Origin of the sequence: Streptomyces sp. NPDC008137 (assembly GCF_042957035.1) — a bacterium.
Lineage (GTDB): Bacteria > Actinomycetota > Actinomycetes > Streptomycetales > Streptomycetaceae > Streptomyces.
Genome location: NZ_JBIBHN010000022.1, coordinates 29,867 through 87,537, shown reverse-complemented (window position 1 = coordinate 87,537; position 57,671 = coordinate 29,867). Strand labels below are relative to the sequence as shown.

At 71.4% G+C, this 57,671-nt stretch carries 48 protein-coding genes and 1 pseudogene (1 of these 49 cut by a window edge); 32 read left to right on the top strand and 17 right to left on the bottom strand.

Annotated features, from left to right (window positions below; translation table 11 throughout):
- Together ACFZBT_RS28740 and ACFZBT_RS28735 are read left to right on the top strand one after the other, a co-directional pair.
- Positions 1–695, top strand: the 3' portion of a protein-coding gene (locus ACFZBT_RS28740; protein WP_391109292.1) for an ABC transporter permease. It extends 124 nt beyond the left edge of the window; 695 of the gene's 819 nt are visible here — the last part of the coding sequence; its start codon lies beyond the left edge, outside the window; its stop codon occupies positions 693–695.
- Between the two features lie 156 nt (positions 696–851).
- Positions 852–2,219 carry a cellulase family glycosylhydrolase gene (locus ACFZBT_RS28735; protein ID WP_391109289.1) on the top strand — a complete coding sequence of 456 codons (1,368 nt, stop codon included), beginning with the start codon at positions 852–854 and terminating at the stop codon, positions 2,217–2,219.
- 34 nt (positions 2,220–2,253) lie between these two features.
- Here the strand turns inward: ACFZBT_RS28735 and ACFZBT_RS28730 are convergent, their stop codons facing one another.
- On the bottom strand, positions 2,254–3,579 hold the full coding sequence (locus tag ACFZBT_RS28730) for an RNA-guided endonuclease TnpB family protein (protein WP_391109286.1): 1,326 nt from the start codon (positions 3,577–3,579) through the stop codon (positions 2,254–2,256).
- Between the two features lie 480 nt (positions 3,580–4,059).
- Here ACFZBT_RS28730 and ACFZBT_RS28725 point away from each other — a divergent pair, with 480 nt between their 5' ends.
- The 4 genes from ACFZBT_RS28725 (at position 4,060) to ACFZBT_RS28710 (ending at position 9,154) form a co-directional block, all read left to right on the top strand.
- Positions 4,060–4,719: a hypothetical protein gene (locus tag ACFZBT_RS28725; protein WP_391109284.1), complete on the top strand. Its 660-nt coding sequence runs from the start codon at positions 4,060–4,062 to the stop codon at positions 4,717–4,719.
- Entirely contained in the window at positions 4,719–6,902 is a 2,184-nt protein-coding gene (locus ACFZBT_RS28720) for a glycosyltransferase (RefSeq protein ID WP_391109281.1), read from the top strand. The genes ACFZBT_RS28725 and ACFZBT_RS28720 overlap by 1 nt, the downstream gene beginning before the upstream one ends.
- 131 nt (positions 6,903–7,033) lie before the next feature.
- The gene (locus ACFZBT_RS28715; protein ID WP_391109275.1) at positions 7,034–7,336 is read left to right on the top strand and encodes a hypothetical protein; all 303 of its coding nucleotides are present in this window, start codon (positions 7,034–7,036) and stop codon (positions 7,334–7,336) included.
- Between the two features lie 216 nt (positions 7,337–7,552).
- Positions 7,553–9,154 (top strand): alpha/beta fold hydrolase, encoded by a 1,602-nt coding sequence (locus ACFZBT_RS28710; protein ID WP_391109272.1) that lies wholly within the window; start codon positions 7,553–7,555, stop codon positions 9,152–9,154.
- Between the two features lie 96 nt (positions 9,155–9,250).
- On the opposite strand, the gene ACFZBT_RS28705 is transcribed toward ACFZBT_RS28710, so the two are convergent.
- On the bottom strand, positions 9,251–9,847 hold the full coding sequence (locus tag ACFZBT_RS28705) for a TetR family transcriptional regulator C-terminal domain-containing protein (RefSeq protein ID WP_391109269.1): 597 nt from the start codon (positions 9,845–9,847) through the stop codon (positions 9,251–9,253).
- Positions 9,848–9,955: 108 nt separating this feature from the next.
- Here ACFZBT_RS28705 and ACFZBT_RS28700 point away from each other — a divergent pair, with 108 nt between their 5' ends.
- The gene (locus ACFZBT_RS28700; RefSeq protein ID WP_391109266.1) at positions 9,956–10,828 is read left to right on the top strand and encodes an NAD(P)-binding domain-containing protein; all 873 of its coding nucleotides are present in this window, start codon (positions 9,956–9,958) and stop codon (positions 10,826–10,828) included.
- A gap of 66 nt (positions 10,829–10,894) precedes the next feature.
- On the opposite strand, the gene serC is transcribed toward ACFZBT_RS28700, so the two are convergent.
- Positions 10,895–12,013, bottom strand: a complete 1,119-nt coding sequence (gene serC, locus ACFZBT_RS28695) for a phosphoserine transaminase (RefSeq protein ID WP_391109263.1) — start codon at positions 12,011–12,013, stop codon at positions 10,895–10,897.
- Between the two features lie 86 nt (positions 12,014–12,099).
- On the opposite strand from serC, the gene ACFZBT_RS28690 reads away from it, so the two are divergent.
- From ACFZBT_RS28690 to ACFZBT_RS28680, 3 genes are all read left to right on the top strand, one after another.
- A complete protein-coding gene (locus ACFZBT_RS28690; protein WP_391109261.1) occupies positions 12,100–15,012 on the top strand; it encodes an FAD-linked oxidase C-terminal domain-containing protein in 2,913 nt (970 codons plus the stop codon).
- A gap of 101 nt (positions 15,013–15,113) precedes the next feature.
- Complete coding sequence (locus tag ACFZBT_RS28685; protein ID WP_391109258.1) at positions 15,114–16,250, top strand: peptidoglycan bridge formation glycyltransferase FemA/FemB family protein; 1,137 nt, start codon at positions 15,114–15,116, stop codon at positions 16,248–16,250.
- Between the two features lie 161 nt (positions 16,251–16,411).
- Positions 16,412–17,380, top strand: a complete 969-nt coding sequence (locus ACFZBT_RS28680; RefSeq protein ID WP_391109256.1) for an EamA family transporter — start codon at positions 16,412–16,414, stop codon at positions 17,378–17,380.
- A 112-nt stretch (positions 17,381–17,492) separates the two neighbouring features.
- Here ACFZBT_RS28680 and lepB read toward each other — a convergent pair whose 3' ends face one another.
- Together lepB and ACFZBT_RS28670 are read right to left on the bottom strand one after the other, a co-directional pair.
- Positions 17,493–17,969 (bottom strand): signal peptidase I, encoded by a 477-nt coding sequence (gene lepB, locus ACFZBT_RS28675; RefSeq protein WP_391109253.1) that lies wholly within the window; start codon positions 17,967–17,969, stop codon positions 17,493–17,495.
- Between the two features lie 77 nt (positions 17,970–18,046).
- Complete coding sequence (locus ACFZBT_RS28670; protein ID WP_391109250.1) at positions 18,047–18,892, bottom strand: hypothetical protein; 846 nt, start codon at positions 18,890–18,892, stop codon at positions 18,047–18,049.
- A 340-nt stretch (positions 18,893–19,232) separates the two neighbouring features.
- On the opposite strand from ACFZBT_RS28670, the gene ACFZBT_RS28665 reads away from it, so the two are divergent.
- On the top strand, positions 19,233–21,083 hold the full coding sequence (locus ACFZBT_RS28665) for a peroxidase family protein (RefSeq protein WP_391109247.1): 1,851 nt from the start codon (positions 19,233–19,235) through the stop codon (positions 21,081–21,083).
- Positions 21,084–21,217: 134 nt separating this feature from the next.
- Complete coding sequence (locus ACFZBT_RS28660) at positions 21,218–21,427, top strand: hypothetical protein (RefSeq protein WP_391109433.1); 210 nt, start codon at positions 21,218–21,220, stop codon at positions 21,425–21,427.
- Between the two features lie 15 nt (positions 21,428–21,442).
- Here the strand turns inward: ACFZBT_RS28660 and ACFZBT_RS28655 are convergent, their stop codons facing one another.
- The gene (locus tag ACFZBT_RS28655) at positions 21,443–22,276 is read right to left on the bottom strand and encodes a phosphotransferase (RefSeq protein WP_391109244.1); all 834 of its coding nucleotides are present in this window, start codon (positions 22,274–22,276) and stop codon (positions 21,443–21,445) included.
- A gap of 161 nt (positions 22,277–22,437) precedes the next feature.
- Complete coding sequence (locus ACFZBT_RS28650; protein ID WP_391109242.1) at positions 22,438–23,127, bottom strand: SUMF1/EgtB/PvdO family nonheme iron enzyme; 690 nt, start codon at positions 23,125–23,127, stop codon at positions 22,438–22,440.
- An 84-nt stretch (positions 23,128–23,211) separates the two neighbouring features.
- On the opposite strand from ACFZBT_RS28650, the gene ACFZBT_RS28645 reads away from it, so the two are divergent.
- From ACFZBT_RS28645 to ACFZBT_RS28630, 4 genes are all read left to right on the top strand, one after another.
- On the top strand, positions 23,212–23,799 hold the full coding sequence (locus ACFZBT_RS28645) for a hypothetical protein (RefSeq protein WP_391109240.1): 588 nt from the start codon (positions 23,212–23,214) through the stop codon (positions 23,797–23,799).
- A gap of 103 nt (positions 23,800–23,902) precedes the next feature.
- Complete coding sequence (locus tag ACFZBT_RS28640; protein ID WP_391109237.1) at positions 23,903–24,361, top strand: TIGR03618 family F420-dependent PPOX class oxidoreductase; 459 nt, start codon at positions 23,903–23,905, stop codon at positions 24,359–24,361.
- Positions 24,362–24,530: 169 nt separating this feature from the next.
- Positions 24,531–25,325, top strand: coding sequence for a TIGR03084 family metal-binding protein (locus ACFZBT_RS28635; RefSeq protein ID WP_391109235.1), 795 nt, complete (start codon positions 24,531–24,533; stop codon positions 25,323–25,325).
- Positions 25,322–26,998 (top strand): acyclic terpene utilization AtuA family protein, encoded by a 1,677-nt coding sequence (locus tag ACFZBT_RS28630; protein ID WP_391109232.1) that lies wholly within the window; start codon positions 25,322–25,324, stop codon positions 26,996–26,998. The genes ACFZBT_RS28635 and ACFZBT_RS28630 overlap by 4 nt, the downstream gene beginning before the upstream one ends.
- Positions 26,999–27,033: 35 nt before the next feature.
- On the opposite strand, the pseudogene ACFZBT_RS28625 reads toward ACFZBT_RS28630, so the two are convergent.
- A pseudogene (locus ACFZBT_RS28625) lies at positions 27,034–28,232 on the bottom strand (RNA-guided endonuclease InsQ/TnpB family protein).
- A gap of 182 nt (positions 28,233–28,414) precedes the next feature.
- Between ACFZBT_RS28625 and ACFZBT_RS28620 the strand changes: the two are divergent.
- From ACFZBT_RS28620 to ACFZBT_RS28595, 6 genes are all read left to right on the top strand, one after another.
- Complete coding sequence (locus ACFZBT_RS28620; RefSeq protein WP_391109229.1) at positions 28,415–30,040, top strand: carboxyl transferase domain-containing protein; 1,626 nt, start codon at positions 28,415–28,417, stop codon at positions 30,038–30,040.
- Between the two features lie 11 nt (positions 30,041–30,051).
- Entirely contained in the window at positions 30,052–31,902 is a 1,851-nt protein-coding gene (locus tag ACFZBT_RS28615) for a biotin carboxylase N-terminal domain-containing protein (protein WP_391109226.1), read from the top strand.
- A gap of 68 nt (positions 31,903–31,970) precedes the next feature.
- On the top strand, positions 31,971–33,101 hold the full coding sequence (locus tag ACFZBT_RS28610; RefSeq protein WP_391109223.1) for an acyl-CoA dehydrogenase family protein: 1,131 nt from the start codon (positions 31,971–31,973) through the stop codon (positions 33,099–33,101).
- Between the two features lie 37 nt (positions 33,102–33,138).
- A complete protein-coding gene (locus ACFZBT_RS28605) occupies positions 33,139–34,707 on the top strand; it encodes an AMP-binding protein (protein WP_391109221.1) in 1,569 nt (522 codons plus the stop codon).
- Complete coding sequence (locus ACFZBT_RS28600) at positions 34,704–35,438, top strand: enoyl-CoA hydratase family protein (protein ID WP_391109219.1); 735 nt, start codon at positions 34,704–34,706, stop codon at positions 35,436–35,438. Before ACFZBT_RS28605 ends, ACFZBT_RS28600 begins: the two co-directional genes overlap by 4 nt.
- Positions 35,426–36,067, top strand: coding sequence for a TetR family transcriptional regulator (locus ACFZBT_RS28595; protein ID WP_391109217.1), 642 nt, complete (start codon positions 35,426–35,428; stop codon positions 36,065–36,067). Before ACFZBT_RS28600 ends, ACFZBT_RS28595 begins: the two co-directional genes overlap by 13 nt.
- Here the strand turns inward: ACFZBT_RS28595 and pdxH are convergent.
- Entirely contained in the window at positions 36,057–36,725 is a 669-nt protein-coding gene (gene pdxH / locus ACFZBT_RS28590; RefSeq protein WP_391109214.1) for a pyridoxamine 5'-phosphate oxidase, read from the bottom strand. The two genes, ACFZBT_RS28595 and pdxH, sit on opposite strands and share 11 nt — an antisense overlap.
- A gap of 284 nt (positions 36,726–37,009) precedes the next feature.
- Here pdxH and ACFZBT_RS28585 point away from each other — a divergent pair, with 284 nt between their 5' ends.
- Positions 37,010–38,110 carry a citrate synthase gene (locus tag ACFZBT_RS28585; protein WP_391109211.1) on the top strand — a complete coding sequence of 367 codons (1,101 nt, stop codon included), beginning with the start codon at positions 37,010–37,012 and terminating at the stop codon, positions 38,108–38,110.
- 51 nt (positions 38,111–38,161) lie between these two features.
- Here ACFZBT_RS28585 and ACFZBT_RS28580 read toward each other — a convergent pair whose 3' ends face one another.
- Positions 38,162–38,635: an HIT family protein gene (locus tag ACFZBT_RS28580; protein WP_391109208.1), complete on the bottom strand. Its 474-nt coding sequence runs from the start codon at positions 38,633–38,635 to the stop codon at positions 38,162–38,164.
- A 462-nt stretch (positions 38,636–39,097) separates the two neighbouring features.
- Between ACFZBT_RS28580 and ACFZBT_RS28575 the strand changes: the two genes are divergently transcribed.
- Positions 39,098–40,498, top strand: a complete 1,401-nt coding sequence (locus tag ACFZBT_RS28575; protein WP_391109206.1) for a PAS domain-containing protein — start codon at positions 39,098–39,100, stop codon at positions 40,496–40,498.
- Positions 40,499–40,522: 24 nt separating this feature from the next.
- On the opposite strand, the gene ACFZBT_RS28570 is transcribed toward ACFZBT_RS28575, so the two are convergent.
- Entirely contained in the window at positions 40,523–41,278 is a 756-nt protein-coding gene (locus tag ACFZBT_RS28570; protein ID WP_391109204.1) for a sugar isomerase domain-containing protein, read from the bottom strand.
- A gap of 290 nt (positions 41,279–41,568) precedes the next feature.
- Here ACFZBT_RS28570 and ACFZBT_RS28565 point away from each other — a divergent pair, with 290 nt between their 5' ends.
- Both ACFZBT_RS28565 and ACFZBT_RS28560 read left to right on the top strand, forming a co-directional pair.
- The gene (locus tag ACFZBT_RS28565) at positions 41,569–42,261 is read left to right on the top strand and encodes a metal-dependent transcriptional regulator (protein ID WP_215120741.1); all 693 of its coding nucleotides are present in this window, start codon (positions 41,569–41,571) and stop codon (positions 42,259–42,261) included.
- A 526-nt stretch (positions 42,262–42,787) separates the two neighbouring features.
- Positions 42,788–43,714: an alpha/beta fold hydrolase gene (locus ACFZBT_RS28560; protein WP_391109200.1), complete on the top strand. Its 927-nt coding sequence runs from the start codon at positions 42,788–42,790 to the stop codon at positions 43,712–43,714.
- 22 nt (positions 43,715–43,736) lie between these two features.
- Here ACFZBT_RS28560 and ACFZBT_RS28555 read toward each other — a convergent pair whose 3' ends face one another.
- From ACFZBT_RS28555 to ACFZBT_RS28545, 3 genes are all read right to left on the bottom strand, one after another.
- Entirely contained in the window at positions 43,737–45,329 is a 1,593-nt protein-coding gene (locus ACFZBT_RS28555) for a transporter (RefSeq protein WP_391109197.1), read from the bottom strand.
- Complete coding sequence (locus tag ACFZBT_RS28550; RefSeq protein ID WP_184597841.1) at positions 45,326–46,117, bottom strand: ABC transporter ATP-binding protein; 792 nt, start codon at positions 46,115–46,117, stop codon at positions 45,326–45,328. Before ACFZBT_RS28550 ends, ACFZBT_RS28555 begins: the two co-directional genes overlap by 4 nt.
- A 113-nt stretch (positions 46,118–46,230) precedes the next feature.
- Complete coding sequence (locus ACFZBT_RS28545; RefSeq protein ID WP_391109430.1) at positions 46,231–46,893, bottom strand: bifunctional DNA primase/polymerase; 663 nt, start codon at positions 46,891–46,893, stop codon at positions 46,231–46,233.
- A gap of 306 nt (positions 46,894–47,199) precedes the next feature.
- On the opposite strand from ACFZBT_RS28545, the gene ACFZBT_RS28540 reads away from it, so the two are divergent.
- Both ACFZBT_RS28540 and ACFZBT_RS28535 read left to right on the top strand, forming a co-directional pair.
- The gene (locus ACFZBT_RS28540; RefSeq protein WP_391109193.1) at positions 47,200–48,585 is read left to right on the top strand and encodes a transcriptional regulator; all 1,386 of its coding nucleotides are present in this window, start codon (positions 47,200–47,202) and stop codon (positions 48,583–48,585) included.
- 201 nt (positions 48,586–48,786) lie between these two features.
- Positions 48,787–50,691, top strand: a complete 1,905-nt coding sequence (locus tag ACFZBT_RS28535) for a hypothetical protein (RefSeq protein ID WP_391109190.1) — start codon at positions 48,787–48,789, stop codon at positions 50,689–50,691.
- 57 nt (positions 50,692–50,748) lie between these two features.
- Here ACFZBT_RS28535 and ACFZBT_RS28530 read toward each other — a convergent pair whose 3' ends face one another.
- A complete protein-coding gene (locus ACFZBT_RS28530; RefSeq protein WP_391109187.1) occupies positions 50,749–52,059 on the bottom strand; it encodes an ABC transporter substrate-binding protein in 1,311 nt (436 codons plus the stop codon).
- A gap of 117 nt (positions 52,060–52,176) precedes the next feature.
- On the opposite strand from ACFZBT_RS28530, the gene ACFZBT_RS28525 reads away from it, so the two are divergent.
- Together ACFZBT_RS28525 and purU are read left to right on the top strand one after the other, a co-directional pair.
- A complete protein-coding gene (locus ACFZBT_RS28525) occupies positions 52,177–52,677 on the top strand; it encodes a hypothetical protein (protein WP_391109184.1) in 501 nt (166 codons plus the stop codon).
- A gap of 71 nt (positions 52,678–52,748) precedes the next feature.
- Entirely contained in the window at positions 52,749–53,630 is an 882-nt protein-coding gene (gene purU, locus ACFZBT_RS28520) for a formyltetrahydrofolate deformylase (RefSeq protein ID WP_391109181.1), read from the top strand.
- Between the two features lie 103 nt (positions 53,631–53,733).
- Here purU and ACFZBT_RS28515 read toward each other — a convergent pair whose 3' ends face one another.
- Both ACFZBT_RS28515 and ACFZBT_RS28510 read right to left on the bottom strand, forming a co-directional pair.
- Positions 53,734–54,981 (bottom strand): zf-HC2 domain-containing protein, encoded by a 1,248-nt coding sequence (locus ACFZBT_RS28515; RefSeq protein ID WP_391109427.1) that lies wholly within the window; start codon positions 54,979–54,981, stop codon positions 53,734–53,736.
- Positions 54,982–54,992: 11 nt separating this feature from the next.
- A complete protein-coding gene (locus tag ACFZBT_RS28510) occupies positions 54,993–55,574 on the bottom strand; it encodes a sigma-70 family RNA polymerase sigma factor (RefSeq protein ID WP_391109179.1) in 582 nt (193 codons plus the stop codon).
- 327 nt (positions 55,575–55,901) lie between these two features.
- Here ACFZBT_RS28510 and ACFZBT_RS28505 point away from each other — a divergent pair, with 327 nt between their 5' ends.
- Both ACFZBT_RS28505 and ACFZBT_RS28500 read left to right on the top strand, forming a co-directional pair.
- Complete coding sequence (locus ACFZBT_RS28505; RefSeq protein WP_030849533.1) at positions 55,902–56,282, top strand: STAS domain-containing protein; 381 nt, start codon at positions 55,902–55,904, stop codon at positions 56,280–56,282.
- 168 nt (positions 56,283–56,450) lie between these two features.
- A complete protein-coding gene (locus ACFZBT_RS28500; RefSeq protein ID WP_391109171.1) occupies positions 56,451–56,963 on the top strand; it encodes an EF-hand domain-containing protein in 513 nt (170 codons plus the stop codon).
- The last annotated feature ends 708 nt before the right edge of the window (positions 56,964–57,671 follow it).

Here is a 57,671-nt window from a genome sequence, read left to right as displayed (position 1 = left end):
GGCAGCTGGGCTTCCCGATCCTTTCCGTGCTGCTCTACGGCTATGTCTTCGGCAGCGCCATGAAGGTGCCGGGCGGCGGGGACTACCAGGACTTCCTGATGCCGGGCATGTTCGCGATGACCATGGCGTTCGGCTTCATCAACACGGCGACCGTGGTGGTCTACGACTCCACCAAGGGCGTCATCGACCGCTTCCGCTCCATGCCGATGTCGTCCTCGGCGGTGGTGGCCGGGCGTGGTGTCACGGATCTGATCGTCGCCTGCGCGGAGTTGGCGATCATGATGCTCACGGCGCTCGCCATGGGCTGGCGTCCGGACGGCGGACTGGGCTTCCTCGGCGCGTTCGGGCTGCTGCTGTGGCTGCGCTTCTCGCTGATCTGGATCGGTGTGTGGCTCGGCCTGATCGTGCCCAACCCGGAGGCGGCCGGCGGCCTCTTCGCGGTCGCCTTCCCCTTCACGATGATCTCCAGCATCTTCGTCGCGCCGCAGCTGATGCCCGACTGGCTGGGCTGGGTGGCGATGTGGAACCCGATCTCCTCCACGGCCGCGGCGACCCGCGAGCTGTTCGGCACGCCGGTCGGCGGTGACACCTGGGTCGAGCAGCACGCGCTGCTGATGGCCGGGGTGTGGCCGGTGATCCTGACGGTCGTCTTCCTGCCGTTGGCGGTACGGCGGTTCAAGAAGCTCAGCCGGTAGAGGAGAGTGCCGCGCACCTCCTGGGGTCTTGACGTGTCCATGGGGCGTCAGTTTCCTGGAGGTGCGCGGCGTTGTGGGAGCGCTCCCATTCGGCTCTCGTCCGGTTCCGGGGCCGCGCCTCCCCCTCCCCAGAGGAACCCGAGAGGAAGCAGCCACATGTTCCGCACTCTGCGCAGAGCGCTGTGTGTCGCCGCGGCGCTCCTGTTACCGCTGGCCGGCACGGAGTCGGCCCGCGCCGACGCCGCGGTGAAGGCCGGCGCCGGCTACTGGCACACCAGCGGGCGTCAGATCCTGGACGCGGCCGGAGCGCCCGTCCGGATCGCCGGTGTCAACTGGTTCGGCTTCGAGACCGCCAACCACGTCGTCCACGGCCTGTGGGCCCGCGACTACAAGAGCATGATCGACCAGATGAAGTCGCTGGGCTACAACACCATCCGCATGCCCTACAGCGACGACATCCTGAAGTCCGGCACGATGCCCGACAGCGTCAACCACGACGGCAAGAACACCGACCTGCGCGGGCTGACCTCGCTCCAGGTCCTGGACAAGATCGTGGCGTACGCCGGACAGGCCGGACTCAAGATCGTCCTTGACCGGCACCGGCCGGACGCGGCCGGACAGTCGGCCCTCTGGTACACGGCGTCGGTCCCCGAGTCGACCTGGATCGCCAACCTCAAGGCCCTGGCCACGCGCTACAAGGGAAACTCCACCGTCGTCGGCATCGACCTGCACAACGAGCCCCACGACCCGGCCTGCTGGGGCTGCGGCGACACGAGCAGGGACTGGCGGCTGGCCGCCCAGCGCGCGGGCAACGCCGTGCTGTCGGTCAACCCCGAGCTGCTGATCATGGTCGAGGGCGTGCAGTCGCACAACGGTACGAACGGCTGGTGGGGCGGCAACCTCATGGGCGTGGCCCAGTACCCGGTCCAGCTGGACGTGCCGAACCGGCTGGTGTACTCGGCCCACGACTACGCCACGTCGGTGGCCCAGCAGCCGTGGTTCAGCGACCCGTCCTTCCCCGCCAACATGCCGGGGATCTGGGACAAGTACTGGGGCTACATCTTCAAGCAGAACATCGCCCCGGTGTGGCTCGGGGAGTTCGGTACGACGCTCCAGTCGGGGGTGGACCAGAGGTGGCTGTCGGAGCTGGTGAAGTACCTGCGGTCGACGTCGGCGAACGGCGCCGACAGCTTCCACTGGACGTTCTGGTCCTGGAACCCCAACTCCGGCGACACGGGCGGCATCCTGAAGGACGACTGGCAGACCGTGGACACCGCGAAGGACGGATACCTCAAGGCGATCAAGGCGCCGGGCTTCGCGGGAGGCGGTTCCGGGCCGGACCCCGGCGGGCCGGGTGACCCCGGTGGACCGGCCGCCTGCGCCGCCGCCTACACGGTGAGCAGCGACTGGGGCGGTGGCTTCAACGCCGAGGTGAAGGTGACCAACACGGGCAGTACGCCGCTGACCTCGTGGAAGGTCGCCTGGACGTGGAGCGGGGCGTCGCAGAAGGTCACCAGCATTTGACATCCTCCCCCTCTCAAGAGAGGGGGATTCCAGCCTATGTGGGCTGAGGTTCACGGGCGCTCGAACGGCGGGTGGCCGTTGTCACCCCTCCGGCACCGGCTGACTGCCGGGGGCGGGGAATCCCGCCCTGTCCTGCCGCGACGTTGATACTCGCGTTGGTGTCCGCGTTGCAGGTGAAGCCGCAGGAGGAACAGACGAACTCGGCTTGGCTCTTGCGCGAGTTCTTGTCGATCCATCCGCAGGCACTGCACCGCAGAGACGTGTAGGGGGCGGGGACGTCTTCGACGCGTCCAGGGGCTTTGTGCCCGGTGCGCTGCCGCAGCAGGCCCCACCCCTGGGCGAGGATGCCCCGGTTCAGCCCGGCCTTGGCCGCCCGGCCGTTCTTGAGGTACTGGCCGGGCTGGTCGGGGTCGGGCTTCGGCTTCGCCTTGGCGGTCATCGTCTTGATGTTCAGTTTCTCGAACCGCACCAGGTCATAGGAGCGGGCGAGCATGGTCGAGGTCTTCTCGCACCAGTCCTTACGCCGGTTCGCCTCCCTGGCCTTGAGCCTGGCCATCTTCGCGTATTCGGCCGTCTTGCGCTCGCTGCCCTTGGGGGCGCGGGCGGCGCGGCGCTGGTGCTTGCGGACTTGGGCCCGTTCCCGGGTGGTGAGCTGCGGGCAGGTGAGGGTGCGGCCGTCGGAGAGCGCGGCGGTGATGGTCACGCCCCGGTCGATGCCGATGGCCTCGCCCGTGCCCGGCTTGTCGATCGGGTCGGGGATGACAGCGAACGCGATGTGCCACTGGCCGTTCTTGAGGGTGACGCGGTACGTCTTCGCCGCGGGAAGCCGGGCACCCTTGCCCTTGGCACTGAGGCGGAAGCGGACCCATCCACATCCCGGCACCTTCACCTGCGCCCAGCGACGGTTGAGTTTCTGCACGGTGACGGCGCGGCCCATGACCTGCTTGCCGGTCTTGGGGTTGATAAGCGGCCGGCCGTCCGGCTCGTACTCGGGTACACGATCGTCGCCGATGACACGGAAGCCCTCGTGCACGAACTTCTTGCGCCAGGTCGGTTCACCGAAACCGGACGTGAAACGCGCGGCCTTGGCCTTGGCGAAGTCCTTCAGCGCCTGTGCCTGGACGGTCTGGTTCCCGGCGCGCAGCCACTCGCTGGCCGCGCGGGCCTCGGTGAGCTGACGGCACTGCTCAGCGAACGAGGGAGCTCCGCTGCGCTTGCCGTCGGGGCGGTGGTGCGCCCTGTCCCGGCGCCAGTGCGCGTGCTGCTCGACCGCGAGGTTCCACACGTACCGGGCATGCGCGCAGTGCAGCAACATCTGCTGCTCCTGCTCGCCCGTCGGGTACATCCGAAACCGTGCCACGCCGCGAACCTAGACCACACATTCCCCCACCGCGCACACCATCGATCACACTCACCCGCACGAGTGACCACTCCACGCCGGGACCAGCAACCAACCCCCAGGACCCCCAACCCCGTCCCCATCACCGGTCCAGGGGACGGGCTCGGGATCTGGAAAATGGAACGCCTCGTACACGCACAGCGGGGCGAGTGTGACGGCGGTGAACGCCGCGCACAACGGAGCCTGCCGCTGGGAGGTTCGGCGAGCCTTGGCCTGGGCGGAGCGACCGGGGGGCGAGGCGGTGCCGACTGCGAGCTGTACGGCGACCTGAGGGTTGTGTGATAGGGGCGCCCGGTGCTCGCCGGGCGCCCCTCCTGACCGGCGGCCCGGTGGCGGTGTCGGGTGTGTGCCTTGTGGCTGCCTGAGGGGGCGACGGTGGTGCCCGTCGAGACCGGGCGCCTCGTCCGACCGGCGGCCCCGTAGCGGCGTACGCTGACATTTATGGCGCCTGACCGTGCCAATGGAGGGCACACAGGGCAGGAACCGTCGAGCGATCCGAGCCTCCCGGTGTTCGTCGACTCCTCCGGCCGGCGTGCGCGCAATCTCCGGCGCGCCGGGTACGGACTGGCCGGCTGCGCGGCGGCCTACATGGCGGTGCTGGGGCTGAGCCTGATGGGCGCGACGCCCTTCGCGCCGGGGGCGCTGCTCCCCGGCGATGTGGCGGCGCCCGCCGCGCCGAAGGACCGGGCCCCGGGCGGGACGCCCCTGGCGCCGCCCGTCGACGCCTCGGACGCGGCCGGCCCCAGCGCCCTGCTCGTCCCGGGGCTCACCGGGCCCGGCCCCTCCCTGGACCCGCCCCTGGTGCCCGGCAGCCCACCGGCGCCTTCCGATGCCGACCCGCCGGAAGCGGAGGCCCCGGCGTCACAGGAGCCATCCGCACCGGAAGAGCCGGCGGACCCCGACGATCCCGCCGCTCCGACCGCTGAACCGGACCCGGACACCACCGCGCCCCCGGACCCGCCCTCGCCCGCTCCGCCCACCACTGACCCCTCCGCCCCTCCGGCACCTGAGCCCACGGAGCCGGCGCCCAGCCCGTCGGCGCCGTCCGGTGTCGCGGAGCCGCCCCCGCCCGCCGACCCCACGGTGGCCGAGGCCCCCTGATGCGGCGGCGCCCCGACCGGTCACCCGACCGTTCATCGAGGCCGTCCGGTCCGCGGCGGACCCGAGCGCCCCTGGCGCCGCGGCATCGCTTCCGCATCGTCGTCCCCTTGATCCTGCTGGCCTTCGTCGCCTCGGTCCTCCTGGTCGAGGGCTACACCACGAGGGGCTTCGCCGGTGACCAGGAAGGGCGCGACCGGCGACCGGCCACCGGCGTCCCCCGCTCGATCTCGGGCGGCGGCCCGGTCGTCGACACCACCGACAACCACCTGCGCACCTATCGCACGCCGGACAGGACCGTCGTCCTGACCTTCGACGACGGCCCCGACCCCACCTGGACGCCCCGCATCCGGGCCGTCCTCGACCGCTACGGCACGCCCGGAACCTTCTTCGTCACCGGGCAGCAGACCGCCCGGTACCCGGACGTGCTGCGCGGGTTGGTCCGCTCCGGCCACGAGATCGGCGTGCACACCTTCTCCCACCCGGACCTGACCACCCGGTCCGCGAGGGACGTCGACCGTGAGCTGTCACTGACGCAGCTCGCCCTCGCCGGGGCCGCGGGCATCCACACCTCGCTGATGCGGACGCCCTACTCCTCGACGCCCGCGGCCCTCGACGCCCCGGAGTGGTCCCTGGTCCGGCGCCTGGGCGACAAGGGCTACGTCCTGGCGTTCATCGACCGGGACACCAACGACTGGCGGCGGCCGGGTGCCCGGGAGATCGCCGACGCGGCCACCCCGACCGGGGGCAGGGGCGCGGTGGTCCTCCTGCACGACGCGGGAGGGGACAGGTCTCAGACGGTCGAGGCCCTCGGGATCCTGATCCCCCGGCTGCAGGCCCAGGGCTATCGCTTCACCACGCTCGCCGAGCTGGTCGGCGCCGAGACCCTCAGCAGCCCCCTAGGCACGGTGGACCGGTGGAGCGGCCGGATCTTCGTGGCCGCCGTCACCGTGTCGTCGACGGCGGTGACGGCCGTCAGCGCGCTGCTGCTGGTGGTCGGTTCGCTCGTCCTGGCCCGGTGCGTGCTGTTGCTCTTCCTGGCCCGGCACCACGCCCGCCGCGACCGGCGCCCCGGCACCGGCGGGCCCGGGTCCGTCACCCGGCCCGTCAGCGTCGTCATCCCCGCCTGCAACGAGAGGCCGTGCATCCCCAAGACGCTCCGCTCCCTCGCCGCGAGCGAGCACCCCGTCGAGATCATCGTTGTGGACGACGGTTCCCGTGACGGCACCGCCGACCTCGCCGAGTCACTCGCCCTGCGGAACGTCACCGTCGTCCGGCAGCCCAACAGCGGCAAGCCCGCCGCCCTCAACGCCGGTGTCCTGCGGGCCTCCCACGATCTCGTCGTCATGCTGGACGCCGACACGGTCTTCGCCCCCTCGACCGTCGGCCGCCTCGTCCAGCCGTTCGCCGACCCCCGCGTCGGGGCGGTCGCGGGCAACGCCAAGGTCGGCAACCGACGGCGGCTGCTCGGCCGGTGGCAGCACATCGAGTACGTCATGGGCTTCAACCTCGACCGCCGCATGTACGACCTGCTGCACTGCATGCCCACGATCCCCGGCGCCGTCGGGGCCTTCCGTGCCGAGGCCCTGCGAGACGCCGGGATGGTGAGCGCGGACACCCTCGCCGAGGACACCGACCTCACCATGGCGCTGCACCGGGCCGGGTGGGAGATCCGCTACGTGCCGGACGCGCTCGGCTGGACCGAGGCGCCGTCCTCGCTGCGGGAGCTGTGGCGCCAGCGCTACCGGTGGAGCTACGGCACGATGCAGGCCGCGTGGAAGCACCGCCACGCGCTGGTCGAGCGCGGCACCGCGGGCCGCTTCGGCCGCCGCGGTCTGCCCCTGCTGGCCGTCTTCCAGATCCTCACCCCGCTGCTCGCCCCGCTGATCGACATCCTGGCCCTGTACGGCCTGGTGTTCGGGAACCCGCTCACCACCGTGCTCGCGTGGTGCGGTGTGCTGGCGGTGCAGGCCGTCTGCGCCGCGTACGCCTTCCACCTCGACGGCGAGCGGCTGCGGCCCCTGTGGGCGCTCCCTCTCCAACAGGTCGTCTACCGCCAGGTGATGTACCTGGTCCTCGTCCAGGCCTGTCTGACCGCGATCAACGGCTACCGGCTGCCGTGGCAGCGGCTCAAGCGCAGCGGAGACGTGATGCTGCCACCGCAGCCCTCCACGCGCCGGACCTGAGCGGGCGCCGGCGGCGTCGTACGGGCCGGGAGGCCGTTCGGGTTGAGTTGCCCGGCCGAGGGGCCGTGAGCCTTCCTCCCGGGCGCTTTTCCGCTCAAGGTGTGATCATGAAAACTCCGCGTTTGTATCGTATGCCCCGATCTCTGGCGCACTCGGCCGGTGCGGCCGTCGTCATCCTCGCTGCGGCCCTGACCTCCGCCGCGCCCGTCGCGGCTGCCGCGCCGTCCGACGGCGGCAAGGGCCAGAGTTCCTCGTGTTACACGTCCAACACCCAGAGCCAGGGGCTCGAGAGCATCGTCTGGTCCGTCCTGTTCGGGTCCCAGAGCAACACGACGCAGACCCGGTGCAACGGCGATGCCGACGGTGACGGCGACGAAGCGAAGGAGGAGCAGCAGGGCGCCCGTGGCTTCCTTCAGCCCTTCCCGGCCTCCTGACCTGCTCCTTGTGAGTCCTGGCCCATGCGATGAGTGGGGCGTTTGGTTACCGAAGGTCCAAATGCCCCTTCTTTAAAGGGGTTTGTTCGCATGGGATGACTCGATTCGGTCAAGTCTTGGTCGAATACGTATTTGCATGGCGTGCTCTTCCGGAACGATGCGGCACGGCCCGTGTTGACGCGGGCCTGACCCCCCTCACCGTTCTGAGAGAACTCCATGAGAAGAAGCGCAGCCGTACTGTGCGGCGCGACCGTCGTCCTGGCCGGGACCCTGACCGCCGCTCCCGCCAGCGCCGACGTATCGCACTCCGCGACCACCGCCCAGGCCGCGAAGGTCACTTGGAAGAAGTGCGCCACGGACGACTCCCCGACGATGCAGTGCGCGTCGGTGAAGGTGCCGCTCGACTACGCCAAGCCGCAGGGGAAGCAGATCACGCTGGCGCTCTCCCGGGTGCCGCACACCGCCTCGACGTACCAGGGCCCGCTGCTGGTCAACCCCGGCGGCCCAGGCGGCAGCGGCCTGTCCCTGGCCGGATTCGTCGCCTCCTCCCTGCCGAAGGCGGTCGCGGCCCAGTACGACGTCATCGGCTTCGACCCGCGCGGCGTGGGCCAGAGCAAGCCCGCCCTGGACTGCAAGCCGGGCCACTTCGACCCGGTGCGCCCCGACTCCGTGCCCAGCACGCCCGCGATCGAGAAGGCCAACCTCGCCCGCGCCAAGTCCTTCGCCCAGGCCTGCGGCGAGAAGTACAAGGACGTCCTGCCGTACATCAACACGGTCAGCGCCGTGAAGGACATGGACTCCATCCGCAAGGCCCTCGGCGCGAAGAAGATCAACTACTTCGGCTACTCGTACGGCACCTATCTCGGCGCGGTCTACGCCAAGTTGTACCCCGAGCGGGTGCGGCGCCTGGTGCTGGACTCCATCGTCGACCCGACCGGGGTCTGGTACGACGCCAACATCAAGCAGGACTACGCCTTCGACAAGCGCCACAAGGCGCTGATGGCGTGGATAGCCAAGTACGACTCCACGTACAAGCTCGGCACCGATCCGAAGAAGATCGAGGCCAAGTGGTACGCCATGCGGGCGGCCCTCGCCAAGAAGCCGGCCGGCGGCAAGGTGGGCGCCTCCGAACTGGAGGACATCTTCATACCCGGCGGCTACAACAACGCCTACTGGCCCACCCTCGCCAAGACGTTCGCGGCCTACGTCAACAAGAAGGACACCGCCGCGCTGGTCAAGGCGTACGAGGACATCGCCGCCATCGACGCCTCCGGCGACAACGGCTACAGCGTCTACACCTCCGTGCAGTGCCGTGACGCCTCCTGGCCGCGTGACTGGAAGCAGTGGCGCAAGGACAACTGGGCCGTGTACGAGAAGGCCCCGTTCATGGCCTGGAACAACGCCTGGTACAACGCCCCGTGCGCGTTCTGGCCGACGAAGACGCTGAAGCCGGTGAACGTCGCCAACTCCAAGCTCCCGCCGGTCCTGCTGTTCCAGGCGACGGACGACGCGGCCACCCCGTACCAGGGCGGCGTCACCATGCACCGCCTGCTGAAGGGGTCCAGCCTGGTGGTGGAGCAGGGCGGCGGCAACCACGGCATCACGCTGGGCGGCAACGCCTGCCTCGACAAGCACCTGGCGACCTACCTCACCAACGGCAAGGTGCCGCACGGCAGCGGCACGGCCGACGCCGTCTGCAAGAAGCTGGCCGACCCGAAGCCGCAGGCAGCCGCTGCGGCGAAGACGCCGAGCAAGGCCGAGCCGGCCGTCTCGACGGCCGGGAAGACGCTGAGCGCGATCCTGGGCTTCGGCGGCTGAGCATGCCTGCCTGAGCATCGTCCGAAGCGATGACAGGGGCGCCCGGCGTCGGCCGGGCGCCCCTTGGCGTGTGTGCGTTCCGCCGGCCGCCGAGGGTTATCGGTACGACGCGATCAAGCGCGCCAGATGGCGCCCCGCAGCCTCCAGGGGTGCCTCGCTGCGGGCGACCTGGGACGCCAGTTCGGCGCCCTCCAGGGTGGCGATCACGGTGTGGGCCAGATCGCCGGCGTCCGTCTCGGCGAAGCCCGCCGTGACCAGATGCTCGGCGACCACCGTCCGCCAGCGTGCGAACGCCTCGGCGGCCGCCTGCTGGATGCCGGGGGCGCTGGTCGCCGTGCCCACGACGGTGGAGGTGACCGGGCAGCCGTCGAGCCAGTCGGAGTCGCGCAGACCCTGGACCAGGGACGCGGTGAGGGCGAGCAGGGCCTTCTCCGGTTCCGGCTCCCCGCCGAGCGACTCGCGCAACAGCTCGGCGAACTCCTCGTCGCCGAGCCGTACGGCGGCCGTGCCGATCTCCTGCTTGCCGCCCGGGAAGAAGTGGTAGACGGAGCCGAGCGTCGCCCCGGCCTCCCGGGAGATCTGCTTGATGCCCGTGCCCTCGTAGCCCTGGCGCTGCATCAGGCGTGAGGCCGTACGGACGATCCGCTCACGGGTGCCGGCGGTCTCGAGGTCGTGCGGGGCCTTGGTCTTCACGCCGCCACTGTACCGAGCTAGAGCGATCGCTCTAGCCACGTGCTAGGTTCCTCACTGGATAGAGCGTTCGTTCTAGTCCTCGTCTCAGAGATCTTAGGGGAGATATCTGTGAGCACTTCCGTCACTGTCATCGGTCTCGGGCCCATGGGCCGTGCGATGGCCGGTGCCTACCTGGACGCCGGCTACCGGGTCACCGTCTGGAACCGCACCGCGAGCCGCGCCGACGAACTGGTGGCCGACGGCGCGGTTCGCGCCGCCACCGTCGAGGAGGCGCTGGCGGCCAACGAGGTCGTCCTGCTGAGCCTCACCGACTACGCCGCGATGTACGCCGTCCTGGAGCCCGCCGCCGCGGCACTGGAGGGCCGCGTCCTGGTCAACCTCAGCTCGGACACCCCGGGCCGGGCCCGCGAGGGGGCAGCCTGGGCGGCGAAGCACGGGGCACACCATCTCACCGGCGGCGTGCAGACACCGCCGTCCGGCATCGGGTCGCAGGAGTTCGACACCTTCTACAGCGGTCCCCGGGACCTCTTCGAGCAGTACGAGGATGTCCTGAAGGTCATCACGGGCACCGACTACCGCGGTGCGGACCCGGGCCTGGCCGCGCTCTACTACCAGCTCCAGATGGACCTGTTCTGGACGACGCTGACCGCCTGGCTGCACATGCTGGCGCTGGCGGACGCGAACGGCGTCAGCGCCTCGGAGATCACGCCGTACGCGGCCGGGACGCTGGGCGGGATGGGCCAGTTCCTCGACTTCTACACGCCGCGGATCGAGGCGGGGCGGCACTCCGGTGACGTCGAGCGGATCTCGATGGCCGTGGCGAGCCTGGACCACGTCGTGCACACGACGCGGGACTCGGGCGTAGACCCGGCGCTGCCCGCCGCGGTGTTGGAGACGTTCCGGCGCGGGGCGGCGGAAGGCTACGAAGAGGACAGCCTGACCCGGCTGTTCGAGGTGTTCGGGCGGGGAGCGGCCGCCTGAGCACGACGAGCACGAGAGAGGGCGCCCCGCACGCGCGGGGCGCCCTCTCTCACGTACGGGAGAAGGTCAGAGCTTCTCGATCACGTAGTCGACGCACTTCGTGAGCGCCTCGACGTCCGCCGGGTCGATCGCCGGGAACATCGCGACGCGCAGCTGGTTGCGCCCCAGCTTGCGGTACGGCTCGGTGTCGACGATGCCGTTGGCGCGCAGGACCTTGGCGACGGCGGCCGCGTCGACCTCGTCGGTGAAGTCGATCGTGCCGATGACCTGCGAGCGCTTGGCCGGGTCGGTGACGAACGGGTTCGCGAACTTGACGTCCTCGGCCCAGCCGTACAGCGTCCGCGCGGACGTGGCGGTGCGGCGCACCGACCAGTCCAGGCCGCCCTGGCCGTTGATCCACTCCAGCTGGTCGTTGAGGAGGAACAGCGTGGCGAGGGCCGGGGTGTTGTACGTCTGGTTCTTGCGGGAGTTGTCGATCGCCGTGGGGAGGCTGAAGAACTCCGGGACGTGGCGGCCGGACGCGTGGACGCGCTCAGCGCGCTCGATCGCCGCCGGGGAGAAGACGCCGATCCACAGGCCGCCGTCGGAGGCGAAGGACTTCTGCGGGGCGAAGTAGTAGACGTCCGTCTCGGCGATGTCGACGGGCAGGCCGCCGGCGCCGGAGGTGGCGTCGACCAGGACGAGGGACCCCTCGTCGGCGCCCGGCACCCGCTTGATGGGGGCGGCGACACCGGTGGAGGTCTCGTTGTGCGTGAACGCGTACACGTCGACACCCGCCTCGGCCTGCGGCTCCGGGTGCGTGCCGGGGTCGGAGGTGATGACGGTGGGCTCGGCGAGCCAGGGGGCGAGCTTGGACGCCTTGGCGAACTTGGAGGAGAACTCGCCGAAGCTGAGGTGCTGCGACTTGTTCTCGATCAGGCCGTGCGTCGCGACGTCCCAGAACGCGGTGGAGCCGCCGTTGCCGAGCACCACCTCGTAGCCGTCGGGGAGCTGGAACAGCTCACGGATGCCCTCGCGCACCTTGCCGACCAGGTTCTTGACCGGGGCCTGGCGGTGGGAGGTGCCCATGAGGGAGGTGCCGGTCGCGGCCAGCGCGTCCAGCGCTTCCGTCCGCACCTTGGAGGGGCCCGCGCCGAAACGTCCGTCGGCGGGCTTGATGTCAGCGGGAATCTGGATCTCAGCCACGCAGGGGAGCGTAGCCGTTTCCAGAAACCTGGGCGAAACGTCGTCCGTCGGGTGAGACGGGGCGGCGGTGGGTATGGGATGGACCCATGTCGGAACTTGAGACGGAGCTTCGCGGCGCGGTCCGCGGTGACGTGGGCTTCGGCGTGACGGACCGCGCGCTGGTCACCATGGACGCGTCCAACTACCGGCGGGTCCCCCACGGGGTCGTCGCGCCCGTGGACGCCGACGACGTGGCCGCCGCCCTGGCCGTCTGCCGGGAGCACGGCGTGCCCGTCGTCGCCCGCGGCGGGGGCACCTCCATCGCCGGGCAGGCCACCGGCACGGGCGTGGTCCTGGACTTCACCCGGCACATGAACCGGCTGGTGTCGCTGGATCCCGAGGCGCGGACGGCCGTCGTGCAGCCGGGGCTGGTGCTCGACCGGCTCCAGGAGGCCGCCGCCCCGCACGGGCTGCGGTTCGGCCCGGATCCGTCCACCCACAGCCGCTGCACACTCGGCGGCATGATCGGCAACAACTCGTGCGGCTCCCACTCGGTGGCGTGGGGGACCACCGCGGACAGCGTGCGCGAGCTGGACGTCGTCACCGCGCGCGGCGAGCGGCTGCGGCTCGGGCGGGACTGGGCCGGGGCGCCGGACGGGCTGCGGGCCCTGGTGGACGGCGAGATCGCCCGGCTGCGCACCGGCTTCCCGGAGCTGCCCCGCCGTATCTCCGGGTACGCGCTGGACGCCCTGCTGCCCGAGCACGGTGCCGACGTGGCCCGCTCCTTCTGCGGCTCCGAGGGCACGCTCGGGGTGCTGACGGAGGCGGTCGTACGACTGGTCGAGGCGCCTCGCGCGCGTGCGCTGGCCGTGCTGGGCTACGCCGACGAGAGCGCGGCGGCTCAGGCCGCTGCCGGGCTGCTGCCGTTCGGGCCGCTGACGGTGGAGGGCATGTCGGCGGACCTGGTGCCCTCCGCGACCGCCCTGCCCAAGGGCACGGCCTGGCTCTTCGTGGAGACCGGAGGGGAGTCGGCGGGCGAGGCACGCGCGCGTGCGGAGGCGATCGTGCGGGCGGCCGATGTCGTGGACGCCCTGGTGGTCACCGACCCGGCGGGGCAGCGCGCGCTGTGGCGGATCCGGGAGGACGCGAGCGGTACGGCGACCCGGATGCCGGACGGGACGGAGGCCTGGCCCGGCTGGGAGGACTGCGCGGTGCCGCCCGCCCGGCTCGGGGCGTATCTGCGGGACTTCCGGGGCCTGCTCACCGAACACGGGCTGCGCGGCACGCCGTACGGGCACTTCGGGGACGGCTGCATCCACGTCCGGATCGACTTCGACCTGCTGACGGAGCCCGGGGTCGCCCGCTTCCGCCGCTTCTCGGAGGATCTCGCGGAGCTGGTCGTGGCGCACGGCGGTTCGCTGTCCGGGGAGCACGGCGACGGGCAGGCCCGGGCGGAACTGCTGCCGAAGATGTACGGGGCGGAGATGGTGGGCCTCTTCGAACGGGCCAAGGGCGTATGGGACCCCGACGACCTCCTCAACCCCGGCATGCTCGTCCGCCCCGCCCCCCTCGACGCCGGCCTCCGCTTCTCCGTCCTGCCCCGCGAACCGGTCGACGTCGCCTTCGGCTACCCCTCCGACGGCGGTGACTTCTCGGCGGCGGTACGGCGCTGCGTGGGCGTCGCCAAATGCCGTACGACGACGCCGTCCGGCTCCTCCGTCATGTGCCCGTCCTTCCGGGCGACCGGCGCGGAGGAGCACTCCACGCGCGGGCGTGCGCGGCTGCTGCACGAGATGCTCGCGGGTGAGGTGGTGACCGACGGCTGGCGCTCGACGGAGGTGCGGGACGCGCTGGACCTGTGCCTGTCCTGCAAGGGCTGCCGCTCGGACTGCCCGGTCGAGGTCGACATGGCCACGTACAAGGCGGAGTTCCTCCACCACCACTACGCCGGGCGTCGCCGCCCCGCCGCGCACTACTCGATGGGACGGCTCCCGGTATGGCTCCGGGCGGTGTCCCGTACGCGCACGGCGGCCCTGGTCAACGCCCTCGCCCGGATCCGGCCCCTGGCGTGGGCGGCGAAGCGGCTGGGCGGGATCGCGCCCGAGCGGGAGATTCCGCGGGTGGCGAGGCGGACGTTCAGCCGGTGGTGGGAGCGGCGCCGGGGGGAGACGGCTCCCGGTTCGGGCGACCTCGTCATCCTGTGGCCCGACACCTTCACCGAGCACCTCTCGCCCTCCGTCGGGCAGGCCGCCGTGCGGGTGCTGGAGGCGGCCGGGCTGCGGGTGGGGCTGCCGCCGACGCTGCGGCTGGTGGAATCGCCGGTGGGTGACGGGCGGACGGTGGCGATGGATCCGCTGTCGGTGCTGCGCGGCCGGGGCCGGGTCTGCTGCGGGCTGACGTATGTGTCGACGGGCCAGCTGGACCGCGCCCGAACCGTCATGCGCCGCACGCTCGACCTGATGGAACCGGTGCTGGAGACCGACGCCCCGGTCGTCGTCCTGGAGCCGAGCTGCGCCGCCGCCCTGCGCACCGACCTCCCCGAGCTGCTGCACGACGACCAGCGCGCGGCCCGCCTCGCCGCGAAGGTCCTCACCTTCGCGGAGACACTGGAACGCCACGCCCCCGACTGGACGCCGCCGCGCCTGGACCGTCCGGTGGCCGGCCAGACCCACTGCCACCAGCACGCGGTGCTGGGCGACACCGCCGACCGCCGGCTGCGCGCCGCCGCCGGGCTCTCCGGGGAACTGAGCGGCGGCTGCTGCGGCCTCGCGGGCAACTTCGGCTTCGAGAAGGGCCACTACGAGGTGTCCGCGTCCTGCGCGCAGGAGCAGCTCCTGCCGTCGGTGCGGGAGGCCCCGGACGGCACGGTGGTCCTGGCGGACGGCTTCTCCTGCCGCACGCAGCTGGAGCAGCTGGCGGGGGTGCGGGGGAGGCATCTGGCGGAGGTGCTGGCGGCGGGGCTTGAGGGGGACCAGGCAGGAGGGGGAGCCGCCCCCGCGGGCGAACGCGGACGCGCTTGAGGCGTTCGGACCACGCGACGGGCGGACCCGAGTGTCTGAGCCGGAGGAGGGCCGGGGCCGCTCCTAGGCTCGCGGGGTCAGCCACTCGAAGGAGCCCGCGTATGAGCATCCGCGTCAGACCGATCACCCGTGACGAGCACCTCGCGTTCGTCGCGGCCCGCCCCTCCGCCAGCCACACCCAGGTCCCGTCCTGGGGCGAGGTGAAGCCCGACTGGCGGGCGGAGAGCCTGGGTTGGTTCGACGCGGTCGGGCGGCTCGTCGGCGCCGGGCTCGTACTGCTGCGCCCGCTGCCGGGCCCGCACCTGCCCGGGCTGCGGAGATACCTCGCGTATCTGCCCGAGGGCCCGCTCGTCGACTGGCACGAGCCCGGCCTGGAACGGCTGCTGGAGCCGATGCTCGCGCACCTGAGACGCCGGGGCGCCTTCGCGGTGCGGATGGGTCCGCCGGTCGCGGTGCGCCGCTGGAGCGCAGAGGCGGTCAAGGCGGGCATCGCGGACCCGGCCGCCGCGCGGCTGAGTGACGTGCGGGCGACGTCGTACGACCCGAAGGCCGGCCGGATCGCGGGCGATCTGCGCCGCATGGGCTGGCGGCAGACCGAGACCGGCGGCGAGAGCGGCTTCGCGGCGGGGCAGCCCCGGTACGTCTTCCAGGTGCCGTTCGCCGGCCGGTCGCTGGACGACATCCACGGCGGCCTGAACCAGCAGTGGCGGCGCAACATCAAGAAGGCCGAGCAGGCCGGCGTGAAGGTCGTACGCGGCGACATCGAGGATCTGCCGGCCTTCCACGAACTGTACGGCGAGACCGCCGAGCGCGACGGGTTCATCCCGCGCCCGCTGTCCTACTTCCAGGGCATGTGGAGGGCGCTGACCGCCGAACACCCGGACCGTATGCGGCTCTACCTCGCCTACCACGACGGCGAGGTGCTCGCCGCCGCGACCATGCTCACCGTCGGCGACCACGTCTGGTACTCCTACGGCGCCTCCACCAGCCGCCGACGCGAGGTCCAGCCGAGCAGCGCCGTGCAGTGGCGCATGATGACCGACGCGCACGCGCTCGGCGCCGCCGTCTACGACCTGCGCGGGATCACCGACACCCTGGACGAGTCCAGCGACCTGCTGGGCCTGCTCCGCTTCAAGGTGGGCACCGGCGGCGAGGCCGTCGAGTATCTCGGCGAATGGGAGTACCCGCTCAACCGGCTGCTGCACAAGGCGTTCGGCGTCTATCTGTCGCGGCGCTGACGTCCCGGCTGATGTCTCGGAGCCCGAGACAGAGGCAAAAGGGCTTCACGCACCTGACTGAGTCCATTACTCTGGACTGGGAAGTACATCGGGATGTACATGGAGTGCAGGCCGGTGTACGCACAGCCCGCACCCCGAGCCCGACCAGCACAGGACCGCCCGTGACCACGCCCGCCAGCGCCACCAACGCCACTACGCCGCAGTCCGCGACGGCCGCCACGCCCTCTCCGGCCGGCGGCCCCGGCCGTCTCGGACCCCTCGGGCCCGTGGGCCTGGTGCTCGCGGGCGGCGTCTCCGTGCAGTTCGGCGGCGCGCTGGCGGTGACCCTGATGCCGAGGGCGGGCGCCCTCGGGGTGGTGGCGCTGCGCCTGCTCGTGGCAGCGGTCGTCCTGCTGCTGGTCTGCCGTCCGCGTCTGCGCGGCCACTCGCGCACCGACTGGGGCACGGTCGTCGTCTTCGGCATCACCATGGCCGCGATGAACGGCCTCTTCTACCAGGCCGTCGCCCGCATCCCGCTGGGCCCCGCCGTCACGCTGGAGGTCCTCGGCCCGCTCGCCCTCTCGGTCCTGGCATCCCGCCGCGCGATCAACTTCGTCTGGGCGGCTCTCGCCCTCGCCGGTGTCTTCCTCCTCGGCGGCGGAAACTTCAGCGGCCTCGACCCCGCGGGAGCGGCCTTCGCCCTGGGCGCCGGTGCCATGTGGGCGGCCTACATCGTCTTCAGCGCCCGCACGGGCCGCCGCTTCCCGCAGGCGGACGGGCTGGCCCTGGCGATGGCGGTCGGCGCCGTGCTGTTCCTGCCGCTGGGCATCGCCGAGTCGGGTACGAAGCTGCTGGACCCGGTGACACTGGGCCTGGGCGCGGCGGTGGCCCTGCTCTCCTCGGTCCTGCCCTACACCCTCGAACTCCTCGCCCTGCGCCGCCTGCCCGCCTCCACCTTCGCGATCCTGATGAGCCTGGAACCGGCCATCGCCGCGACGGCCGGCTTCCTCATCCTCGACCAGGCCCTCACCGCCATGGAGGCCGCCGCGATCGCCCTCGTCGTCGCGGCGAGCATGGGGGCGGTGCGTACGCAGGTGGGGCGGGGGCGCAAGAGGAGGGCGGCGCTGGAGAGCACGGGGCTGGAGGGCTAGGACCTGTCGTTTGGATCAGGTCGCGGGGCATCGACAGCGCCTCTCGACGCTGACGGCTCTTGCCGTGGTGGGTGGATCAGGTGCTCGACCGTGGCCGCGATGGCGGATCGCGTCAGCGGACCGCTCGCGCCCGGCGCAGCGGCCACACGACGAGAACGACCAAGCCTGTCACCTGTCGTGAAGGGATACACCCATACTCTCGCGAGTCGCGCGAAACCTGCCGGTTGTCCCCCAGTACGTAAACACCGCCTGCCGGTACGTCAACGCGCTGCAGCCGGCACACGCCTTCCGCTCGGACACCGTCACCGACGAGGAAGCTGTCCCCGCCGGTGGCGGCCACCCGCTTGACCATCCTGCGCCGACTGCTTCCTCCCTCAGGGCCCTTGGTGTCAGCGGTGAAGACCACGATCTGGCCGCGAGCCGGAAAACACCGCGTCAGAACTGCTCTGCGGATCACCAGGAGCCGGTCATCGACAAGCAGCGTCGGCGCCATGGAGTCGGATACGACACGAACGAAACAGGTAAATGAAGCGATCATCGAGAACGTCAGCGTCAGCACGGCCAGATAAACAAGCTCTGCAGTGTGCACTCATCACTCCCTGAGCCACCAGCCCTCGGAGCGTCGGCTTGATCGGCCGACCCTCCGGCACGGGCCTGTACGGCTCGTCAGCTCAGTGCCATCCTGAAGTCCGGGATGGCTGTGCTTTGAGCTTCACCCACCCTGAGCACAGCCGAGGCTCGCCTCACCTGATATTTGACGTCCCCCAGAAGCACGGGCCCATTCGCCTGCGCCGAGAACGGGGCCGGAAGAAGAGCCTCGTCGAATTCCTCGGGGGTGACGATGTCCAATTCGACGTAGGAAGCCGGTTCGGAGATCAACCGGGTCAGTTCCAACGGGAACCAGACTGAGTCCGTCTTGAAGGAGTAGTGCACACTGCCACCGGGCACGAAGTTGACGTACTCCGAGGAGTCGGTCCGTGCGCTGTGGAAGTAGGAACGGAGGAACAGGTCCTGCCGCCGGCCGTTGTGCACGATCACGGCACGCTGGAGCACCAGGCTGCAGGCCACGAACGATCCCGGATCAGAGACGCTCGGATGGTCCACCAGCGTCATGAAGATGCGGTGGCCATTGTTGAGGTAGCTTTCGAATACGCTCATGGCCTCGGGCTCCATCTCGATTCCATGGCGTTCCTGCCAGCGCACCAGTTCGTCGGGAGTCCAGGCCATGCTCGCGTTGAACACCTCAGAGGTGCGCAGGTTGTCCAGGTACTTCTCCGGGTAGCCCGCCGGAATTCCCGTCCCCGTCACCTGCTCTACCCGCTCGAATATGCCACCGTTCCCCACTTTCACCCGTGCCTCTTCGGGTGCGGGGCCCGCCCAAGTGACGACGAGTCCGTCATCGAAATGCATCGGTGCGTCGCCACACTTCAGGTCGGCATGGACAGACCGCGAAAAGTGGACCATCAAGCCTGCCAGGATGATTGCCGCGCACGTCATGATGACAATAAGCATGGGAATTCTCCGTCTCTGGCGATCCGAATCCCCCCTTCGCCCCTCTCGCCCACCCTTTCGCATACCACCGTAACTGCCGCCACATGGGTCCGCATCCGCGCAGCGGACGCCTCACCAGGCCTAAAAAGATCGTGAACGCGAATATACAAGCATCAACAATTACGTTCCGGCATGCAGGCGAGCGGAACTTCTCCTAGTGTGAATTCCATACCGATTCACTCTGCGTTCCGCGAAACCGGCACGGGATCCGACTGCATCGCCGGCGTGGGAGCCGGCGGGTGCCACGGCCGGTGGTCGGCCCGATGGAGGACCCGCCAGGAGTGCCCCAAGGAGTACCACCATGAGCACACGACGCTCCCTCTTCCACCGCTCCCGCTCCGCATTCGCGTCTCTCGCGGGGAGAATCGCCGGCGACCTCGCCGAGTACGTCGACCGGCGCATCGGCTGGGACAAGCTGGCCGTGCTTCCGGGCCTGGCGGTCCTCTACGGACTGCGCGTGAGGCTCCGTCAGGAGAACCTCCACGACACCACGCACCTGCCCTCGGTCAACCTTCCCGATCCCGGGCCGAAGTCCGAGCAACACAAGGTCAATCGAAGCGCCGACGGCAGCTTCAACAACCTCGACGCGCCCCGGACGGGCATGGCGGGCACACGCTTCAACCGCAACTTCCCGCTGGACAGGATCCCGTCGGCCACGCCCGAGGACATTCTCTCCCGGCCCAACCCGCGCGAGGTCAGCCGGGCCCTGCTCACCCGCCACGAGTTGATCCCGGCCGAGTCGGTGAACTCCCTCATCTCCACCTGGCTGCAGTTCATGATCCGCGACTGGTTCAGCCACGGCACGAGTCCTGAGGACCGGCCATGGGAAGTGCCCCTCATGGACGACGATCCCTGGCCGGAGCGCCCGATGCGGATCATGCGGACACCCGACGACCCGACCCGGGACCCACGGGCGGGTGCCGACATGCCCGACACACGCGTCAACGTCTCCTCCCACTGGTGGGACGCGTCGCAGGTCTACGGGTCGAGTGACGCGGAGCAACGCCAGTTGCGCACCGGTGAGCTGGGCAGGCTGCGGCTGTGGGACGACGAGCAGACCCCGTTCCCAGACCCCTCTCGCGACCCTTCGCGGGTGCCCGGCTTCTGGCTGGGCCTGGTGCTCATGCAGAACCTGTTCGCCCAGGAACACAACGCCATCTGCGACCACTTGCATGCCGCGTATCCGTCCTGGGACGACGAGGAGCTGTTCCAGCGGGCGCGGCTCGTCAACTCCGCACTCATCGCCAAGATCCACACCGTGGAGTGGACGCCGGCTGTGATCAGTCATCCCACGACCGTCAAGGCCCTGCAGACCAATTGGTGGGGCCTCGCGGGGGAACGCGTCCACGACCTTCTCGGCCGGATCAGTGGCAGCGAGCTCATCAGCGGCATCCCCGGCGCCGAGACGGATCACTACGGGGCTCCGTTCGCCCTCACCGAGGAGTTCGTGGCCATCTACCGTATGCATCCGCTGATCCGCGACGATTGGCACCTGCGCTCCGCTGTCGACAACGAGACCCTGCGCCACTGCACTTTGCGCGACATCTCCGGACCCGAGGCGCTGAAGGTCCTCGAGACCACGAGCATGGCCGACCTGCTCTACAGTTTCGGCACGCTCCACCCGGGTCTGGTCACCCTGCACAACTTCCCGAAGTTCCTCCAGGAGTTCCAGCGCCCCGACGGGCACCTGCAGGACCTCGCCGCCACCGACATCCTGCGCAGCCGGGAGCTGGGCGTCCCCCGCTACAACGAGTTCCGCCGGCTTCTGAGGATGAAGCCAGCGGCGAGCTTCGAGGATCTGACGGACGATCCGGAGTGGGCCGAGGAAATCAAGCGGCTGTACGGGAACGACATCGAGAAGGTCGACCTGACGGTCGGCATGTACGCCGAGAGGCTTCCGGCCGGGTTCACCTTCAGCAACACCGCGTTCCGCATCTTCATCCTGATGGCTTCGGTCAGGTTGAGCAGTGACCGCTTCTTCACCTCGTACTACACGCCGGAGGTGTACTCCAAGGCCGGGATGGCCTGGATCGACGACAACACCATGGCCACGGTGATCCTCCGGCACCACCCGGAGCTGCGCCCGGCCCTGGCGGGGCTGAGCAACGCGTTTGTGCCATGGCACACGGCACAGTCCGGCACGGGCGGTTGACGACATCACCCTGCGCCACGCGTCTCACAACTGGACAACCGGCTGCCGGGCAGAGCCCTGTTGATGTCGGTCTCGCCGCACACTCCTTGCTGCGAGCAGCCCGGATCCGCCGGATCCTGGACGCGGGAGACGTCGTGGCGCAGATCGACACCAGCAAGGTCAGCCGCTGGGACCAGCACGGCCGGGAGCACGTGGTGCGGGTGCGGCGCACGGGTGTGCAGCGCACGATCAGGTGCTCCACCTGCGGCTGGCGCAGAGGCACGCAGTTCCTGCCCTGGCTGAAGGCGGAGGAACACCTGGCGGAGGCCCACCAGGCGACGGTGGACCCGACGTCCGCGGCGTGACGCGCCCGGCAAGCACTACCAGGACTCGCGCGCTGCCCGTATCCGGCCGAGCCACTCCTCACCCAGCCGCCGCCCGTTCGGAAGCTGGTCGTCTCGATCCCAGCGCCACGCCGAAATCACCGCCAGCACCAGGATCCGGCACTGGCGCAGCAACTCCTGATCGACCCCCGGATAGTGCTCGCCGACATCCTCGGGCGCATGGGCGAGGTCGAATTCGACGGGCCCACGGCAGCACGTCTCCAGGTCGATGAACAGCAGCCCGTTCCCCGTGCTGAGCAGGTTGCCCGGGTGCGGTTCGCCGTGCAGCAACTGCTCGGCGCCGCCGTGCTCGCCGATCGCCCGGCTCAGACTTCGCAGCGTGTCGCTCAGTAGCTCCCGGTCCGCGTCGGAGAGCTCCGGAGTGCGGTCGGGGTCCGCCACGAGGCGCTGAGCCTGCTCGACCCGGTCCGTGAAGTGCGGTGTCGGAACGTCGAGTTCGCGCATGCCGGCATGCAGGCGTGCGAGCGCGTGAGCGTAGTCGGCGGGTGGGACCTCGCGCGGCGTCGCGGGTTCGTAGTAGGTCCACAGCGTGATGACGAAGCCGTCTCGCTCATACGGGCGTGGCTCCACTCGCGGTTCCAGAGCGGCGACCGGACACCCGGCTTCGGCGAGCCGCCGAGCCAGCTCGACCTCGAACTCGGCGATCTGCTCCGCTACGGGTGCCACCCGGGCCAGCACGTCACAGGGCAGCAGACGCAGGGTGAGCTTGTTCGAGTCATGAAGAACGATCGCGTCGTCGGCTGCCAGGCCGAGCGCCGAGGCGGTCGACATGGCCGTGGCCATCGCACGCTGAACTTCTGGCGCCTTCATGGTCGCCTGCCTCTTTTCCTCTTGGCGTGACCGAGGACCACACGCCGAACCAGGCGAGCACGGCCGCGCACGCCTCGGCGGCGTGTCCGCACCACCACGCCTCCGGCGGAATCAGGAACCCGTCCCAGCTCACTCACGGCGCTCACCCCACCGCCCGCCACTCACCGACACCCACCCACCCCTGAGCGCGCGACGCGGAACCCCACGTCGTCGATCCTGAACGTCGGATGACTACGACGCCGCACCGAGGCCCGGCAACTCCAGTGCTCGTCGGACCAGCCCCCGCCCCGCAACACCCGGTACGTCCCGTAGACCTCGGCGTCGTAGAGGTCCCAGCACCAGTCCCAGACATTGCCCAGCATGTCGTACAGCCCCCACGCGTTGGCCTGCTTCCGACCCACGGCGTGGACCCGCTCGCCCGAGTTCCCCCGATACCAGGCGACCTCGTCGAGCGGGCCGTAACGCGGCCCCGCACTCCCGGCCCGGCAGGCGTACTCCCACTCGGCCTCGGTCGGCAGCCGGTACGCGTCGGCGGAGCCGTCCCACTCGACGGCCTCGGCCTCGCCGAGCATGCGATACGCGGGTGTCAGCCCCTCCGCCACCGAGAGGGCGTTGCAGAAGGCGACCGCGTCCCACCACGAAACGCCCTCGACAGGCAGCCGCTCCCCCCGAGCGGTACTGGGCCGCTCACCGGTGACCTGGGCGTACAACTCCTGGGTGACAGGGAAGGCCGCCATCCGGAAGGCCCCGACCTCGGTCGTCCAACTCCGCCGCGTCCGCCGGTCGGACAGCGTCACCGTCCCGGCCGGGACGGCGACCATCCCGTTTCCCACGCCTACGCCAACTCCCATGTGGGGGGAGCCTATCCGCAGATCACTGCCGCCGTACCGGTGACGCTCCCGCTGCGGGCGGCGGATGGCGGATGGCGTGCGGGCATGGCGATGACGGGGAAGCAGCGGGTCCTGTACCGGCAGGGCACCGGATTCTGGCGGATGACGGCGAAGTGGGCGTTGGTCTTCGGGGCCCTGGCCCTGCTGGACGGCGGACTGATCCGGTCGTGGGGGGACGCTCTGGTCTGGCCGTTGACCGGGGTCCTGCTGTGGGTGCCGTGCGGGATCGGCGTCGTCTGGTACTCGAAGAAGGACCAGCGCGTCGAGCTGACAACGCGTGAACTGCGGGTGCGGCGCAAGCGACTGCCGATGGAGAACGTGAACCTGCTGCACGTGGCACGGCTGTGGCTGGAGGGGCGGTCGACCGCGGACGACCAGCCGGTGTCGGACTGGGCACGGCTCGACCGGGTGGTGTGGATACCGCTGCTGGACGGCCGGGCGTTCGGCGTGGAGTTCCGTGACCCGGCCGCGTTCGCCAAGGTCTTCGGCGCCTTCGCGATCGAGGCGTGCGGCGGGCCCGACATCGTCCGCGCGAGGGCGGCGACGGAGACCTACCCGGAGCCGCGCCCGACGCGGTCGCGCCCTGCCGGCGACGCAGGCTCGCGGCTGGATTTCCTGGACATCTTCAACTGACAGCCGTGAACGTCGGCAAGCGGGCGCACTGTCTCAGGGACACGGACGCCGGGCTGGTTCTCAAGGCCGAAATATTCGCGCTGACACCGCAGTTGACTCGTCCATGACTCAACGCCCGGCTCCCCGCCCCCTCTCCGACGAAGCCCTCTCCGGCCTCCTCGGCAAGCAGCAGTTCGGCACGCTCGCCAGCGTCAAGCGCGATGGCCGTCCCCACCTGACGACCATGGTCTACAGCTGGGACCCCGAGGCACGCATCGTGCGGTTCTCGACGACGGCCGAGCGCGTCAAGGTCAAGCATCTGAGACGCGACCCGCGTGCGGCGCTGCACGTGCAGGGCGGTGACGTCTGGTCGTTCGCCGTCGCGGAGGGGGAGGCCGAGGTCTCCGAGGCCACGACGGTTCCCGGTGACGCGGTCGGGCGAGAGCTGCTCGGGATGATCCCGCAGGGCGCGAGGCCGGAGGACGAGACCGCGTTCCTGGAGGAGCTGGTCGCCGAGCGCCGGGTGGTCGTCAGGCTGAGGGTGGACCGGCTGTACGGGACGGCGCTCGACATCGACGGATAGGCCGACCGGGGGCACCTGTCCGGGCCCCGGCCGGTCACTCCTCCTTTTTCATGCAAGCACGCTTGATTGTTTCTGCCCCCGCTGCCATGCTCCTCAGCACGCCGCACCACCCCGTACCCGGCACCACCCCGCACCACCCGCACACCGCCGTGCCCCGAGGGGAGCGCCCGTGTCCGATCCGACGTCCGTGATCGACGACCTGCGCGAGGAGAGCGAGGAACTCGACGGACTCGTGGCCGGGGGGAGCGAGCCGCGCTGGGCGCTCGCGACCCCCGCCCCCGGCTGGACCGTCGCCCACCAGATCGCCCACCTCGCCTGGACCGACCGCTCGGCCCTGCTCGCCGTCACGGACGCCGACGGCTTCCGCGCCCTGGTCGAGAAGGCCCTCACCGCACCGGGCTCCTTCGTCGACGAGGGCGCCGAGGAAGGCGCCGCGCTCCCGCCCGCCGAACTGCTCGCGCGGTGGCGTGAGGGCCGTACGGCACTGGAGAAGGCGCTGCGGGCCGCCCCGCCCAAGGCGCGCTTCCCCTGGTACGGCCCACCCATGTCGGCAGCGTCCATGGCCACGGCCCGTCTCATGGAGACCTGGGCCCATGGACGGGACGTGGCCGACGCCCTGGGTGTGGTGCGCCCACCCACCGACCGGCTGCGGCATGTGGCCTGGCTCGGGGTACGGACCCGGGACTTCGCCTACAGCGTGCATGGGCTGACTCCGCCGGCCGACCCCTTCCGCGTGGAGCTCCGCGCACCCTCCGGCGACTTGTGGGCGTACGGCCCCGAGGACGCCCCGCAACGCGTCACCGGCCCCGCCCTCGACTTCTGCCTCCTGGTCACCCAGCGCGCCCACCGCGCCGACCTCGCCCTGCGCCCCGACGGCCCCGACGCCGACCGCTGGCTGGACCTCGCCCAAGCCTTCGCCGGACCGCCGGGCAGCGGACGCCCGCCGAAGAAGGCCACCTCATGACGGTGCTGCGCATCGGCAACGCCTCCGGCTTCTACGGCGACCGTTTCGACGCCCTGCGCGAGATGCTCACCGGCGGCGAACTCGACGTCCTCACCGGCGACTACCTCGCCGAGCTGACGATGCTGATCCTCGGCCGCGACCGGCTGAAGGACCCGGCCGCCGGATACGCCCGCACGTTCCTGCGGCAGCTGGAGGACTGCCTGGGGATCGCCCACGAGCGGGGTGTCAGGATCGTCAGCAACGCCGGCGGGCTCAACCCGGCCGGACTCGCCGATGCCGTACGGCACTTGGCCGACCGGCTCGGCATCCCCGTACGCGTCGCACATGTGGAGGGCGACGACCTCACCTCCCACCACCCGGGCAGCCTCGCCGCCCACGCCTACCTCGGCGGGTTCGGCATCGCGGAGTGTCTGCGAGCGGGCGCCGACGTCGTCGTCACGGGCCGGGTGACCGACGCGGCCCTCGTCACCGGGCCCGCCGCCGCCCGCTTCGGGTGGAGCGAGACGGACTACGACCGGCTCGCGGGTGCCGTCGTCGCCGGGCACGTCCTGGAGTGCGGAACGCAGGCCACCGGCGGCAACTACGCCTTCTTCCACGAGAACGACGCCGACCTGAGACGCCCCGGCTTCCCGCTCGCCGAGCTGCACGAGGACGGCGGCTGCGTCATCACCAAGCACCCCGGCACCGGCGGCTTCGTCGACATCGGCACCGTCACCGCCCAGTTGCTGTACGAGACGGCCGGTGCCCGGTACGCGGGGCCCGACGTCACCACCCGGCTGGACACCGTACGGCTCGGCCAGGACGGGCCCGACCGGGTGCGGATCGACGGCGTGCGCGGGGAGGCGCCCCCGCCCACCCTCAAGGTCGGGCTCAACAAACTCGGCGGCTTCCGCAACGAGGTGGTCTTCGTGCTCACCGGCCTCGACATCGAGGCCAAGGCCGCGCTGGTACGGGAGCAGTTGGAACCCTCCCTCGGAAAGATCGCCGACGTGCGCTGGGACCTCGTGCGCACGGACCGGGCCGACGCCCCGAGTGAAGAGCTCGCGAGCGCGCTGCTGCGGCTCGTCGTACGGGACCCGGACCAGGAGACCGTCGGGCGGGCGCTGAGCGGGGCGGCCGTGGAGCTGGCGCTCGCCAGTTATCCCGGTTTCCATGTGCTGGCCCCACCGGGGAAGGGCTCGCCCTATGGGGTCTTCGAGGATGTGTACGTCCCCCATGGGGCCGTCGACCATGTAGCCGTCCTGGATGGTGGGCGCGGAGTCCATGTGCCGCCGCCCCACGACACCCTCGTACTCAACCGGCTACCCGACCCCCCGCTCCCGGCCCCGCTGCCACCCGGCCCCACCCGGCACGCCCCTCTCGGCCTCGTCGCGGGTGCCCGCAGCGGCGACAAGGGCGGCAACGCCAACGTCGGGGTGTGGGCCCGAACGGACGAAGCCTGGCGCTGGCTCGCGCACGAGCTGACGGCCGAACGATTCCAGGAGTTGATCCCCGAGAGCCGCGGGCTCGACGTCACCCGGCACCTCCTGCCCGATCTCCGCGCCCTGAACTTCGTCGTCGAGGGCATCCTCGGCGCGGGCGTCGCGGCCCAGCACCGCTTCGACCCGCAGGCCAAGGCCCTCGGCGAATGGCTGCGCTCCCGCCACCTGGACATACCGGAGGCCCTGCTTTGACTGCTTTCCCTTCTAATTTCAGGGAAATTTCTGACTCAGGCGGCCTTTTGGAGCAGCGCTCGAAGAGGTCTTACGCCCTCAACACCAGCCGGGGTCAGACCAGCCCGGACCAACATCACGTGAGCAGAGTTCTTGTCCCGGGGGGACACGGCTCCGCACGCGGCGCAGGTGTAAGTACGTTCCGAAAGGGGGAGTGCGTGCTTGGTTCTCGCTCCGCACGATGCGCATTCCATGGTGGTGTGCGCGGGGTGGACGAGGCGGATGTCCCGTCCGTGCTTGCGGCTCATCTCGATCAGGGCCTTCTTCGTGGTGCCGATCGCTGCGTCCGCTGCCTTGCGCGCCATGCTCGTTCTAGCGAGGAACTTTGCCGGAAGTCCTCGACAGCAATGGCGTCATGATCGCGCACGACCTTCTTCGCCCACTTGCGGGCCGCGTCCTGCCGCTGCCGGGCGATCTTCTGGTATGTCTTCGCCCGCCATTTCTTCGCCTCCCGGTAGCCCTTCGACGCCCCCCGTCCCTTGGCGGGCCTGCGTCTGGCCATCATCCGGTCGTACCTGGACAGCTCTTTCTTCACCTTCTTGCCATGCCCGGGGTGGAGCAGGTCGTGGGTGTCCGAGGTAGTGGTCGCGATCTCCTTCACACCCCAGTCCACCCCGATTACCCGGCCGGTTTCAGGCAGCGGCTCGATCCAGGTGGGGACTACGAACGAGGCGTACCAGTCGCCAAGGCAGTCCCGGTACACCCGCACGGACGAGGGCTCGGCAGGCAACTCCCGCGACCACACCACAGTCAGCACGATCCCGCCCGCCAGGTGCAATCGGCCGCCCTTGAGTCGGAAGCCGCGGCGGGTGTAGTTCAGACTCGGATCGGCCTCGTGTTTTTTCTTGTAGCCCGGCATTCCGGCCCGCAGCCGCGTTGGCAGCCGCTTCCTGATGTCTTTGAGGGCTTTCGCGCGGGACTTACCAAAGTCTCGGATCAGTTGCTGCTGCGGAACCGAGGCTCCCTCGGCCAACCAGGGTGTGATGGCGCGGGCCTCGGTCAGCATCCGGTCCAGCCGTGCCGGACCGCATTCCTCCCCCTCCATATGGGCCTTCTTCGAGCGCGACACGCACTCGTTCCAGATCCATCGGCAGCGACCCCACTCCGCCAGCAGCGCAGTACAAGCAGTGGCCGACACCCGCAGGCGGTACGTATATCGAGCGGGCCCCGCCCCGTCTGCTTCTCCCGCCGCCATGTCGGCACCTCCCTGTTCCCGCCCGGCCCCGCCCGCCCGTATCACGCGGCCTCTGTCGTCAGACCGTATGTGCGATGCCTGTACGCCTGTGCCGTAATTCCGCACCCACAACTCCAACTAGTGAAATGTGGCACGCGTGTTCACCCTTCTGCGTGTCGCCGGGCGCGCCGTTTGGGCGCTCCATGCCAGGGCACCTTCGGAGGCGAACAGTGACGATCCTCTACTCCACCCTGGATACCGACAGCCCCGACCACCAGTCGAACCGGGAGGCGATGCTCGCCAAACTGGACGAGCTGACCTCCGAGCACGCCAAGGCCCTCGCGGGCGGCGGCGAGAAGTACGTGGCGCGGCACCGGAAACGCGGCAAGCTCCTCGCCCGCGAGCGCATCGAGCTGCTTCTCGACCCCGACACGCCGTTCCTGGAGCTGTCCCCGCTGGCCGCCTGGGGCAGCGACTACGCCGTCGGCGCGTCCCTCGTCACCGGCATCGGTGTCGTCGAGGGCGTGGAGTGCCTGATCACCGCCAATGACCCGACCGTGCGCGGGGGAGCGAGCAACCCCTGGTCGCTGAAGAAGGCCCTGCGCGCGAACGACATCGCCCTCGCCAACCGGCTGCCCTGCATCAGCCTGGTGGAGTCCGGCGGAGCGGATCTGCCGTCCCAGAAGGAGATCTTCATCCCCGGGGGCGCGATCTTCCGGGACCTGACCCGGCTGTCGGCGGCCGGCATCCCGACCGTCGCCGTCGTCTTCGGCAACTCCACCGCCGGCGGCGCCTACATCCCCGGCATGTCCGACCACGTGATCATGGTCAAGGAGCGGGCGAAGGTGTTCCTGGGCGGCCCGCCGCTGGTCAAGATGGCCACGGGCGAGGAGAGCGACGACGAGTCGCTGGGCGGCGCCGAGATGCACGCGCGCACCTCCGGCCTGGCCGACTACTTCGCCGTCGACGAGCCCGACGCGCTCCGTCAGGCCCGGCGCGTGGTCGCCCGCCTCAACCACCGCAAGGCGTACGCCGATCCGGGCCCGGCCGAGCCTCCCAAGTACTCCGCCGACGAGCTCCTCGGCATCGTCCCGGGCGACCTGAAGAGCCCCTTCGACCCGCGCGAGGTCATCGCCCGCGTCGTCGACGCCTCCGACTTCGACGAGTTCAAGCCGCTCTACGGCACGAGCCTGACCACCGGCTGGGCCGCCCTGCACGGCTATCCGGTCGGCATCCTCGCCAACGCCCGGGGGGTCCTCTTCAGCGAGGAGTCCCAGAAGGCCGCCCAGTTCATCCAGCTCGCCAACCAGCGCGACATCCCGCTGCTCTTCCTGCACAACACCACCGGCTACATGGTCGGCAAGGAGTACGAACAGGGCGGCATCATCAAGCACGGCGCGATGATGATCAACGCGGTCAGCAACAGCCGCGTCCCCCATATCTCCGTCCTGCTGGGCGCTTCCTACGGCGCCGGCCACTACGGCATGTGCGGCCGGGCCTACGACCCCCGCTTCCTCTTCGCCTGGCCCAGCGCCAAGTCGGCCGTCATGGGCCCCCAGCAGCTCGCGGGCGTGCTGTCGATCGTCGCCCGGCAGTCGGCGGCGGCGAAGGGACAGCCGTACGACGAGGAGGCGGACGCCGCGCTGCGCGCCATGGTGGAGCAGCAGATCGAGTCCGAGTCCCTGCCGATGTTCCTGTCCGGGCGGCTGTACGACGACGGCGTCATCGACCCGCGCGACACCCGCACCGTCCTCGGCCTGTGCCTGTCGGCCATCCACACGGCGGCGTTCGAGGGCGCACGCGGTGGCTTCGGCGTCTTCCGGATGTGAGGGACTGTTCCGTGATCACTTCTCTGCTGGTGGCGAACCGCGGCGAGATCGCCTGCCGGGTCTTCCGCACCTGCCGTGAACTGGGCATCCGCACCGTCGCCGTCCACTCGGACGCCGACGAGGGCGCCCTGCACGCACGCGTGGCCGACGCGAGCGTACGACTTCCGGGGGAGGCGCCCGCCGACACCTATCTGCGCGGCGACCTCATCGTGAAGGCCGCCGTCGCGGCCGGCGCGGACGCCGTGCACCCCGGGTACGGCTTCCTCTCCGAGAACGCCGCCTTCGCCCGGGCCGTCCGGGACGCGGGCCTGCTCTGGATCGGCCCGCCGCCCGAGGCGATCGAGGCGATGGCGTCCAAGACCCGCGCCAAGCAGCTCATGGGCATCCAGCCCCTCAGCGACGTCACCGAAGCCGACCTGCCCGTGCTGGTCAAGGCGGCGGCGGGCGGCGGCGGGCGCGGCATGCGCGTCGTACGACGACTCGCTGACCTGGACGCCGAACTGGCCGCCGCACGCGCCGAGGCCGCCGGCGCCTTCGGCGACGGCGAGGTCTTCGTCGAGCCGTACGTGGAGAACGGCCGCCACGTCGAGGTCCAGGTCCTCGCCGACACCCACGGCACGATCCTGCCGCTCGGCACCCGCGACTGCTCCCTCCAGCGCCGCCACCAGAAGGTGATCGAGGAGGCCCCGGCACCCGGGCTCCCCGAAGAACTCCGGCAGGAGCTGAGCACCCTCGCCGTACGGGCCGCCAGGGCCGTCGACTACGTGGGCGCCGGAACGGTCGAGTTCCTCGTAGCCGACGGCAGGGCGCACTTCCTGGAGATGAACACCCGCCTCCAGGTCGAACACCCCGTGACGGAGGCCGTCTTCGGCCTCGACCTGGTGGCCGAACAGCTCCGGATCGCCGAGGGCCACCCCCTCGACGACGCCCCGCCACGCGCGCGTGGCCACGCCGTCGAGGCCCGTCTGTACGCCGAGGACCCGACCCGCGACTGGGCCCCGCAGACCGGCCGCCTGCACCGCCTGTCCGTGCCGGAGGGCGTCCGCCTGGACAGCGGCTACACCGACGGCGACACCATCGGCGTCCACTACGACCCCATGCTCGCCAAGGTCGTGGCACACGCCCCCACGCGCACGGAGGCCCTCCGTAAGCTCGCCTCCGCCCTGGAACGGGCCGTGATCCACGGCCCCGTCACCAACCGCGACCTGCTGGTCGGCTCCCTGCGCCACCCCGAGTTCACCGCGGCCCGCATGGACACCGGCTTCTACGACCGCCACCTGCCCGACCTGACCACCCCCGCCCCCGACCCGCACGCCCCCCTGGCCGCGGCCCTCGCCGACGCCCACACGGGCCCCCGCTCCCGCTTCGGCGGCTGGCGCAACGTCCCCTCACAGCCGCAGACCAAGCGCTACGAGATGGCGGGCCAGGAACACGAGGTCCACTACCACCACACCCGCACGGGCCTGGAGGCGGACGGGGTGACCGTCGTACACGCAGACGCCGGTCTGGTCATCCTCGAAGTGGACGGCGTACGGCGACGGTTCGAGGTGTCCCGCTACGGCGGCCACCTCTACGTCAACACCACCACCCTCACGTCCCTGCCCCGCTTCCCCGACCCGACGGCCCAGCACGCCCCGGGCTCCCTCCTGGCCCCCATGCCCGGCACGGTCGTCCGAGTGGCCGACGGCCTCACCGCGGGAACGCCCGTCAAGGCCGGTGAACCGATCCTCTGGCTCGAAGCGATGAAGATGCAGCACAAGATCACGGCCCCGACCACAGGAACGCTGAGCGAACTGCACGCCGTACCCGGACAGCAGGTGGAGCCGGGCATGTTGCTGGCAGTGGTGAAGGAGACCTCTTAGGGGCGCGGGGCCGCATCGAATTTGCGGCTCCGCCGCGTGCGCGCGACCAGCCACGACGAAGGAGTCACATGGCCACGATCGAAACCGACGAACACAAGGCCCTCCGATCGGCCGTAGCGGCACTCGGCAAACGCCACGGCCGCACCTACGACCGGGAGGCACTCTGGTCCGAGGCGGGAAAACTCGGCTACCTCGGCGTCAATCTGCCGGAGGCATACGGCGGTGGAGGCGGCGGCATCACCGAACTCTCCCTCGTCCTCGAAGAACTCGGCGCCGCTGGCTGCCCGCTCCTGATGATGGTCGTCTCACCCGCCATCTGCGGCACGGTCATCGCCCGCTTCGGCACGGCGGAACAGAAACAGCACTGGCTCCCCGGCCTCGCCGACGGCACCCGCACCATGGCCTTCGGCATCACGGAACCCGACGCCGGCTCCAACTCGCACCGCATCACGACCACGGCTCACCGTGACGGAACCGACTGGATCCTCACCGGCCGCAAGGTGTTCGTCTCCGGCGTGGACATCGCGGACGCGACCCTCATCGTCGGCCGCACCGAGGACGCCCGCACCGGCAGCCTCAAGCCCTGCCTGTTCATCGTCCCGCGCGACACCCCCGGGTTCGAACGCCGCCCCATCGACATGGAACTCCACGCGGCCGAGAAGCAGTTCGAGCTGACCCTCGACGACGTACGGCTGCCCGCCGACGCCCTCGTCGGCGACGAGGACGCGGGCCTGCTGCAACTCTTCGCCGGTCTCAACCCCGAGCGCGTCATGACGGCCGCCTTCGCGATCGGCATGGGCCGCCACGCGCTCGCCCGAGCCGTCGAGTACGCCCGCGACCGGCAGGTCTGGGAGACCCCCATCGGCGCCCACCAGGCCATCGCCCACCCCCTCGCCCAGGCGCACATCGAGCTGGAACTCGCCCGCCTGATGACACAGAAGGCCGCCCACCTGTACGACGCGGGTGACGACACGGGCGCCGGGGAAGCCGCCAACATGGCGAAGTACGCGGCCGGGGAGGCCTGTGTGAAGGCCGTGGACCAGGCCGTGCACACCCTCGGCGGCAACGGCCTCACCCGCGAGTACGGCCTGGCGCAGCTGATAACGGCCGCGCGCGTGGCTCGTATCGCACCGGTGAGCCGGGAGATGATTCTGAACTACGTCTCCCACCAGACCCTGGGCCTGCCCAAGTCGTACTGAGACGGCCAAAGACGGCCCGCGCGAGGAGGAACCAGCCATGTTCCGCAGCGAGTACGCAGACGTCCAGCCCGTCGACCTCCCCATCCACGACGCGGTCCTCGCCCGGGCCGCCGAGTTCGGCGGCTCCCCGGCGCTGATCGACGGCACCGACGGCACCACCCTCTCCTACGAGCAACTGGACCGCTTCCACCGGCGCGTCGCCGCCGGGCTCGCCGAGGCCGGGGTGCGCAAGGGCGACGTCCTCGCCCTGCACAGCCCCAACACCGTCGCCTTCCCCACCGCCTTCTACGCCGCCACGCGCGCGGGCGCCACCGTCACCACCGTGCACCCGCTCGCCACCGCCCAGGAGTTCGCCAAGCAGCTGACGGACTCGGCGGCCCGCTGGATCGTCACCGTCTCACCGCTGCTCGACGTCGCCCGCCGGGCCGCCGAACTCGCGGGCGGCGTACGCGAGATCTTCGTGTGCGACAGTGCCACGGGCCACCGTTCCCTGATCGACATGCTGGCCTCCGCCGCCCCCGAGCCGGTGATCGACATCGACCCCGCCGAGGACGTGGCGGCCCTCCCGTACTCCTCCGGGACCACCGGCACCCCCAAGGGCGTGCTGCTCACCCACCGGCAGATCGCCACCAACCTCGCCCAGCTCGACGGGGCGATACCCGCGGGCCCCGGCGACCGCATCCTCGCCGTCCTGCCGTTCTTCCACATCTACGGCCTCACGGCCCTGATGAACGCGCCCCTGAGGAAGGGCGCCACCGTCGTCGTCCTGCCCCGCTTCGACCTGGAACAGTTCCTCGCGGCCATCCAGAACCACCGCATCACCGGCCTCTACGTGGCCCCGCCGATCGTCCTGGCCCTCGCCAAGCACCCGGCCGTCGCCCAGTACGACCTGTCGTCCCTGAAGTACATCCTCAGCGCCGCCGCACCCCTGGACGCCCGCCTCGCCGCCGCCTGCTCCCAGCGGCTCGGCCTGCCGCCCGTCGGCCAGGCCTACGGCATGACGGAACTGTCGCCCGGCACCCACGTCGTCCCCCTGGCCGCGATGCGCGACGCCCCGCCCGGAACCGTCGGCAAGCTCATCGCCGGCACCGAGATGCGCGTCGTATCCCTCGACGACCCCGCAAAGGACCTGGGACCGGGCGAGTCCGGCGAGATCCTCATCCGCGGCCCCCAGGTCATGAAGGGCTACCTCGGCCGCCCCGACGCCACCGCCGCGATGATCGACCCCGACGGCTGGCTGCACACCGGCGACGTCGGCCATGTGAATGACGACGGCTGGCTGTTCGTCGTCGACCGCGTCAAGGAGCTCATCAAGTACAAGGGCTTCCAGGTGGCCCCCGCCGAACTGGAGGCCCTCCTCCTCACCCACCCGGGCATCGCCGACGCCGCCGTCATCGGCAGGTACGACGACGACGGCAACGAGGTCCCGCACGCCTACGTGGTCCGCCAGCCGTCCGCCGCCGGCCTCTCGGAGGCCGAGATCATGATGTTCGTCGCCGAACGCGTCGCCCCCTACAAACGGGTCCGGCACGTCACCTTCATCGTCGGCATCCCCCGCGCGGCCTCCGGCAAGATCCTCCGCCGACAGCTCAGGGAGAGCGCATGAGCCCGGTCACCCGCACACGCGCGCGTGCGGTCGAGACCCTCACCCTCGACTCACCGCACAACCGCAACGCCCTGTCGGCCGCCCTGGTCGCCGAGCTGGCCGACGCCCTCACCGACGCCGGCAAGGACACCGGCGTCCGCGCGGTCGTCCTCACCCACACCGGCAACACCTTCAGCGCCGGAGCCGACCTCAAGGACCCACCACCCCCGGACGCCCTGGTCGACCTGCTCCGGCAGATCATCGAACTGCCCAAGCCGGTCGTCGCCCGCGTCACCGGCCACGTCCGTGCGGGCGGCCTCGGCCTCCTCGCCGCCTGCGACATCGCGGCCGCCTCCACCGAGGCCACCTTCGCCTTCACCGAGGTCCGCATCGGCGTCGCCCCCGCGGTCATCTCCCTGCCCCTGCTCCCACGCACCGACCCGCGCGCCCTGGCCCGCTACTACCTCACGGGCGAACGCTTCGACGCGGCGGAGGCGACGGCGACGGGCCTGCTCACCACCCACGCCGCCGACGTCGACACGGCCCTGGCCCCCATCCTGGACGGCCTGCGCAAGTCATCCCCCGACGCCCTGGCCGAGACGAAACGACTGCTCACGGCTAGGGTGCTGGAAGCCTTCGACCGGGACGCCGCCGACCTGACCGCGCTCTCGGCCCGGCTGTTCTCCTCCCCGCAGGCCCGCGAGGGGATGACGGCCTTCCTCGAACGACGGGATGCGGCATGGGTGGTGTGAGCACGGCCGAACGTGCGGAGCGGGTCCCCAAGCAGGACCGGAGCCGGGCCACCCGGCAGCGGCTCCTGGAAGCGGCCGTGGCCTGCCTCGCCGAACACGGCTGGGCCGGCTCCACGGTCTCCGTCGTCGCCGAACGCGCCGGCGTCTCCCGGGGCGCCGCCCAGCACCACTTCCCGACCCGCGAGGACCTCTTCACGGCGGCCGTCGAGTACGTCGCCGAGGAACGCTCCACCGCCCTGCGCGCCCTCTTCCCCGACGGCGCGTCCGGCGACCGCCACGCGGTCGTCGCCGCCCTGGTCGACCTCTACACCGGCCCCCTCTTCCGCGCCGCCCTCCACCTCTGGGTCGCCGCCTCCAACGAGGACCAGCTCCGCCCCCGCGTCACCGAACTCGAATCCCGCGTAGGCCGCGAGACCCACCGCATAGCGGTCGACCTCCTCGCCGCCGACGAATCCGTCCCCGGCGTCCGCGAGACGGTCCAGGGCCTCCTCGACATGGCCCGAGGCCTCGGTCTCGCCAACCTCCTCACGGACGACACGGCCCGCCGGGAGCGGGTGGTGGAGCAGTGGGCGGGGGTGCTGGAGGAGGTGCTGGGGCAGGCTCCGAGGCCCGGCCCCGCTACGGGCTGAGCCGCTCCACCCGCCAGCTCCCGTCCGCCTGCTCCACGTACCGCAACCGGTCGTGCAGCCGGTTCTCGCGGCCCTGCCAGAACTCCACCGACTGCGGGGCCACCCGGAAGCCGCCCCAGTGCGGTGGGACCGGTACCTGCTCGCCCTCCGGATAGCGGGCGGCCAGCTCGGCGTACGCCTCGTCGATGTCGGCGCGGGTGGAGATGACGGAGGACTGGGCGCTGGCCCACGCGCCGAGCTGGGAGCCGTGCGGCCGGGTCCGGAAGTACGCCGCCGTCTCGTCCCGGCCGGTGCGCCGGGCGACACCGGTGACGAGGACCTGCCGGGCCATCGGATGCCAGGGGAAGAGCAGCGAGACGTACGGGTTCTCCGCCAGGTCGCGGGCCTTGCGGGAGTCGTAGTTCGTGTAGAAGACGAAGCCCTGCTCGTCGAAGTGCTTCAGCAGAACGGTACGGGCGCTGATCCGCCCCTCGGCGTCGGCCGTCGAGACGACCATGGCGTTCGGCTCGAACAGCCCGCCGTCCGTCGCGGCCTGCTTGAACCAGCGCGCGAACTGCTCGACGGGGGTGGCGGCCAGCTCGGTCTCGGAGAGCCCCTCGGCCCGGTACTGCTTGCGCATCGAGGCCAGATCGAAGGGGACGGCGTCGCGGTCGGTCACCCGGTCATCTTGCCGTATGGACGGTGTCCTTCGTCACTGCGTGGCACTGAGTGCCGTGAACCCTCCCCAACGGTGGCACTCGGGGATATCGTTCTGATGCCGATCCGGTTGGGTGACCGCCGGCCGCACGGGGCATCACAGGGGAGACCGGCCAGGACCGCGAGTCGCCGCGACGACCGTGGATCCCCCGGACGGCCGCCCGCTTCGCAAGCTGACTGACACATGGTTCACACGTCTCACCCCACCAGACACCATCTGTCACTTACATCACGAGGAGCCGCCTGATGTCCGACTTCGTACCCGGGCTCGAGGGAGTAGTCGCGTTCGAGACGGAGATCGCCGAACCGGATAAGGAGGGCGGCGCACTCCGGTACCGGGGCGTCGACATCGAGGACCTCGTCGGCCATGTCTCCTTCGGCAACGTCTGGGGCCTGCTCGTCGACGGCGCCTTCAACCCCGGCCTGCCGCCCGCCGAGCCGTTCCCCATCCCCGTCCACTCCGGCGACATCCGCGTCGACGTCCAGTCGGCCCTGGCCATGCTGGCCCCGGTCTGGGGTCTCAAGCCGCTCCTCGACATCGACGAGCAGCAGGCCCGCGCCGACCTCGCCCGCGCCGCCGTCATGGCCCTCTCCTACGTCGCCCAGTCGGCCCGCGGCCAGGGCCTGCCCATGGTCCCGCAGCGCGAGATCGACAAGGCGCAGTCCGTCGTCGAACGCTTCATGATCCGCTGGCGCGGCGAGCCGGACCCCAAGCACGTGGCGGCGGTGGACGCGTACTGGACGAGCGCGGCCGAGCACGGCATGAACGCGTCCACGTTCACGGCCCGCGTGATCGCGTCCACGGGCGCGGACGTGGCGGCGGCCCTCTCCGGCGCCGTGGGAGCCATGTCCGGCCCGCTGCACGGCGGCGCCCCCTCCCGCGTCCTCGGCATGATCGAGGAGATCGAGCGCACGGGCGACGCCGAGGCCTACGTGAAACAGGCCCTCGACAAGGGCGAGCGCCTCATGGGCTTCGGCCACCGCGTCTACCGCGCCGAGGACCCCCGCGCCCGTGTCCTGCGCCGCACCGCCCGCGAACTCGGCGCCCCCCGCTTCGAGGTCGCCGAGGCCCTGGAGAAGGCGGCCCTCGCGGAACTCCACGCCCGCCGCCCCGACCGGGTCCTCGCCACGAACGTCGAGTTCTGGGCGGCCATCGTCCTGGACTTCGCCGAGGTCCCGGCGCACATGTTCACGTCCATGTTCACCTGCGCCCGCACGGCCGGCTGGTCCGCCCACATCCTCGAACAGAAGCGCACGGGCCGCCTGGTCCGCCCCTCGGCCCGCTACGTCGGCCCGGGCACCCGCGACCCCCGCGAGATCGAGGGCTACGGGGACATCGCCCACTGAGCCGACCCGGGCGCGGCCTCACCCTGCTCCGGGTGAGGCCGTGCGGACGCCTCACCCGGTGAGCCGGTCCAGCTCCTCACCGATGGCCTCCCGCAGCGGCTCATGCCGTGCACCGAGCGCATACCGCTCCTCGCCCCACGTCTCACGCGGGTAGAGCCACACGGGCAGCCGCACGAGATCCGCCGGCTCCCACTCGTAACGCGGCCACACATGCGCGTGCAGAAACGCGTCGGTGTTCCCGAGGATCTCCAGATTGACCCGCCGAAACCCCGTCTCCATCCGTCGGCAAGCCCTCTCGACGGCTTCCCCGAGCCGGTCCATGTCGGCCAGAAACGCCAGCCGCTCGCCCCGCGGCAGCTCGGACAGCCGCTCCACCGCGGGATCGTCGGTCAGCAGCACCGAGTAGCCGGGCAGAAACTGCACGTCCCCGATCGCCGCGAACCCGGCGTCCAGCCTCCGCAGCACGGCCGGGTTCTCACCCCGCAGCGCACTGCCGACCCGGTCCTCACGCCATTCGCCCACCACGAACCACCCCGAAAACGCAGACGACCCGCGAGCCTGGTCCTCCTGAGGAGGGCCGGCCGGACGTACCGGCGGCTCGCGGGTCGGGTGACTGCTGGAGATTGGGCCGGCTGCGCGCTTCGCTCACGCGCTGGTCCGGCACCGCACTGTGTGTGGTGACGGGCCGCTAGCCCGCAGCCACCTCACGCGTCCGGTTCTCATACATCTGCCGAACCACCTCCTCTCTCGTGTACCTGGAACCCTAGAAAACCGATCGGCCTCGCATCAACCGTTTTTCTGAGACCTTGACTCCGGGCCGCGCCCCGGAGACGGGGTTCGTCGGCGGATGACGTGGGGAATGCCCTCCTACAACGATTCCTTCAATGTTGCGGGAACACGGTGTGCGCTGGGTCACGTTCCAGTTGAATGATTGCAAGTAGCGAACCGACGTGCGGTACGTGCGGACGCAGCCTGCAGGGGGTCCAGGTGAGTGCTTCCCGGCGTAGTGGGACCACCGACGAGCTGGGGCCCGACGAGCCCGAGCGGGACGGGGCGGACGGGTCCGATCTGCTTGCCGCGTTGCTGGACGGGATGGACGCGGCGCTGTGTGCCTTCGACGCCGACGGTGTCGTGACGCACTGGAACCGCGAGGCCGAGCGGATCCTCGGATGGAGCGCGGACGAGGCCGTGGGGCGGCGGGGCCTGGCCGGATGGGCGGTGCGCAGCGCGGACGCCGAGGAGGTCGAGAGCCGGCTGCTGTCCGCGATGCACGCCCCGGGCCGGCAGGTGAACGAGTTCGCGTTGCTGACGAAGGACGGCGGGCGGGTGCTCGTACGGACCCAGTCGGCGGCCGTGCGAGGGACCGACGGGAAGCCGGCGGGTGTGTACTGCGCCTTCAGCGAGGTGCACGCGCAGATCGATCTGGAGCGGTCGATCGCCCTCAGCGAGGCGCTGTTCGAGGACGCCAGCTGGGGCGTCGTGCTCGTGGACGTCGACCTGCGGCCGGCCGTGGTGAACGCGCACGCGGCCAAGGCGCTGGGCACGGGTCGTACGTCCACGCTCGGCCGTCCGCTCGGGGATCTGCTGTCGCAGGGCGTGGAGGAGCTGGAGAGCGCGCTGCAGCATGTGCTGGCCGAGGGCGCGCCGCCCGCGCCCGCCGAGGTGTGGGTGGGCGTGCGCACGCCGGAGGGGGAGCGGCGGCGGTGCTGGCGCAGCGGCTTCGTACGGCTGGCCTCGCCGCTCGCGGAGGAGCCGGTGCCGCTGGGTGTGGGGTGGCTGTTCCAGGACGTGACGGAGGCCAAGCAGAGCGAGCAGGAGGCGTCGCTGCTGCGGTTCCGTACGCAGCAGCTGCACCGGGCCTCGCGGGCCGCCGCCGAGTGTGAGGACCCGGCGGAGGCGGCGACGGTCCACCTGGACTTCGCCCTGGCCGGGTTCGCCGACCACGCGTTGATCGACCGGGTGGCGGGCGGCGCGCTGGTCGACGCGCAGACCGAGGGGCCGGTACGGCTGGTGAGGGTCGCCGCCACTCCCTCCGGCGCGCCGGGGCCGAGCAAGCTCTCCGGCCACGCCGGGCTGCCCGCGCGGTACGCCGAGGGGCATCCGGCCCTGCAGTGCGTGGAGCGGGTCGGCGCGCTGCGGGCGAGTGCGGGGTCCGCGTCGCCCGAGGAGGCCCGGCTGTGGGCCGAGGCCCGGCAGTGGCCGCCGGACGCGGTGCACGCCCTGTGCGCGGTGCTGCGCAGCCGGGGGCGGACGCTGGGTGTGGTGACGTTCCTGCGGGGGGCGGGGCGCAGCGCGTTCGAGCGGTCCGACGCGATGTACGCGGAGGACGTGGCGGTGCGGATCGCGGCGGCTCTCGATCTCGCGGGGTTGTCGGACGCGCCGGTGTGAGACCGGCCCCGAAGCCCGGGGGCCTCAGTGCCGGTAGAAGATCCGGTCCCGGTACCGCTCCATCACGCGGCCGTTCCAGTCGTGCCCGCCGTCGACGTTCCCCGAGCGCAGCAGCGGGGGCTCCAGGCCGCGGTCGGCGAGGGTGGCGGCCGTGGTGGCCATGACGGCCTGGAGGAGGGCCGAGGTGACGACCGTGGAGGCGGGGGCGAAGGGGGCCGGGACGTTGTCGAGGGTGAGTTCGGCGTCGCCGACGGCGATCTTCGAGTCGAGGACGAGGTCGCAGTGGTCCTTCAGATACGTCCCCGAGCTGTGCCGCGACTCGGTCTCCGAGGCGTAGGCGACCGAGGTCACGCCGATGACCCGGATGCCCCGGGCACGGGCGCTCATGGCCATCTCCACGGGGAGGGCGTTGCGCCCCGACAGGGAGATGATCAGCAGGGCGTCGCCCGCGCGGAGCGGGGAGCTGTCCAGGACGGCGCTCGCGAGGCCGTCGACGCGTTCCAGGGCGGAGCCGAGGGGCGCGGGCATGACGTCGACGCCGACGACGCCCGGCACGGCGAGCAGGTTCATGAGGGCGAGGCCGCCCGCGCGGTAGACGAGGTCCTGTGCGGCGAGGGAGGAGTGCCCGGCGCCGAAGGCGAAGAGGCGACCCCCGTTCTCCACGGTGTCGGCGAGGAGCGTGCCGGCGGCCGTGACGCTGTCGGCCTCCTCGTCGCGGACCCGCTTCAGCAGGTCGATCGCGGCGTCGAGGAACTGGCCGGCCGGCGCGCGGTCGCTCATACGGGGTCCCTTCGGGATGGCTCAGGATGGCCTCGGGGGCGCGTGTCGCGCATCACGGTGCGGTCTGGACCAGTGCGGTGTCAATACGGTCGTGGCGCCCGGGGCGAGGGTGCCGCGCGGGGCTCCGTGGCCCGCGAAGGAGAACTTCGTACCCTTCCTCCGGGCCGCGCAATCCCCTGGTTTCCCTCCGGCGGCACGGTTGTCGGTGGTATCCGGCAGAATTGGGTGCAGGGCCAGCGCACGCGCCGGTGAGCCGTCCAGCCTCCGGCAGATCTCATCGAGGGGCACGTATGTCCGGACTGATCGACACCACGGAGATGTATCTCCGCACCATCCTCGAGCTGGAGGAAGAGGGTGTGGTCCCCATGCGCGCCCGTATCGCCGAGCGGCTGGACCAGAGCGGGCCGACCGTCAGCCAGACCGTGGCGCGGATGGAGCGCGACGGTCTGGTGTCCGTCGCGAGCGACCGGCACCTGGAGCTGACCGACGAGGGCCGCCGTCTCGCCACGCGCGTGATGCGCAAGCACCGGCTCGCCGAGTGTCTGCTCGTCGACGTGATCGGGCTGGAGTGGGAGCAGGTCCACGCCGAGGCGTGCCGCTGGGAGCACGTGATGAGCGAGGCCGTGGAGCGCCGCGTGCTGGAGCTGCTGCGGCACCCGACGGAGTCGCCGTACGGCAATCCGATCCCGGGTCTGGAGGAGCTCGGCGAGAAGGACGGCGCCGACCCGTTCCTGGACGAGGGAATGGTGTCGCTGGCGACCCTCGACCCGGGCGCCGAGGGCAAGACGGTCGTGGTGCGCCGGATCGGCGAGCCGATCCAGACGGACGCGCAGCTGATGTACACGCTGCGGCGGGCGGGCGTGCAGCCCGGCTCGGTGGTCAGCGTGACCGAGTCGGCGGGCGGGGTGCTGGTGGGCAGCGGCGGCGAGGCGGCCGAGCTGGAGTCGGAGGTCGCCTCCCACGTGTTCGTCGCCAAGCCCTGAGCCCGGCCGGGGCGGCCGCGCCGGTGGTGTTGGCGTGATCCCGTCGTATCCGGGATTCAGTCCGTCGAATGGCAGCGCTCGTCCGCTTCCCGTGCGACGCTGTCGCGTGAGGCATATGACCTGAGGGCTCTTGGCCGTGGCCTGACAGCGATGTCGCCCGGCAGGGGAGGGGGCGGGAGGATGTGCCGTGGAGATGTGAAGGGCCCCGGCGCCTTGCGGCGCCGGGGCCTGTCCTCCCCTGTGCTGACCTGGAGCCCCGAGCTCTCAAGGTCATCCCCCACGGACCGGTTTCCCCGAGCGGTCCGCCTCCCGCTGAAGATCTCCCCTCGGCAGCGGCCGCCAATCCCCGAGGATGGTCACTCGAACGAGGGGTGTTGCCCGCGAGAACAGCATCCTCGAATGGGCATTCGATAGTGTGCGGGTGAGGCACGGCACGGCAAGAAGGCGCAGCAGGCAGAACACGGTTCACAGGACCGAACGGCCGGAGACGACCACGGTCCGCGCGAAGCTTGGGGGGTGCCAGGACATGGCGCGACGCATCGACGTGACCGGAACGGGCGGCGTACGCCTCGCGGCCTGGGAGTTCGGAGACCCGCCCAAGACCGATCCGGCGCACGATCCGCACGACCCGCGGCACCCGCTCGACCCGCAGCGCACGCCCGGCGCGCGGACCGCGCCGAACGGCTCCCCGGGCGTCCTGTTACTGCACGGCCTCATGGGCCGCGCCTCGCACTGGGCGTCCACCGCCCGCTGGCTCTCCGGCCGGTACCGCGCCGTCGCTCTCGACCAGCGCGGCCACGGCCGCAGCGAGAAGCCCCCGCAGGGAGCCTTCTCCCGTGACGCCTACGTCGACGACGTCGAGGCCGCCCTGGAACAGCTAGGGCTCGACCCGGTCGTCCTCATCGGCCACGCCATGGGCGCGCTGACCGCCTGGCAGCTCGCCGCCAAGCGCCCGGACCTGGTCCGTGGGCTGATCATCTGCGACATGCGGGCCTCCGCCCTCGGCGCGGCCTCGCAGCGCGAGTGGGACCAGTGGTTCCGGTCCTGGCCGCTGCCCTTCGCCACGCTCGCCGACGTCCGCAAGTGGTTCGGCGAGGACGACCCCTGGGTGGAGCGGCCCAACCCGGCTCGCGGCGCGTTCTACGCCGAGGTGATGGCCGAGTCCGCGGACGGCTGGCGCCCCGTCTTCGAACCGGAGCAGATGCTCCGCTCCCGCGAGACCTGGGTGTACGACGCGCACTGGGAGGAGCTGACCCAGGTCCGCTGCCCGGCCCTGGTCGTGCGGGGCCTCGACGGGGAGCTGGGCCGCGCCGAGGCCCAGGAGATGGTCCGCGTCCTGCCCCGCGGCCAGTACGCGGAGGTCGCCGACGCCGGCCACCTGGTGCACTACGACCAGCCGGAGGCCTGGCGCGCCGCGATCGAGCCGTTCCTGGACTCCCTCGGCACGAACTGAGGCGCACACGGCGCCGGACAGATCATCCCTTGCTGACCGCCACCAGGATCTCCGGCAGCCGCCGGGCCGTCCGCGGAGCGGCCAGCCGCAGCCCCACCACCGTCAGCACGGCCCCGTAGACCGTGCCCGCCGGCAGCAGCAGCCACGTCCAGGCCTCGCCCTCCGCGCTCACGTTCAGCCAGATCGTGAGCGCGATGACGGGCGCGCACAGCACGGCCGCGGCGATCATCCCGCCGAAGATGGAGATCCAGGCGAGCCCGGTCTGCCCCGGGGCGACGTTCTTGTAGCCCTCCTGGGGGATGGAGTAGGGGAAGCGGGCGGACGTCCACGCCCCGGTCGCGAGCATCGCGCCGAGCAGCGCGAAGGACAGCCCCAGCGCCTCGGGCAGCCGCCGCCAGTCGCCGAGCATCGCGGTCGTCAGCACGGTGACGAGTGTGGCGTACGGCAGGGTGATCAGCAGCAGGGCCAGCGCGCGGGCGCGCAGTTCGACGTAGGCGTCCCGGCGCGAGGAGATCGTCATGGCGACCATCCAGAACGCGGAGGTGTCCTGCCCGAACTGGTTGTACATCTGGATGCCGAGCATCCCGGCGGCGAAGCACGCGAAGTACACGGACCCGGTGCCCTGCCAGGCGTTGAACACCGGCACGATCAGCCCGATGGCCAGCGAGGTCACCCAGGCGGCCTTGGTCTTGGGGTCGCGCCACACATACCGCAGGCTGCGCTCCATGACCGTCCCCGTACGCCCCGCCGGCAGCAGCCGCCCGAGCCCGCTCGACGACCGCTCCCGGGCGGCCGACTCGGCGGCGGGCAGCGTGGACCCGTCGGGCGAGGTCATCAGCCGCGTCAGATGCCGGGACCACACCGCGAGCAGCGCCACCAGCGCACCGGCGGTCAGCGCCAGTTGGACCGCGGCGCGACCGTACGACCCCTCGCCCACCGCGTGCACGGCGGCGATCGCCGACGCCGGCGGCACCCACTGGAGCACCTCCGCGACCGGGTCCAGCTCGCCGAGACCCGCCGAACCGAGCCGTTGCGCACCGAAGTTGACGACCTGCGCCCCGACGGCGATGACGAGCCCGCTCAGCACCGCGAGGTCGCGGCCCTTGCGGCTGCTCAACAGCCGTACGTTGGCGGCGGCGACGGCCCGCGCGAACGCCACGCAGACCAGCAGCGCCAGGGCGACCGCGACGACGCCCACCGCGAACGCCGCCCCGCCCCGGGCGACCGCGATCACGGAACCGGCCAGCAGGCACAGCGTGAACAGCGGCCCGATGCCGACCAGCGACGCCGTGAGCAGCGCCCGCACCAGCGGCCGGGGCCGCAGCGGCAGCATCACGAGACGCGTCGGATCGAGCGTCTCGTCACCGCTGGGGAAGAACAGCGGCATCACCGCCCAGCCGAGCCCCAGCACCGCCACGACCAGCACGACCAGGGACTCGACGTGCGCGTGCCCTCGCAGCGCGATCAGGCCGACGAGCTGCAACGCGGCGAACAGCAGGGCGAAGACGGCCGAGGCGATGTAGGCGGCTTTGCGCCCGCCGGACTGCCGCAGCCCGTTGCGCAGCAGCGACAGCTTCAGCCGTACGACGACGGGGGTGAGGGCGGCGGCACTCACCGGGCCCCGCCGCCCAGCCAGTCGAGGTCGGACCCGGCGTCCCGGCTCTGCGCCCCGACGAGTTCGAGGAACGCCCGCTGCAGCGAGGGCGCGTCACCGCGTACCTCGGCGAGGGTCCCGGTGGCCCGGATCCGCCCGGCGGCCATGACGGCCACCCAGTCGCACAGCGACTCGACGAGCTCCATGACGTGGGAAGAGAACACGACCGTGGCGCCCGAGGCGGTGTACCGCTCCAGCACGCCCCGGATGGTCTGGGCGGAGACGGGGTCGACGCCCTCGAACGGCTCGTCCAGGAACAGCACTTCGGGATTGTGGAGGAGGGCGGTGGCGAGCCCGATCTTCTTGCGCATGCCGGTCGAGTAGTCGACGACGAGCTTGTGCTGGCTGCCGGCCAGATCAAGGACGTCGAGGAGCTGGGTGGCCCGCTTGTCGACCTCGGCACCGGGCAGTCCGCGCAACCTCCCGCTGTACGCCAGCAGTTCCCGCCCCGACAGCCGTTCGAACAGCCGCAGCCCCTCCGGCAGCACCCCGATGCGGGCCTTCACCTCGACGGGGTCCCGCCACACGTCGTGCCCGACCACCTCGACGGTCCCGTGATCGGGCCTGAGCAGCCCGGTCACCATCGACAAGGTGGTGGTCTTCCCGGCCCCGTTCGGCCCGACCAGCCCGATGAACTTCCCCGCCGGCAACTCAAGATCGACCCCGGCCACAGCCACCTGCTGCCCGAACCGCTTCCAGAGCCCTTGCACCCGTACAGCGCTGGATCCCACCGCGTCTCCCTCCGTCACCCAGAACCCTACGGTGGGGCAACGCCTCTCTTTCAGGGGCGCGGGGAACTGCGCGAACAACCACGACGAAGCCGCAGCCGCCGATCAACGGCAACCGCGCAGACGATCAGGCGCTACCGATCCCGCCCACACGCATACGCAAGCGGCGAGATCAACTCCTCCGCATCCGGCAGCCACCGATTCGCGGGCGTAGGCCGGCAGGCCCACTGCACGGCCCCCCGCGACCCGAACCGCGTGGGCGGCGCGGCCACATACGCGCCCTCACCCAGCACGGTCAGATCCAGCGACGACACCGACCACCCCAGCTTCCGCACCAGATCAGGCACCTTCACCCCGGCCCCCGGCAGCACGAAGAACTCCATCCGCCGATCCGGCGTGAGCGTCACAGGACCGAGCGTCAGCTCCATCCGCTCCATCCGGGCCAGGGCCAGAAAGCCCGCCGTCTCCGGCACGGAGATCGCGTCGAACGTCCGCCCCGTCGGCAGCAGGATCGACGCGGTGGGCTGTTTCTGCCACATGCGTCGCGCGACGGTCGCACTGCCCGTCGCCTGCGTCGCCCAGTCCGGGCGCGCCGGGTGTGATCCGGGTGCCGGACACGCCGCGTCACCGCAGGAGCACCGCTGACGTCCGTCGGCCGCTTCCAGCCAGGTGCCGGGGAACACGTCCCAGTGGCGCTCCTCGGCGTAGCGGACGGCGGTCTCCAGCAGCGATTCCCCGCGCTGCTTCGGGATCTGAGCGGCTTCGGTGCCGGCGATCGTCTCTTCCACGATGAACACAACTCTGGTCGTCACCAGGGGTTACGCCCGCCCGTGTGCGCGGGGGAGAGCATCGCCCCTGTTCCCGGGGCGCATGGGTGCATGTGCGGGGGCGCGCGGGAGGATCCGTGGCCGGAGGTGGGTAGCCACGAGTGGGGCCGGCGACAGCCGTTACCCCGGCAATCCTCACATGCCTCGCATTTTCGCCTGGTCGGCGGGGCATTGATCTTCACGGCCGGATCTTTTCGCTGGGACGCGAGGGGTTCGGCCGCGGAAGACACGTCAACTCGGTGCGTGGGCAGGCACCGCAGCCACAGGGGGTACGCCATGGCCGCAAGGCCGCTCGTCGCTCGGCAGCCGAACGAACGGCTCCAGGCGCTCATCCAGGAAGCCGGATGCTCCAACGCCGGCCTCGCCCGCCGGGTCAACATGTGCGGTGCCGAGCACGGTCTCGACCTGCGCTACGACAAGACGTCGGTGGCGCGCTGGCTGCGCGGGCAGCAGCCGCGGGGCCGGGCCCCGGCGATCATCGCCGAGGCACTGGGCCGCAAACTCGGCCGTACGGTCACGATCGACGAGATCGGCATGGCCAACGGCAAGAACCTCGCTTCGGGCGTGGGTCTCCAGTTCTCGCCGACGGTACTGGGGGCCATCGAGCAGGTCTGCGAGCTGTGGCGCAGCGATGTGGGGCGGCGGGACTTCCTGTCCGGCTCCTCCGTCGCCGCGTCCGCGCTGGTCGAGCCCAGCCGTGACTGGCTGATCTCCGCGCCCGACGGCCAGGTGTCGCGCTCGGCCGGACCGCGCGTGGGGCAGTCCGACGTACAGGCGGTCCTCGCCATGACGCAGGCGCTGGTGGATCTCGACCACCAGTACGGCAGCGGGCATGTGCGCCCGGTCGTCGTGCACTACCTCAACAGCGTGGTCTCGGGGCTGCTGGCGGGGTCGTACCGGGAGGCGGTGGGGCGGGACCTGTTCGCCGCGGTGGCCCGGCTGACGGAGCTCGCCGGATACATGGCGGTGGACACCGGGCAGCCCGGTCTGGCGCAGCGCTACTACATCCAGGCGCTGCGGCTGGCCCAGGCGGCCGGGGACCGCGGCTACGGCGGATACGTCCTCGCCGCCTCCATGAGCCATCTCGCCGCGCAACTCGGGAATCCCCGGGAGATCGCGCAGTTGGCGAGGGCGGCGCAGGAGGGGGCGCGGGGGCGCGTGTCACCGCGCGCGGAGTCGATGTTCCTGGCGGCGGAGGCGCGCGGACACGCCCTCATGGGCGACGTGCGCGCCGCCCAGTCCGCGGCCGGGCGCGCGGTGAGCGCCCTGGAGGCGGCCGACCCGGCCGCCGGGGACGACCCGGTGTGGATCGCGCACTTCGACGAGGCCTATCTCGCCGACGAGTTGGCCCACTGCCACCGCGACCTGGGACAGGCCGACGCGGCGGCGCGGTGCGCGCGGGAGTCGCTGGAGGGGCATCCCGAGACGCGGGCGCGCCGCCGGGCCATCGGTTATGTGCTCTTGGCCACGGCGCAGGTGCAGCAGCGCGAGGTCGAAGAGGCGTGCAGCACGGGCATGAAGGCCGTCGAACTGCTGGAGGGGCTGCGGTCCAACCGGGGCGCCGAGTATCTGGAGGACTTCCAGCAGCGGCTGGAGCCGTACCGGGACGAGGCGGTGGTCAGGGAGTTCGGGGCGCGGCTGGACCTCCAGGCCGCGGCGTGAACACAGGGTCTGCGGATGCGTGAACGTGTGGGAAACGGCCGCTGGGCGAGCAGGAGGTGACATGACCAGCGTGCCGTGACCCGGTTGTGTTACCGCGCTCACAGGGCTTGGGGTCAGGCCCTGTGCTGCGTGGCACGGGGCTCTGGGGACCCGGTAGCGTGACCCGACGATTCACAAGGTCCCCCATAAGTAGGAGTCCCGGTGACGCAGAGTGGACAGGGCGAGGAGCCCTCGGCGCGCCAAGCGCGCGAAGGCATCGTGCTGCCCTCCGACGGTGGCGAACCCCTGCTGCCGGGGATGACGGGCGGACCCGGTGACACCCCGGCAGGCCACCGGCCCGGCCCGGCCCCGACCGGCCAGCCCCCGGCCTCCGCCCCCGCCGGGGGCCAGACCTGGGGCCAGCCGTGGGGCCCCGACCAGCAGACCCCGCCCCCGCCGCAGGACAACAGCTGGCAGTCCCCGCAGCCTCAGCAGTCCCAGCAGTCCCAGCAGTCCCAGCAGTGGACCACCCCGGAACCCCCGGCATGGGACGCCCAGCACCCCGCAGCCCCGGGCGCCCTGCCCCAGGAGGGCACCCAGCCCCCCAACCCGTACGCCGGCTACGGCACTCAGCCCGACCCCTCCCAACTGCCCCCGCCCTCCGGCCCGTACGGCACCCCGCTGCCGCAGGCGACGGACGGGTACGGGTCTCGTGCCGGGGGCAGCCTGCCGCCTGCCTCCGACGCGTACGGCTCCGCCGCCGCGGGCGGTTCGCCTCCGCCCGCCGCGGGCGGGTACGGCTCCCCGGCCGGGGGAGGCCAGCTGCCGCCGAGCACGGGCGCGTACGGGTCACCTGCCGGGGGCGGTCTGCCGCCTGCCTCTGACGCGTACGGCTCCGCCGCCGCGGACGGTTCGACGCCGTCGGCACCCGGCGGGTACGGGTCTCACGCGCCGGGCACCGGCGCGTACGGGGCCGCTCCAGGGGCGTACGGCGCTCCCGTCGGGGGCGCCCCGCTGCCTCCCGCGACGGACGGGCACGGGGCTCCCTCCTCGTCCGCACCGCTGCCCGCGCCCGCCGACGAGGGCGCGACCCAGTTCCTGCCGCCCGTCGCCGCGTCCGCCGACGAGATGGCGACGCAGTACATACCCCCGGTGGGCCCGGGCGCGCTGCCGCCCGAGACGCCCACCGGTCACGACCCCGAGGCGACCACGTTCCTGGGGACCGCGCCCCGGGCCGGAGCCGGGCCGTTGCCGCCCGCCTCGAATCCGGACGCCGAGGCGACGCAGTACATCGCTCCGGTGCCCGGCGGGGACAAGCAGCCGCCCTCCGAGTTCGACAACCTCTTCCGCAGCGACCGCGGCGGCCACGGCGCCGAGAGCCCGGCCGCGTCCACGCAGCAGATGCCCCGCTTCGAACAGCCCCAGGCCCACCACCACGCCCAGCCCCAGTCCTACGCCCCGCCCGCCCAGTCCGGCGGCGGGCACGGCGGCCGCTCCGGCTCGCGCGTGCCGGTCATCGCGGCCGTCGGCATCGGCATCGCCGTCCTCGGCGTCGGCGCCGGCGCGCTGCTCGCCGCCGGCGGAAGCGGTGACGACGGCGGCGGCGACAACAACAAGACCGTGGCCGCCTCCGCCCCCGCGACGGAGGACTCCGCCTCGCCCTCCGCCGACCCGGCCCGGGCCCAGGCGGTCGAGCTGGACAAGCTGCTCGCCGACAGCGGCGACAGCCGCACCACCGTGATCAGTTCCGTGGCCGACGTCAAGCGCTGCGACAACCTGCCTCAGGCGGCCAAGAACCTGCGCGACGCGGCCAAGCAGCGCACCGAGCTGGTCACCCGGCTCTCCGGCATCACGGTCGACCGGCTGCCCCAGCACGCCGCGCTGACCACCGCCCTCACCAAGGCGTGGCAGGCCTCGGCGTCGGCCGACAACCACTACGCGGCCTGGGCCGACCAGACCGCGGGCAAGAAGGGCTGCAGGAAGGGCCAGGCCCGGGCCACCGGCCAGACGCAGGCCGGCAACCGCGCCAGCGGCGTCGCGAGCACCGAGAAGACCAAGGCTGCCGGGCTGTGGAACGCGATAGCGAAGACGTACGGCCTGACCGAGCGCCAGCCGACGCAGCTGTGACGTGACGTGACGCGACGTGATGCGACGAGCGGCCGGGCGTGAACCGCTGAGCGGGGCTCAGTAGTTCACGTCGGCGTTCTGCAGCGTCCGCGTCGTGTCGACGAAGCCCTTCCGTGCCGACACCAGCCGCCCTTCCCGCACCACCTGAAGGGTCACGTTCGCGTTCACCAGGCGCGGGAAGCCGACCGCTGCGAGCTTGTCCTGGAAGCGCCACCGCAGCGTCGGCGTGAGCCCGCCCGTGCTGATGGCGAGACCGTCGTCGAGGGCCTCCGTCACCGTGTCGGCGCTCACCTCGCCGCCGCCGAGCGACTCGACGATCTTCTTGAACACGGTGTAGGCGATCCAGGTGGTCTGCACCCCGGCGTCCGCGGCGTCGATGCGGTTGTCGCCGAAGGCCTCCTCCTTGATCACCCGCTTCATCCCGTCCCAGCGGGCATCGCTCGCCACGGGGTACCAGCCGGTGATGTACGAGCCCTCGTACGGTCCCGAGGCCCCGCCGGTCGCGTCGATCACCGTCTGGTCGACGCTGCCGAGCACGGCGGCCGTCCGTACGTCGGGATAGTCCTCGCGGGCCCGCCGGAAGGAGTCCATGAAGGTGCCGTTGCGGTCCCCGAGCGCGGGCACCACACAGCCCTCGTCCCCGGGGGAGGAGGTCGTCGTCCGCAGCGCCCGCTCGGCCTGGCCGTCGTACTCGGTGGCGTCCTCCGCCGCCCGCTGGTCCCGGGCCGCCGAGTGCCCGCCCGCCTTCAGGCCCGAGTCGAGCAGCGGGGGCAGCTGGTCGCCCGCGATGGTGTCGGGCCGCACCAGCGCGACCGGCCCGCAGTCGGCGAGGGACCTGCCGAGACCGGCGAGCAGCGCGGGCTGGCCGCCGTTGACGGGGTAGGACAGGGGGCTGGTGAACTCGGCGTTGGTGATGCCGTAGCCGCCGATGTACGGGATGCCCGCGCCCTCCAGGGACGGGAAGAAGGAGTCGGCGTACTGGCTGTACGATCCTACGACCGCGACGACGTTCTCCTTGGCGGCCCGCCGGGCGCACTTGGCGGCGGCCACGCTGTCGTTGTGGTCGTTGCAGGTCAGCACTTTGAGCTTGCGGCCGTTGAGCCCGCCCTTGGCGTTGATCCAGCGGGCGTAGGCCTGGGCGAAGGCGGGCATTCCGGGCTTGTTGGTGGCCTTGGTCTCCTGGGGTGCCCAGGTCATGACGGTGATCGGGTCGTCCCCGGCATCCCCCGTGGTGCCGGGGACGACCCCGCAGCCGGCGAGGAGCGACGCGCACGCGGCCGCCGTGCCCGCGGAGAGGGCGCCTTTTCTGGCGTGGCGGGTGAGGGGGCCGGGGAGGAATGTGCTGCGGGTGCGTCGCCTGCCGGTCATGGTTCCGCACGATTCCGCCACATGACCAACCCGAGAGTGATCTCGGGTCAACGGTTGGTGACACGCAGGTGAATTACAGGGGTCGGTGTGACCGATGTGGAGGGGAACGTACGATCGATGACCGTGCAAGCTTCGGAGAACTCTTCCCGTCGTGGCCTTCGCTCATCCACCATGGGCGGCATGCCTGTCAACGACATGCCGTGGTGGCGCTGGCGCAGCAATGTGCGCTCGGCGCTGCACATGCTCTCCGATCCCGGGTTCCAGCGGGACGTCTGGCTGGCCGGTGTGGACGGCTACGGCGACGTGACCGACGCCGTGTACCGGCTGGTCGAGGACACCTGGCTGGACCACTGGTCCGCCGAGAAGTACGTCGGCACGATCTTCCGTGACTCGCAGGAGGCGGCCCTCGTGGACACCGCCGTGCTGCGGGTGCTGCGGATCATGCACCAGGTCGGGCCGGACGCCCCGGTCGCCGCGTACCTGGAGCACCAGGCGTGGCCCGAGGCGATCCAGGCGGCCCGGGACGCGCATGTGCGGCTCGCCACGGGCGACGGCGAGGAGCCGGACACGCCGCCGCGCAGCCTGGAGGTCCTGCGGCTCATGACCAGGTCCGCCTAGGGGTTCGCCCAGGGGGTCCGTACAGCGGGACGATTGCCGGCGGTGCGGCCGCCTGTGGGACCCTGTCCTGCATGAACGAGCAGTCCACCACCGCCGCGACCCCGCCGGACCAGTACGTCCTCACCCTTTCCTGCCCGGACAGGAAGGGCATCGTGCACGCCGTGTCGAGCTACCTCTTCATGACCGGCTGCAACATCGAGGACAGCCAGCAGTTCGGCGACCACGACACGGGACTGTTCTTCATGCGCGTCCACTTCTCGGCGGACGCTCCCGTGTCCGTGGAGAAGCTGCGGGCCAGCTTCGCCGCGATCGGCGACTCCTTTCAGATGGAGTGGCAGATCAACCGGGGCGACCAGAAGATGCGCATCCTGCTCATGGTCAGCAAGTTCGGGCACTGCCTGAACGACCTGCTGTTCCGGGCGCGGACCGGGGCACTGCCGGTGGAGATCGCCGGCGTGGTGTCCAACCACACGGACTTCGCCGAGCTGGTGGGCTCGTACGACATCCCCTTCCACCACATTCCGGTGACGAGGGACACGAAGTCCGAGGCGGAGGGGCGGCTGCTCGACATCGTGCGCGAGGAGGGTGTGGAGCTGGTCGTTCTCGCCCGGTACATGCAGGTGCTGTCGGACGATCTGTGCAAGGCGCTGTCCGGGCGGATCATCAACATCCACCACTCGTTCCTGCCGAGCTTCAAGGGGGCGAAGCCGTATCACCAGGCTCATGCCCGGGGTGTGAAGCTGATCGGTGCGACCGCTCACTATGTGACGGCTGATCTTGATGAGGGGCCGATCATCGAGCAGGAGGTCGAGCGGGTGGGGCATGACGTGACGCCGGAGGGGCTTGTTGCCATCGGGCGTGATGTGGAGTGCCAGGCGTTGGCTCGGGCTGTGAAGTGGCATGCGGAGCGGCGGATTCTGCCCAATGGGCGGCGGACGGTTGTTTTCGCCTGAGAGCTCGGTTCGTCCCGTTTGGTGGCGAGTGCGGGTGCGTGGGGGTTGATCGCGCCCACGCGGCGGAGCCGCATATCGACACAGCCCCGCGCCCCTGGGTTGGTTACATCCTGCTCAGTGATGCCGCGGCGAACAGGACGTCTCTGATCGCCTCCTTGTCTCCCACCTGGCCCGCCGCCGCCTCCTGCGGGGGTACGTGGCCTGCTGCCAGGCGGCAGAATTCGACGCCGTCCAGGGCGACGTGGGCCACCTCGTGTTCCGCGGAGCCCTTGGCGGCGGGAGAGTCGAGGGGGATCAGCCACTCGCCGCCGCCGAGGCCCTCGATCTCCAGGCGGAGGCTGCGGCCCGGTTCGCCCGCCGCGACGAGATGGCGGTGGTGGGCGGGGGCCGCGAGACCGGCCCGGCGGCGGTGCGCAAGGGCGGTCGGCAGCATGCGGGCCGCCAGGTCGATCATGCGGTGCAGATGGCGCGGCGAGGGCGGGTCGTAGGGGTAGTCGACCGCGTCCGCGATGTCCTCGGCGTGCACCCAGCACTCGAAGGCCCGGTCGAGCATCGCGTCGTGGAGGGGCAGCGCGAAGTCGCCGTACGGCACGGGCATCTTCCCGGCGCCGCCGCCCGTGAAGGACACCGTGCGGACGAGGTTGTGGCTCTGTTCCCGCCAGGGCGCCCGCACGGCCCGGGTGGGCGGGAAGTGGGAGGCCTGCCAGTACGCCTCGGTGCGGGCCGCCGGGGTCGGGCGCGGGGCGGCGAGGTCACCCAGCGGGTCGTCCAGGCCCACGGCGACCGCCACCAGTCCGTCGACGCTGAGCAGATGCGCGATGACCCCGGCGACGGTCGTACGGCGGCTCGTCGACGCGTCGGCCCGGAACCAGCGCAGCCGTACCGGCGCGTGCCACTCGGCGTCGCCGAAGTCCTGGAGCAGTGCGTCCAGGCGCGCGGTCTCGGCGTCGTAGGCGGCGGCCCAGTCCGGTACCGGGATGCGCGGCGGGCGGCGCTCCAGGCAGGTCCCCAGGACCCGGGTGCGCAGGGCCGGGTCCAGGTCGAGGCTCTCGGGCCGTTGCAGCAGCCCGACCGCCTCGCGCAGCCGCCGCGCCTCGTCGGCGCACTGCCCGCACTCGCCGAGGTGCTCCTCTACGGCCACGGCCTCCTCGGCCGAGCAGGCGGACAGCGCCCAGGCGCCGAGCAGGGCCTTCAGCACGGGGTGCTCCAGCACGGGCGCTACGGGAGGGAGTGCCGTGTCACCGAGGACCTCCAGCGCGGGCAGCGGCAGTCCGCCGTCCTCGACGGAGGCCCGGGGCGGGGGGATCCGCGGCGGCTTCCCCGGCTCCTGTCCTTCGTCGTGCTCGGGCATCTCCGAGCCGCTCACACCGCACCCCCGGGTCCGGGCGGTGCGCCGGGTGGCTCGCTCTCGTGGGCGGTGGACAGGAGCTGGAGGCCCAGGCGCAGCCGGCGGCGGGCCTCGTCCTCGGTGATGCCGAGGTCGGTGGCGGTCTGGCGGTAGTCGCGGCGCTGGAAGTAGGCCCGCTCCAGGGCCGAGCGCAGCGGGACCGGCATGGACTGGACGATGTAGTCGGCGCGGGCGGCGACCGAGGCGCGGCGCACCCGGTGCTCGAGCTCCTCCGCGGTGCCGGAGCCGTCGCGGGCGAGGGCGGCGGTCTCGGTGGCGCGCAGGCGCTGCACGGCCAGGCGGTGGGTCAGGGTGGCGACCCAGGTGCGCAGCGGGCCCTGTCTGGGGTCGTAGGCGTCCGGGTGTTCCCAGACGTGGACGAAGACCTCGCGGGTGATGCCGTCGGCGGCGCGTTCGTCGCCGAGGACGCGGTGGGCGAGGCCGTGCACGAGGGAGGCGAACCGGTCGTAGAGCTCACCGAGGGCGGCGGCCTCCCCGCGGGCGAGCCGCTGCTGCATCTTGCGGTCCCAGCGGGGCGGTACGTCCTTTTTCGCCATGCGGCCCCCTCACCCCCTGCTCGTGTCCCGCGCCCGCTCCCTGTCCAGCCTGTGTCTGATGTCTCCTCGAATGTAGTCGGCACGTCCGGTAGCGCACGCCCCTTTGTGGCAATGTGCGCCCCCTGGGCGGCCGCAGGTGGTAGAGGCGTCTACCCCAGCGACGTGCGATCAGACGTGACCGAAGAGGATCGAACAGGATCGAAGCCGACTAAAACAAGCCTGATTCGACGGGGATCCGTTTTTCGGGTTGTGTTTCAGGGAACGGCCGCTGGGCAGCCGCGCTCAAAGGAAGCGTAGGGACTGCTTCCGTTTTGGCGATCGAAGGGCGTGGTGGTGACCTTCAAAGTGACCGGCGGCGAGCAGGGCGAATGGGCCGTGCTCCAGGTGTCCGGCGAACTGGATCTGGTGACCTCGCCGGTGCTGCGTCAGCGTGTGCACGACGTAGTGGCCGAGGGGCACCACTGTCTTGTCCTCGACCTGTCCGAGGTGTTCTTCTGCGATTCCAGCGGCGTCGGCGTGCTCATCGCCGCCCGCCGTCTGATCCGCTCCTGCCAGGGCCGGCTGCGGCTGGTGCTGCCCGCCCGGGGCGCGGCCGACGGCTCCCACGTCAACCGGGTCCTCGGCGCGCTGGGCGTGCGCAGGCTGTTCGACGTGTACGGCGATGTGGACGCGGCCCTGGGTGACGAGGGCGAACCCCTGTCCGCGTGAGGGGCCGATGACCCACGGTAGGGCTCGTGTTGCCGTTCTGACACGCTGTTGTCCCGGAATTCCCCCGGTCTTGGCGCAAGTGACGTTTTCCCGCGCCCGAACGGCCCCCTCCGTCGTACGCTCCGAGCGAGACGCACCCCACCTGACGTAAGGCGGCCTGAAAGAGACATGGTCAGCAGCGAGTACGAGCGCAGGATCGCCGCCCGGTTCGCCATCTTCGACCAGGACGGCAACGGCTACATCGACCGCGAGGACTTCTACGGGGCGGCCAAGGCGCTGCTCGCGGAGTTCGCCGTAGCGGCCCGGTCCGACAAGGGCCAGGCGCTGTACGGCGGCGCGGAGGCATTCTGGCAGGGCATGGCCGGCATCGCGGACCGCGACGGCGACCAGCGCATCACGCGCGAGGAGTTCGTGGGCGGCGCGGTCAAGCGCCTGCGCGACAACCCCGACCGGTTCGCCGAGATCGCCCGCCCCTTCCTGCACGCGGCCCTGGACATCGCCGACACGGACGGTGACGGCGCGGCGACGACCGAGGAGGTGTCCCGCGTCCTCACCTGCCTCGGCGCCCCTGAGGACGTCGCCCGCACGGCCGCCGGCGCACTCGACGCGGACGAGGACGGCAAGGTCGGCGAGACCGAGGTCGTACCGGCCTTCGCCCGCTACTTCACGGTGCCGGAGTAGAGCGACTGGGCCGGGCGGCGTCGCAGGCCTGGTGACGGGGCCGGCCGGGGTGATGTCCTGCCGGCCCGGGGGCCGAAGGCGGCGGCCGGGGTGATGCCCTGTCGGCCCGGGGCCGGAAAGCGGCGGCCGGGGTGATGTCCTGCCGGCCTGGGTGGCCCTGCCGGCTCGAACGACGGTGCCGGCCTGGGCGAGGCCCGCGCCCGAGTGGCGCCGCCTGCGCGGGGTCACTTTGCCGACTCGCGCCGCTCGCCCGGCCCACGCGCTTGCCCGCGTTGTGACCCTCGCCCGCGTTGCCGGCCCGGCGCGCGCTCCCGCGTCGTCGTGTCGCGCGCCTGGGGCGGGTCGCATGCCTGGGGCGGGTCGCTTGCCAGGGCCATGCGTCGGCCTGCGTTGTGTCGCTCGCTTGGGGGCGTGCTTGCCCGAGTTGTGTCGCTCAGCCGGGGCGGGTCGCGGCCCGGGTCACGCGCACCCCGTCGTGTCCATCGCCCGGGTCGCGTCGCGCACCCGCGTCGCTGGCCTGCTCCATGCGCGCTCCCGCGTCGTCGTGTCGCGCGCCTGGGGCGGGTCGCATGCCTGGGGCGGGTCGCTTGCCAGGGCCATGCGCCGGCCTGTGTTGTGTCGCTCGCTTGGGGGCGTGCTTGCCCGAGTTGTGTCGCTCAGCCGGGGCGGGTCGCGGCCCGGGTCACGCGCACCCCGTCGTGTCCATCG

Excerpts from the sequence above, each read along its gene's own strand:
- ACFZBT_RS28735 (WP_391109289.1), top strand. The coding sequence starts at position 852 with ATGTTCCGCACTCTGCGCAGAGCGCTGTGTGTCGCCGCGGCGCTCCTG.
- ACFZBT_RS28725 (WP_391109284.1), top strand. The coding sequence starts at position 4,060 with ATGGCGCCTGACCGTGCCAATGGAGGGCACACAGGGCAGGAACCGTCG.
- ACFZBT_RS28720 (WP_391109281.1), top strand. The coding sequence starts at position 4,719 with ATGCGGCGGCGCCCCGACCGGTCACCCGACCGTTCATCGAGGCCGTCC.
- ACFZBT_RS28715 (WP_391109275.1), top strand. The coding sequence starts at position 7,034 with ATGCCCCGATCTCTGGCGCACTCGGCCGGTGCGGCCGTCGTCATCCTC.
- ACFZBT_RS28710 (WP_391109272.1), top strand. The coding sequence starts at position 7,553 with ATGAGAAGAAGCGCAGCCGTACTGTGCGGCGCGACCGTCGTCCTGGCC.
- ACFZBT_RS28690 (WP_391109261.1), top strand. The coding sequence starts at position 12,100 with ATGTCGGAACTTGAGACGGAGCTTCGCGGCGCGGTCCGCGGTGACGTG.
- ACFZBT_RS28685 (WP_391109258.1), top strand. The coding sequence starts at position 15,114 with ATGAGCATCCGCGTCAGACCGATCACCCGTGACGAGCACCTCGCGTTC.
- ACFZBT_RS28670 (WP_391109250.1), bottom strand. The coding sequence starts at position 18,892 with ATGCTTATTGTCATCATGACGTGCGCGGCAATCATCCTGGCAGGCTTG.
- ACFZBT_RS28665 (WP_391109247.1), top strand. The coding sequence starts at position 19,233 with ATGAGCACACGACGCTCCCTCTTCCACCGCTCCCGCTCCGCATTCGCG.
- ACFZBT_RS28655 (WP_391109244.1), bottom strand. The coding sequence starts at position 22,276 with ATGAAGGCGCCAGAAGTTCAGCGTGCGATGGCCACGGCCATGTCGACC.
- ACFZBT_RS28650 (WP_391109242.1), bottom strand. The coding sequence starts at position 23,127 with ATGGGAGTTGGCGTAGGCGTGGGAAACGGGATGGTCGCCGTCCCGGCC.
- ACFZBT_RS28645 (WP_391109240.1), top strand. The coding sequence starts at position 23,212 with ATGGCGATGACGGGGAAGCAGCGGGTCCTGTACCGGCAGGGCACCGGA.
- ACFZBT_RS28640 (WP_391109237.1), top strand. The coding sequence starts at position 23,903 with ATGACTCAACGCCCGGCTCCCCGCCCCCTCTCCGACGAAGCCCTCTCC.
- ACFZBT_RS28630 (WP_391109232.1), top strand. The coding sequence starts at position 25,322 with ATGACGGTGCTGCGCATCGGCAACGCCTCCGGCTTCTACGGCGACCGT.
- ACFZBT_RS28620 (WP_391109229.1), top strand. The coding sequence starts at position 28,415 with ATGCCAGGGCACCTTCGGAGGCGAACAGTGACGATCCTCTACTCCACC.
- ACFZBT_RS28610 (WP_391109223.1), top strand. The coding sequence starts at position 31,971 with ATGGCCACGATCGAAACCGACGAACACAAGGCCCTCCGATCGGCCGTA.
- ACFZBT_RS28605 (WP_391109221.1), top strand. The coding sequence starts at position 33,139 with ATGTTCCGCAGCGAGTACGCAGACGTCCAGCCCGTCGACCTCCCCATC.
- ACFZBT_RS28600 (WP_391109219.1), top strand. The coding sequence starts at position 34,704 with ATGAGCCCGGTCACCCGCACACGCGCGCGTGCGGTCGAGACCCTCACC.
- ACFZBT_RS28595 (WP_391109217.1), top strand. The coding sequence starts at position 35,426 with ATGGGTGGTGTGAGCACGGCCGAACGTGCGGAGCGGGTCCCCAAGCAG.
- ACFZBT_RS28585 (WP_391109211.1), top strand. The coding sequence starts at position 37,010 with ATGTCCGACTTCGTACCCGGGCTCGAGGGAGTAGTCGCGTTCGAGACG.
- ACFZBT_RS28570 (WP_391109204.1), bottom strand. The coding sequence starts at position 41,278 with ATGAGCGACCGCGCGCCGGCCGGCCAGTTCCTCGACGCCGCGATCGAC.
- ACFZBT_RS28565 (WP_215120741.1), top strand. The coding sequence starts at position 41,569 with ATGTCCGGACTGATCGACACCACGGAGATGTATCTCCGCACCATCCTC.
- ACFZBT_RS28560 (WP_391109200.1), top strand. The coding sequence starts at position 42,788 with ATGGCGCGACGCATCGACGTGACCGGAACGGGCGGCGTACGCCTCGCG.
- ACFZBT_RS28540 (WP_391109193.1), top strand. The coding sequence starts at position 47,200 with ATGGCCGCAAGGCCGCTCGTCGCTCGGCAGCCGAACGAACGGCTCCAG.
- ACFZBT_RS28530 (WP_391109187.1), bottom strand. The coding sequence starts at position 52,059 with ATGACCGGCAGGCGACGCACCCGCAGCACATTCCTCCCCGGCCCCCTC.
- ACFZBT_RS28525 (WP_391109184.1), top strand. The coding sequence starts at position 52,177 with ATGACCGTGCAAGCTTCGGAGAACTCTTCCCGTCGTGGCCTTCGCTCA.
- purU (WP_391109181.1), top strand. The coding sequence starts at position 52,749 with ATGAACGAGCAGTCCACCACCGCCGCGACCCCGCCGGACCAGTACGTC.
- ACFZBT_RS28515 (WP_391109427.1), bottom strand. The coding sequence starts at position 54,981 with ATGCCCGAGCACGACGAAGGACAGGAGCCGGGGAAGCCGCCGCGGATC.
- ACFZBT_RS28510 (WP_391109179.1), bottom strand. The coding sequence starts at position 55,574 with ATGGCGAAAAAGGACGTACCGCCCCGCTGGGACCGCAAGATGCAGCAG.
- ACFZBT_RS28500 (WP_391109171.1), top strand. The coding sequence starts at position 56,451 with ATGGTCAGCAGCGAGTACGAGCGCAGGATCGCCGCCCGGTTCGCCATC.